The sequence below is a fragment of the Clostridium sp. AM33-3 genome (assembly GCF_003480315.1).
In the GTDB taxonomy this organism is placed as follows: domain Bacteria; phylum Bacillota; class Clostridia; order Lachnospirales; family Lachnospiraceae; genus Brotaphodocola.
The window spans coordinates 324-57,994 of record NZ_QUIV01000002.1 but is presented as its reverse complement, the minus strand read 5'-3'; the positions used below and the strand labels follow the sequence as shown (position 1 = coordinate 57,994).

Below are 57,671 nucleotides of genomic sequence, written 5' to 3'. Positions count from 1 at the left end.
GTGGGGACTGGGAACGACCATGTACTCTCTGGCCTACGGACGTATGGGTGATGACGCAGTTGCCGCCATTACCATTGCCACGACCATACAGGACATTGCAGTTGTCCTCTTTCAGGGCCTGAGCGCTGCGACAGCCGTAATTCTTGGACATGAACTGGGCGCCGGACACATAAAACAGGCAGAAAAATATGCCACTCAGTTTTTTATCCTGCAGTTTCTGGTCACTGTGACCGCTGATATCCTGCTGGTCTTAGGCCGCTGGAAGATCATCGGAATCTACAATATCACGCCACAGGTTGCTCAGGATGTAAACCGGTGCCTGCTGGTCTTCGCCCTCTACATGCCTGCGAAAATGTTTAACTATGTCAACGTTGTGGGTGTGCTCAGAAGCGGCGGTGATACAAAGATGTGTCTGTTTTTAGATACCAGCGGCGTATGGTTTCTCGGCGTTCCGCTTGCATTTTTAGGTGCATTCCTGTGGAATCTGCCGATCTACGGCGTATATGCCCTGGTTCTGACCGAAGAAATTTATAAGGCCATTCTCGGTTACCTGCGTTATCGCCAGAAAAAATGGCTGAAAAATCTGGCAGTTCAGGTCTGAATGACTTTCTGACACCAAAAACCCCCTCATTCCAATGGGACAGTCTCTAGGAATGAAGGGGATTTTTTATATTCAAATTCTTGTCATATGCTGATCACAGATGTGAAAAACTCAGCACTGCGATATTGATTATCTCTCTACCACGCGATTTGCAGAATGATCTGCAGGGCATAGCATACAAAAGCCAGCAGCACCGTCGGCACAATGAATTTTAGTCCCTTTACAAACTCATCACACCGATGGTGCAGCTTCACCAGATTTCCATTCACGATTTCCCGGTACAGTGCAATGAGACGCTGTCTTGCTGTTTCTTCCTCCATCTCCTCCAGATGCTCTTTCTGCATGATTTCCGGATCCATCCGGGCAATCTGCTCCGGCCGCAGAAGCCGCATGAAGAATACCAGCACGTAAGCATAAGCGCCCATGACCGCAATGCAGCTTAAAATATACAGTACTGACACAAAAAGCTGCAGCCTGTCCTGTGGTTTCACAAGCTGGGAAATCCCATTAAACAGACCAATGATAAACACAAACAGAAAACCACAGAACGTAATGGTAATATAGACCTTGTTATCCAGCTTGTTACTGCGGTCAAACTGGTTTTTGTATTCCGTCATCAGACTGGTAAGCTCCAGCTGACTGCCTGTATTCTTATCGTTTTTCATAAAATCAACAACCTCTTTCATCTGCCGGTCATACTAAAACCGGTTGCCGCACTTCGGACAAAATTCAAAATCCTCTGCTGTCTCATATCCGCAGTGGCTGCAGCGCCGATAAGCATGACCACGGCTTCCCTGATTCACCAGAGTCAGATGCTGCGGCAAAATTTCCACCTGGTCCCCGCGCGCAATCGCCTTTCCAATTTCCGGATCCAGCTCATACAAGGTATTGCAGCAGCTCATCTGCACATAATAATGCCGGTTCCATTTAAAGCATGGAATAAAAAACAGCGATAGTACCGTATACGTCATAAAAACCTGATAGCGACCATACTTCCCGCATAGACCGCATATAACCGTCTGCGTAAAATCAAGCTGTTTTCTTCCGTCCGTAATTCCCATCATAAAAAACATAAGATCACACTTTCTATTCTCGTCATGATGTAGTTATTATAGCTGTTTCCTTTCCATAAATGCAATCATATTTTCAGTATTTTATCGTATGTACATTTTTGCCGGTCTGTTTTATAATACATCAGGTTTCATCAGTAATTACATAATTATTCCAAAATGATACATGCAAGGAGACTCTTATGCCAAAAAATGAGGTAAAAGATCTGACCATCGGATCTCCTATGAAGCTGATTTTAAGCTTTGCGATCCCGATGCTGTTTGGATTTCTGTTTCAGCAGTTTTACAACATGGTGGATACCATTATCGTCGGCAAATGCCTGGGGGTATCTGCCCTGGCAGCGGTTGGTTCAACAGGCTCCATCAACTTTATGATCATCGGATTCTGCACCGGCGCATGCAGCGGCTTCGCGATTCCGGTCGCGCAGAAATTTGGAGCCGGAGACTATATGGGAATGCGCAAGTTCGTAGCAAACGCCGGATGGCTCTCCGCCGTATTCGCAGCAGTTATGGCCACCATCGTTGGCTTCCTCTGCATGGATATTTTGCAGTGGATGAACACGCCGGAGGATATTATCCAGGGGGCTTATGATTATATTTTTATTATTTTCCTTGGAATTCCGGTTACATATCTTTATAATATGCTTGCAGGTATCATCCGAAGTCTGGGCGACAGCAAAACTCCGGTCTATTTTCTTTTGCTTTCTTCCCTCATGAACATTGCGCTGGATTTCTTCACCATTCTGGTACTGGGCATGGGAGTCAGCGGCCCGGCGCTGGCCACCGTCATCTCCCAGGGAATCTCTGCGGTGCTCTGTCTGATCTACATGATCCGCCATTATCCGATTCTTCATATGAAACAGGACGAATGGAAACCGGACGGAAGAATGCTCCGGACCCTCTGTGGCATGGGAATCCCCATGGGACTCCAGTATTCCATCACCGCGATCGGAAGCGTTGTACTGCAGACTGCGGTAAACTCGCTTGGCTCCATGGCCGTGGCAGCTGTCTCAACCGGAAGCAAGGTCAGCATGTTCTTCTGCTGCCCCTTTGACGCACTTGGCGGCACCATGGCAACCTATGCCGGCCAGAATGTCGGCGCAAAAAAATTAGACCGTATCCGGGACGGATTAAAAGCAGCAAGCATGATCGGTATTGCATATTCCCTGATCGCCTTTGTGATCCTGTTCTTCGGCGGCAAATACATTGCGCTTCTCTTTATGGACGCAGACCAGACAGAGATCATTGGCCGGGTAGCCATGTTCCTGATCGGAAACAGCATGTTCTATATCCCGCTAACCTTCGTTAATGTCGTCCGCTTCACCATTCAGGGAATGGGCTTTTCCACCTTTGCGATCCTGGCCGGAGTCTGCGAGATGGCAGCAAGATCCCTGGTGGGGTTCTGTCTGGTTCCGGTATTCGGATTTCTTCCGGCGTGCTTTGCAAGTCCGCTCGCATGGATCTTTGCGGATGCCTTCCTGCTTCCGGCATTCTTCCACTGTATGAAAAAGCTGAGGAAACTATTCGGAGAAACTGCATAACAAAAGATATGGAGGGGTTTTAGATGTCAACACTGATCAAACGCTACTTTTTCTTTATCCTGGGACTCATCATTAACTCTTTTGGCGTCGCATTCATTACCAAAAGCACTCTTGGTACGTCCCAGATCTCCAGCATTCCTTATGTGCTAAGCCTGAAATTTACAAACCTGTCCTTTGGACAGACCGCATTTATATTTAACATGCTGTTCATCCTCATTCAGCTTCTGATTCTGAAAAAGGATTTTCACCCGATCCAGTTTCTGCAGGTTCTGGCCAACATCCTGTTCAGCTTCTTTATTGATATCAGCATGCTCGTGCTGGCATGGCTGAACCCGCAGACACTGCCACTGCGCATCTTAAGCCTACTGATTGGCTGCGCGATCCTTGCCATCGGGATCAGCGTAGAAGTCGCTCCTGATGTCATCAAGGTTCCGGGTGAGGGCATTGTCCATGCAATCTCCCGCGTATCCGGCATCGAATTCGGTAAGGTCAAGATCCGGTTTGATGTGACCCTGATCATCATGGCCACGCTCCTGTCTTTCCTCTTCTTCCACAAATTAAACGGAATCGGACTGGGAACCATCATCTCCGCCGTACTGGTCGGACCAATGATCTCTTTCGTGAACCGGTATCTTCCGGGAATCGGGAAGATACGCTCACTGGCGGACCACCGTTAGTCTGAGAAGATGTTCCAGAAGTAAATTCAGGGGGCTGTGAAAAAAGCATAGCTCAGGAAAAAGTTAGGGTAGATGGACCTGCACCAACTTTTGCGATATACAAGACAAGACGGTAGAAAAATTTCAGAGAAAGAAAAAGCTGCGCAACAACCTTTGTCGGCCGTCGCGCAGCGACTTAGTTCAATTGGAATTTATATCGCAATCATTTTTCTTTAATTCAAGAATATTCTTCTCGATCTGCTGTATAACCACCCTGAAATCATCATCCGTTTTTCCTGTCGGATCTTCAAGTTTCCAGTTGTCATCAAACACTCTGCCGATAAACGGGCAACCTACATCACAACCCATGGAGATGGAAATGTCTGGCTCTGGGATGCTTGATATCAGCTTAGAATACTGCTTTTTCTCCATGTCGATGCCGTAAAGCTCCTTCATGAGTCGGACGGCATCCTGATTGATCTGGGGCTTGGTTTCCGTTCCGGCGGAATAGAACGCAAACTCGTTCCCACGCAGATGCTTTCCCAATGCCTCTGCGATCTGGCTACGGCAGGAGTTGTGCACGCAGATAAAGGCGACCTTCGGCTTTTTCATTTTCTTACCTTCCTCAAAATGGCGATGACCTCATCCTTTTTCAGCACCTTGCCGTAGGATACCACCTGACCGTCTACCACCAGAGCAGGCGTGGTCATCACACCGTAAGCGGCGATCTTTTCATAATCCCTGCTTCCTTCTTTTCGCTCTCCGCCGACTGCATTGCTTCCGGTGTGCAGCTGCCGCAGCAGCAGCAGGTTTGTGTTTCTTCTTTTTTCTTTCCGAATCCAAAAATTGACATGATTATTGTCCTCCTAAATTATAAGATAAGTCCCTGAAACAGATTAAACAGATAGCCTACAAGAATGATTCCGGCGGTGCAGACCGCAATGAAAAAACCCAGCAACTTCGGCTTGACTGCCTTGCGTAGCATAATCATGGACGGTAGAGAAAGCGTTGTCACGCCCATCATGAAGCTGAGTACCGTGCCGAGCTGCGCACCCTTGGCAAGCAGTGCTTCCGCAATGGGGATGGTTCCGAAAATGTCGGCGTACATAGGAACACCAATCACCGTTGCCAGAATTACCCCGACCGGATTGCTGCTCCCCAGCACAGATACCACCCAGCTTTCCGGAATCCAGTTGTGAATGACCGCTCCAATGCCTACGCCGATGAGAATGTAGGGAAATACCTTCTTGAAGGTTTCTGCCACCTGATCCTTTGCATAGGTGAGGCGTTCCTTCTGTGTCAGCGTCGGAGAGTCAATATCTAAGGCAGAAGCCTTGCGAATAAATTCCTCCACTTGATTTTCTATGTGCAGCTTTTCAATCAGCGTACCGCCTGCCACAGCGATCACAAGGCCCAGAACTACATACAGAACGGCGACCTTCGTGCCAAATATGCTCATCAGCAGCACAAGGCTACCGAGATCTACCATGGGCGAGGAAATCAGAAACGAAAAGGTCACGCCCAGCGGAAGTCCGGCACTGGTAAAGCCGATGAACAGCGGAATGGACGAGCAGGAGCAGAACGGCGTAACCGTACCCAGCAGCGCCGCAATGCAGTTCGCCCCAATGCCGTGAAACCGTCCCATGATCTTCCGGCTGCGCTCCGGCGGGAAATAGCTCTGAATATAGGAGATGATGAAAATTAGGACACAGAGCAGAACGGTGATTTTGATAACATCGTAGAGAAAAAACTGCACGCTACCGCCGATGCGTCCCGCCGTGTCCAAGCCAAGAGCCGACAGCAGTTTGCCAATCAGGGCGTTCAGCCATTTCATGCCCAGAATCTGATCTGTGATAAACTGTCCGATCAAGAGCAGCACCCCCCTTCGTCATCCGAACTGCAGCAGGTCAGACCGTTAATAAACGTCTTGAAGTCGGTCAGGGTTTCACAGTTGAGAGAATAGTGATGCCACTTACCCTCCTTGCGGGCATTCACCAAGCCGCAGTCGCAGAGTACTTTCATGTGGTGAGAAAGAGTCGGCTGGGTTATCTCGAACCGCTCCAGAAGCTTACAGCCGCATTTCTCTCCGTCCGAGAGCATCTTCACAATCTCCAGTCGGTTGCTGTCCCCCAGTGCCTTGCATATCAAAGCCACATCCATAGATTTCATAAACTTCACCTCACATAGATTGTTGTCTATGTGAGGATTGTAACATACAGATAGATGTCAATATATTAGCGATTAAAAAAACTATGTATCATTCTACATAGTTCAAAACTGGACATTAGTACTTCCGTTATGACAAATTCAAATTTAGCAATCTGTTTTCCTGGCGAATTTCTTTAACAATATTGTAGTGTATCAATGTGAATATTTCAGCCAACGAAAGGATGTTTCCTTATGTAAAAGCCGCAGTCGAAACTGCGACTTCCCGACAAATTGTCGAATTACCGGATTGAGGACAGACGGACAAGAACTTCTCTCATGTCCGTCCAGATCTCCTCCAGCCGTTTTTGCAAATCCTCGATGTCGGCATGGTAGATGCTGCCTGTTTCGTTCGCTTTGCGTACTGGTTCAGGTTGTTGGAGCAGATTCGCAGGAGCGAAACCAAGGCTTTCACATCCTGCAAATCCAGTCTGATGCAGTAACCATCCAGCGCCATTTTCCGCAGATAGGCTCCCATGCTGCGGATGCCAAGCTCGTCCATCTTCTCATGGATTCGCTCGACCTCCTCCTTGGATCTGCTCATGTTCTCCAATCGCTTTTTCAATTTCCTGAAACATCCTTGTGCTGATGGCATTCACCGCAGTACCAAGGGCATTTACCGTCTGTCTGGTGTTAAAATCAAACACCTTCTGGAAATCCTCATGCTCGAAGTAGTTATCAGGACTCTCCACGAACCGGCAATACATCTTGTAGGATACGCTGTTTGCCACCGCATTTTTGAAAGCTACTTCGATGTTGAGTTCATCATACTCCTCAATCCCAAACTGTTTTTTCGTACCGGCAGAAACCTCATACCGCCAGTCCATCGGGAAGATAGGCAAGTCTGCATAAGCCCATTTGCTGTACTTCGCATTATAGGCTTCCAGTTGTGCCAGCTCCACCAAATGCCCTACACACCAGCTGACCACATATCCATTTCCCTCTAAATAGCCATCCTCACGTTTGTTTGCACCCAGCACCTTGGCAATGCTCTGTGCAACCGAAGGCTTTTCAGCCAAAACTAATTTCATTTGCATCTGCTCCTTTCGCAAAAAAATAAGCAGCCACACACCGTAGTGCATGACTGCTATGTAAAAAGTTCAGAAAGGATTTTTGCAACCTGACACAATTTTCTGTTTTATAATCTCCGTCATCGTAAAAATATCTACCTCATCTGTATATGAAATGAGGTAGATAAATAATTTATGACTTAGATTTTTACATATCCTGTAGCCGGACCTGAACCGACCTTCGCAATGTACTCACTCTTAACTAAATCTGCCAGAGTGCGTTCCACCGTGGTTTTGCTTATATCAGGGTGAGCATCCATAATTTCTTTCTTTGTGATTTTACCAACTTTCTGATCAATCATCGCTTTAATTCTTTCGGGCTTAGAAAGAGTGCGATTCTTTAAATGTTCTACACGGCTTTCAAATTCATTATATGCTTTCAACATGATACCCAGATAATACTTAACAAAAGGCTCATAGCTGTTCTCATTTTCATGCCATCCTGTCGAACTTGCCTGCAATGCTTCATAGTAAGTTTCCTTTGTTTTTTCAATCAACATTTCCATGCTGACATATTTTCCTACAATATATCCTGCCTTATAGTACAAAAGAAGCGACAGTAAACGGCTCATGCGTCCATTTCCGTCATTGAAAGGGTGGATACAGAGGAAATCCAGAATAAACATAGGTATCAAAAGTAATCTATCAATTTTATCAGTATTCCATGCTTCTAAAAACTGTCTGCACAATTCATCCATAGCTTCCGCAGTCTGAAAGGCAAGAACCGGAATAAACCTTGCTTTCTGGTGACCTTCTGCATCTGTTTCTGCAATTACATTATCAGCATTTTTATATTCTCCACCGGAACCGGCGTAGGAATACAAATCACGATGAAGCTGTAAAATAATATTAGGTCTGGGCACAATATACTCATAGCTTTATCAGAACAGATATCTTGCCCATCCAAGCAGATGCTGTACCAAAAGTACGTTTCTCTGACGCTTCTTTGTCAATTCAATTGGCTCTACATGATACGGATCACGATAGGTTCCATCTTCCAATACCTGTCGGGACACTCTTTCATATTCCATCATGCCTTCTTCCAACTGTTTATTAATCTCTTTGCTACGTATTACAAGCATCAGTTCCGTATCCAGATACGTGCTTCTCATATCCATGTTAAAGGAACCGATTACGGATAGATCATCATCAATCAGGATGCTTTTTCCGTGGTAAGAATAGCCGCCTTCATACTCCCAGATATCAATTCCTGTATTTAAAATTCTGTTTCTGTTTCTCGCATAATCAGCAGAACCAAACGGATTTCCATTGTTGGCAACCGAATTGGTCATGATAGAAAAATCCGGAACTCTCTCCGCAATCTCTTTCCATGTATTATACATCATATCATTGCAGATAATATATGGTGTATGAATTTTCACGCGCTCTTTTGCATTTTTCATTAGTTCTCCCAGTTGATACCAGACTACTGGTTCCTTGGGACCTGTGTGGATAGGATTTGACACTAATGCAATCTTTTCTGTCTCAAAAGTTTCGTCCGTGTAATCGGTATCGCAGATTCTTTCCTTATTCTCTTCAAAATATTTCTGATAGCCGTTCTGCAGCTCTAAAACTGCGTTCTTTACAGATTTTCTATTTGCCAGTTTTTTATTGTCATGAAAATAACCACTGTCTTCTTGTTCCCATATCGTTTCAAAATACTCTAACAACTGGTTAACTGAATTTTCTTTCTCAGGTTCATCGCAAACCACTAACACATCTCTGTCATAGTTCTTATGTCCCAGAAAATCACCCAGGAAATAATTGTATGTATTTCTTCCACCAAGAATATATGTCTTACCATCTGCAATCAAATATTTATCATGCATTCTCCCCATCATCTTCCATGGTTTCAACGGATTGGCCTTATTATACAGTTTAATTTCAACATTCTCATGGGAAGATAATCCATAGAAATACGGATTGCCTTCCATATCAACCCAGCTCTCCATTCCATCTACTAACAAACGAACATGCACACCTCTGTCTGCCGCATCATGCAGTGCTCCTAAGATCAATTTTCCACTTTCATCTGATTGAAATGCAAAAGTAGAAAGAATAATGTCTTCTTTTGCATTTCGGATCAAACGCACTCTTTGTAAAAGTGCTTCTGGATTTTTTTCTATGATCACTGCTCGTTCCATATTCTCGCTGCGTTCGTTCCACGAATCATTTTGTGTTTCTTTTTTGATGGTATTAGACACTTCCGGCTGTTTTTTATATGCAATACAGATTCCAAATAATTCATAAAAAGCCACACATAAAAAAATTGACAGTATAACAAAAACAATTTTACATATCTTACGTTTTCCCATCGCACATCACCTGACTTTTTTTCATCTTATGTCTATACAATACAAAGTCAACCTCAATTTTACCTCAACAGAATTAATTTTATCCATGTAAATTTCCTGTACCGGCAATCAGACATAACAAAAACGACCTCTCAAAATCAACTATTTTTTGAAAGGTCGTTTCACTAAATTCTTATAACAATCCAGCAAATAATCTCATAAATAATTGTCCCAGTCGCAAATATGCACTGCGCCCAGTACAATATTGGTCTGTTACATCACGACATTCTCCCATCGTTCTTATCAGATCATTTTTAATTTCCACAACTGCCTGACAATCTGCCATAAAACAGCCGTTTTCAAAATGATGATATAAGCTTCTATAATCCAGATTGATTGTTCCACAGGTTGCCATACAGTCATCCACTATACTCATTTTCGCATGGCAAAATCCTGGTGTCCATTCATAAACTCGCACTCCATGTTTAACCAATCCATGATAAAAAGAGCGAGTTATATTATAAATGAATTTTTTATCAGGAATTCCTGGTGTGATAATTCTTACGTCTACTCCTCGCTTAGCAGCCAGACATAACGCATGTGTCATTTCGTCTGTTATAATTAGATATGGTGTCATAAACCAACAGTAATTTTCGGCCTTATTTATCATACTGATATAAACTTCTTCTCCGACCTGCTCATTATCCATAGGACTGTCTGCATAAGGCTGAACAAAACCTGTTTGCTGTGCTTTATAATCGTAATGAATAATGTATTTACTAAAATCAGTATCATTCGTAGCTTTTTCACTAACAGCATTCCACATTTCTAAAAATGTCACTGTAAGCGACTGAACAGCATCTCCTTCTAAACGAATACCGGTATCTTTCCACTGCCCATACGGATGCGTATAATTAAAGTATTCATTTGCAAGATTATATCCACCTGTAAATCCAACTTTTCCATCAATTACTGTTATTTTTCTGTGATCACGATTGTTCAAAAATAGATTTAAGCCTGGCACAAATGGATTGAATACACGACAATGAATTCCTATACTCTCCATCTTTTTTACAAAATCTGTGTTAATAAAACCTATAGACCCCATATCATCATAGAATACCCTGACTTCCACACCGGCTTTTACTCTCTCTTCCAGAACATCTTGAATCTTATGCCAAGCTTCAGCATCTTCTATCGCATGATATTCCATGAAGATAAACTTTTGTGCTTTCGCAAGTTCTTCAAGCTGTGCCTCTAATCCCTTCACTGCTTCATCAAAATACTTGATATCCGTATTCTGATAGATTGGATACCACGAATTTCTTTGTATGTAACTTGCAATATTTCCTGCTTTCGGAATCTTTTCTTTTATTCTGCTTAAACACTCCTGATTGTCTGGAAGCATTGGTAACAATTTGCTATCAATTTCTGCATATCGCTCACGCATTTTATGCGTGCCACCATTCAAGCCAATCAATAAATACAGGCCTACACCCATAATTGGGAAAATCAGAATTAAAATGACCCAAGGCATTTTCATAGAAGATGTCTTATCTGACGCATACAATCTCAAAACTAAGATTCCACTTAAAATTCTGGTAAATAAATTTATGATTTCTGCATATTCATTCAAGCGCGTTACGATAGTAATAATAAAAATCACTTCAAGAAAAATACAGATTATGGAAAAGCACAATCGTTTTATTCCATTTTTTGTTTTTGCTTTTCCTTCTAAGGTATCTTGCTTCATATGTATTCCACCTCTTCTTTCTACGTCAGCTCTATATTCAAAATACTATTTATTTTGATAATTGATTCGTTCCCCTTGAATTACTGGATAACAAATCAATTTATTACTTTCCAGATCCTCTGCATGCATATCTACCGCACTGATCTGATGATTTTCATAAGTATTATAATAATAGATACCTTTAATAACATTACAACAAGATGTATACAATGTGATTTCATATTTTCCATCAGTCACTTCGCAACATCCACGTTGCTGATCCACAGATCCAAGAATGTGAAAGAACTGACTAACACTTTCTTCCTCAGATTCACCTGAAATTGCATTTACCTTTGTAAAAGCCACACGCACAAAACGAGAAGAAGATGAAAGATCTCCCGGAAGACCTAAACCTCCCATACCTCTACTATATGCATTAAGAGCCAAATTTCCTCCAAAAGTGTTTTTGGGTTGCTTTGGGGATAAATACATATAATTATTTAATTGAAACATCTGCTGTGGAAATGGCGGATTATTCGTAAGCACTCCTACAGGATTATCGTAAATATGTAGACCATCTGACATAGACTCTACAGTAATTGATTCATTTTCATCAGCGATAATCCAATGTAATTGTGCTAATGGCAATTGCTCACTGAAAGGAGTATTAACAATATTAATTCGATTAAGAAGCTTACGAACTTCTGCTAAAGAAGCACACTGACTTAAAATCCATGGAATAAATTCAAACTGTGCAATATTTTCCACATCTGGTTGAACCTCGGAATAAACAGCATTTCCGACAAAATTCAGACCTGCCATTGCCACTCCTTTTTCATTCATCGCATCATAATATAAAGGATAATCCTCTGCAACATGAGCCATTCCAATAATTGCATAATGATTTTTCATATCGCCAACATGACGGAAATGGAATGGATAGTTACGTGGTGTAATTACTATCTGATCACCGTAAGAGAATTCATAATCGAGGGTTCGTCCAAAGTAAAAATCTTTTGTCTTATAGGTTGCTGCTGTACACATGATTGTTTATCCTCCTAAATAATATGAACTATATCAATAAGTTTTTTGTTGAACTATTCCAGCATTTTTAATATAAAATTGACCTAACACTACATACAAAAGGTATTTACCTTAATTATAACTTTAAATATATCTTATGTACATTATTTTCCATTACAAAAAGTCCACCCACATCTGGATTTCTCCTAATGCCAGTAGACTCTGTTCTATTTCCATTATTATATTTTTATTCAGCTTTCAAGCTCTTCGCCAGACTCGTCAGCAACGCCGCCATCTCCGGATTTCCCAGAACCTTCATCAAAAGGTCCGCATCCACACCTTCCGGAACAGCTACCGTGTTTGCTGTCTGGCCATCTACTGCACCCTTCATCTGCGGATTGAGATTTTCCCTGTTATAAAACGCATCCTCCATTCTCTGTGCATTCTTTCGCCTGTCCTCGTCAATGATATGGCCATATACCTCTGTCACCATGTCCGCCTGTGCATGTCCGGAATCGCCCTGGACCGCTTTGATGTCTCCACCACTAAGCTTCAGCTTGTATGTGACACTTGTATGTCGGAGACTATGAAAAACCACATCCGGCAGTCCCTGTTCATCAATAACCTTCTGCATCTGATCACGTAGATAGCTGTCTCCAATCGGAAGACTAAAGGTCGTAGCCATGACCAGGTTGTAATCCTGATACTCACTGCCAAGGATATCCTTTAATTCATCCTGTTCTTTTTTGATATCGACCAGAATCTGTGCCACAAATTTAGGAATATATACCTTCCGTTCACTGGTATCCGTCTTAGGTGTTTTCAATACCCTGACGGTTTTGTTATTTTTTCTCTGGGAAGGAAAAATCAGGATTACTTCTTTGGAGTCCAGTTCATCGACAGCATTCCTGGATACACGTTCCACTTGCTTGTTAATAAAGATATAAGTCCGGTTTTCAGCAATGGCCTCCTCCGATACATCTACGCAATCCCAGGTAAGTCCCAGAAGCTCACCGAGACGGACAGTAGCCGCAAAAGCCAGATGAAATGCAACTTTTAGCCATTTGTTTTCACAGGCATCAATTGCCTGCATCAGCATTTCCGCTGTCCAGATTTCCCGTTCTTCTGCTTTGTACTTCGGAAGTGTTGCGTCTTTTGCCGGGTTCTTATCCATCATTTCCCATTTTACGGCCTGTCTGAAACAGCTCCTTACTCTGCCTCCTTTAATGCGCATGGAATACGCTGTGTGCCACTGCTCCTGTCTTAAACAGGGTAAATGCCAGAAGAATCGTAAATCCCATAACCCTCCATAGTGAAGCAATGATATCCGTGCCAAATGCTACTGATTGGATCAGGACTGCATTCTCTTCATACATTCATTATAGCTTTTATCATCCATTTTATTTGCCCCAAACAGCCGCTGCATTCGACCTTACAAGCAGTTCTTCCACAGGCAGACCAATCGGACAAATATCATGACAAGATAACGACTTCCCGCATCCCTCAAAATATTTCTTCTTATATTCAGCAGAAATCTCATTCAAATGAGTGCTTTCCTGTTCTTCATTCAGAATCCGAAATGCGTTGACTGCAGCAACAGCGCCTGCGAAAGTCCCATTTGCAGAGAAGTTAGGACACACTTCAAGGCAGCAGCCACACATCAGACAGCGTGCCGACTGGTATCTCGGTTCATGTGTCCACGGATTCATATAAGCTTCACTTTCAAGCCAAAGGTTCAGTTTTTTCAAATTTTCAAACAGAATTGACCGGTCAACGATCAAATCTCTTACAAGCGGAAATTTGCTTAAAGGTTCCAAGATGATTGTAGAACCTTTTAACGTATGTAGAAATGTAGAGCATGCCAACCTCGGACGTTCGTTAATCAGCATGGCGCAAGCCCCACATTTTCGCACCATACAGCTACATTCCCAGCTGATGGGGGTAACTATATTTCCTGAGTTATCTTTCAAAGGGGTTCTACTGTTCAATTCCTTTAGAACAGTGGCAACAGAGCTGTTTTTGCTTCCGTCATACTCAAATTCCTGCCAATAACTGTCTGATTTCTGACTCTCCTGCCGCCTGATTCTTATTTTATATACCAAGTGAATCACCGCCTTTCTGGAACAGGTACAAAGGAAATCTGTATCTGCTTTCCATCAAATCTGGCTACCGTTGTTTTAAGGTAATCATCGTCATTGCTCTTCGGATAATCCTCCCGCCAGTGTGCACCACGGCTTTCTTTTCTTGCAAGAGCACTCTTTAGAACTGCCATGCCAAGCAATGGAAGATTTCCTGTCAGCGCTTGTACCGTTTGAATCCCATTTAACAACGTATTCTCATTTCTGACAACGCCCATAGTCTCCTGCATCACTTTGTTTAATTGCTTTATTTCTGAAATTTGGGACGCTGGTGGAAAATCTATCTGTGTCGCACAAGATAGATCTACTACATCTGCCTGTTCGCATGCTGATTTTGCCGCAACACGTCCTCCGTATAACGCTCCTAACAGAGAATTTCCACCAAGACGGTTGGCACCATGATATTGGGCACAGCATTCTCCGGCAGCGTAAAGATTCTGAATCGGCGTTCTGTGCTGCTCATCCACCAGAATGCCTCCCATAAAATAGTGAATTCCCGGTAAAACAGACACCGGTTCCTTTCGTATATCTTTATGCAGATAGGTCATACAATCGTCTGCCAGACCAGATAGCTTATTTGAAATAATCTCGTCCGATATTTCCGTCATGTCAAGAAATACCTCTGATTCATGGCTGACCTTCCATATCTCTCTGGCGGTAATATCTCGTGGCATCAGATTTCCAAGCTCCGGGTATTTTTCCTCCATGAAATACCATTGTTTTCCATCTTTCATGGCAAACAACCTACCACCTTCCCCTCTGGCCGCCTCGCTGATGAGCATGCGTTTTCCACCACATTTCACAGTTGTCGGATGATACTGGATCATCTCACCATTTGCCAGAGGAACACCAAGCCGGAACAATTCTGCGGTGACTTCTCCTGTATTGCTCAGCGAACCCGTTGTATTTCCAAACAATCCGTGCATACCACCGGTGGCAACAATAACCGCATCCCCCGGTAATTCCACAGTCTCCTGACTGTATTCATCCCTGATTACGCAGCCACAACAAATATTGTCACACAGACGAAGTGTTAGGAAAGAATGATGGCTGAACCGTTCTACCATGCCTGATTCAGTTCTTTGAGCGTGGTTGGCTCAGAACCACCCAGGAAAATTCGGGAATCCATGTTGCCGATGATGGTATCGGCATTGTCTTTATAAATGGCTTTCAGCTGTGATTGTGCCTGGAGAACAAGGCAAGCCGATATTTCACGGCTTCGGATTGTCGCTACCAGTTTTTCCAGATTGGGAATCTGACCGATGTTTGCCATCTCATCAATCAAGCAGCGCACATGAACCGGCAGTCTGCCGCCGTACACATCATCTGCTTTCTCGCACAACAAGTTGAACAGCTGTGTGTAAATCATGGAGATCAAAAAATTAAACGTCGCATCCGTATCTGACATAATCAGAAAGAGCGCCGTTTTCTTATCTCCGAGAGTATCCAACTGCAACTCGTCATAGGCAGTCACATCTCTGACCTCCTGAATATCAAAAGGAGCCAGACGAGCGCCGCAGGAAATCAAAATCGACTTAGCGGTCTTGCCGGCAGCCAGCTTGTATTTTTTATACTGACGGACTGCAAAGTGATTCGGCTTTTTCTTTTCCAGGGCTTCAAACATCAGATCCACCGGGTTCTGGAACTCCTCATCATCTTCCCGCACCTCCATTGCGTTCAGGAACTCAATCAGGGTGGAGAAATTCTGTTCCTCAACCGGAGCTTCATAGTGGATATATCCGATCAAGGCACAGTAGAGCAGCGTTTCCGCCTTCGTCCAGAACTCATCACCGGCTTTTCCATCACCCTTTGTGTTGGCAATCAGCGTTGTCACCAGTTTCAGAATGTCTTTTTCTGAATGGATATAGGCAAATGGGTTATAGTGCATCGACTTCTGAAAGTTGATGGTGTTGAAAATCTTGATGGTGTAGCCATGCTTCAAAAGGGCGTTGCCGCACTCAATCACGATGCTGCCTTTCGGGTCAGTGACCACATAGGAACTGTGCATCTGGAGAAGGTTTGGCTTCAACCAAAAGCGAGTTTTACCGGAACCCGAACCGCCGATAATCAGAACATTCTTATTTCGGGCATTGGCAGGATTCTTCGGGCGATTGCTCATCATCAGCCGCTCCGTTTTCGTCAGGATCACATTGTCCTCGAACTTTGGTGCAATAAACGGCTCAATATCTTTTGCCGTTCCCCAACGAGCAGAACCGTACTCAACATTGTGTCGGTACTTCTTTGCGTTTTTGCCTTTTAGATAGACAGCCAGCCGAAGTCCTGCGCCGCAGAGAATACCAATCAGCAAATCCAACGGGTGAAAGCTGGGAAACGGATTGTTCAGGGCTATCGGAAGGGCATGAAAAAAGCTGAGGATTTTCGCAGATGAATCTGCCCCCTCAGCCAATCTCCATGCTTCTCCTAAATTCGTAGCGAACAACCCTACCAGAAAATACGGTAAATTCAGAATCAGGAGCTTTTTCATTTTTCTCTTATCCATCACAGATCACGCTCCTGTTTCTTCTCTCGAACCTTCTTCGGAATCGCTGCGACAATTTCCTTGAACTTCTTCAGCTGCGCCAGAACGCTCGGCTTTTCATTCTTGGTTAATGCCCTTGCCTGATGTTCCTTGCAGATTGCATCCAAAGCATCTGCATCTTTAGAACGGACAAAAACAAGAAACCGGGGAGGATCAACGGACTTATCTTTTCTTACGGCAAAGTCCACGCCATACTTCTTGGCGAGCTTTTCAAAATCACGGATACTCTCTTTGTCGATCTCAACATTCGTAGCACCCTGATTCTGTCCCAAAAGCTGTTTCACGGATTGCTTTCCATGAACGGCAGGGTCTCGTGCCTTTTTCATCTTCACTTTTTCCCGGTGCTGCAAATACTTGCGGATACCGGCAATGATAGTGCGCCCCGTCAGCTTGGTTGTGCTGATCGCCAGGTTTACTGTTCTGTTTTCAACTTCTTCCTGCATGATTCATCACCTCCTGCAAGCAGTAGAGTGAACAGATTATCGTGCCATATCTCTGTGGTCGTAATACAGATTGCCCTTGGCAACTGCGGCATGGCTGATAATCTTGATATTGCCAGCTTTCTGGTTATCCAGAGCCTTCTGATAACCCACATCGCTCAAATACAGGCGATTTCTTTCGCCTTTCCAACCGACAGGCGATTCATCGGTCAGCACATCGAAAATAATCATGTGCTTGGTGGCGTCATCAAATCGTGCCAAGTCCATATAGGTATGTCCCTGGTACTCCTTGGCACCATCCTGAATCCGCTTTCGCTCCATCAGCTCTCCAATCGTCGAATTTCTTTGCATAAGAACCTCCTTACAGAACATCTCGGTCAGGGTTACTTTTGTGGGGAACCGAATCAGCTTTGACAGGTGCATCTTCTTTCTTCACCATGTCATCCGGCAGGGGAAGCGCCATAATGCTGCGCCCCATGCGTACAAAAGTCTCAGGCTGATGAAAGTGTTCCTCAAACTGCTTCATCAGTTCCGGGGACAGAGAACAAAAATCATCCTCGCCCAATCCCACAACCAGAAAATCACCGGCGATAATGTCATAAATATCGCCGTCATCATCACGCAGCGCACGGTTCAGTTCTTTGCCTACGAGTTTACCTTCGTCGTGCATCACCAGTGCAACCGGCTCATTGAACGGATAAGTTGCCTCAATATCGCCACCTACGGCTTTCTGCAAATCCTCCAGCTCACAGCCGATCTGCACAGCCTGCGGATACATGAACGGCTTTACCAGCAACACATTCATGGTATCTGCCTGTTCTTTCTGAACCTCCCGTTCCTCGGTCGTGCCGAACGCAACACCGGTAAAGTTTTCGGAGTCCAGAATGTACTCCGAATTGTAATAAGCGGCTCTAACCTGTTCCTCTGCCGCATCGTGAGATTCTGCTTGCACCGTAACCGTTTTCTCCAAGGTTTCGGTGATCTTCACATCGTATTCTTTCAAGTTTCGATACCTCCGTTTCTTTGGAAATAAGAAAAGCGACCATCCATGAACCTGTTACAGTTCATAAATAGTCGCATCCACATCGGCTAAAAGCTCGAACAAGCAAATATCGTCCAGTTCGCAAATCAGGGAACCCATGTCGAAGAAAATATCGTCCTCGCATTCCACCGTAGTAACCACGCTGCGGTGTTCGTTAAGACAAATGGCTTCTTCCTTGTCCATCGTGATCGTAGACATACAGGACACCACATAGAATGTCATATCTTCTGCTAACCACAGCTCCTTGCTCTGAATCGTGCGAACTTTTTCATCGCCGCTCATATCTTCTACATAGGACAGAAGCCGCACGGCTCTGCTGTTCAGAAGTACCTTTCCCTGATAGTCGATACCCTCACCAGCAGAGGACAATACTCGATACTCGCTAATCATCTCGGCATTTTTCTGAAACGACTTTGCCAGAAGCGCAGGAGAAATATCATCGAACTCCTCACTGTAGTTTACGAGCATATCTACCATATAATCAGGATCGCAAAGGTCGTAGAGTTCTTCCAAAGCGCCCTGAATGTTTTTGGGTGTAAACATTTTTTACCTTACCTTTCCATTGATTTTTCTCTTTTTTTCTGCCATTGCTCCAAAAGCTGAATGATTTTATCCTCCATCTGCTTGTTGGTATAGGACTTCGGGAAGTATTTTCGCAACGAATCCGTTTTGAAGGTTACTCTGTCCAGCTCTCCCTTCTTGATTTCATTCATAATCTCGCACATCGCATCCAGCGTACACTCGCCCTCCTGTGCGAGCTTTTTAATTCGCTGTGCTTGCGAAAGGGAAGGAGCTGCTTGAGCATAATCCATTGCAGAAAGAAAATCCTTCTGTTCTTCACTTGCCAGATAGGAAAGCTCCACCGCAGGATTGAATTTGATCTGACCCGTATCTACCATATCCAGCAGTTCCGGAATCAGTTCGGTCAGACGGATATAACGGTGTACCTGATTTCTGCTTTCTCCTGCCTCCTGACCGACTATATCCATTGCCTGCAACTTCATCCCAACTTGGGATGAAGTTAAATCGGTGCGTTGACCTTGATGTTTAATCGCATCCAGCTTCATCTTATAAGCAAATGCTCTTTCACTCGGCAGGATACTCTCCCTCTGCAAATTCGCATCAACCATCAAAATAATGGCTGCATCATCGTCCAGGTCACGAACAATCGCAGGCATGGTTTCCTTACCCGCAAGCTCCGATGCCCGGTGCCGCCTGTGACCAGAAACGATTTCATAACCACCGTCGGGGTCAGGACGGACAATCGCAGGAGTGAGAACTCCGAAATCTCGGACGCTCTCTGCCGTTTTCATCATTTCTTCATCATCAACCACACGGAAGGGGTGTCCCTCAAAGGGGTGTAGCTCAGAAAGCGGAATTTCCTGCACACGCTCCTGCTGGGCTTCAGCTCTGGATTGATCGGTGGAGAAAATATCATCGTACCCCTTCAAGCTGATGTTTGCGCCTTTTTTCTGCATTGTTTAACACCTCCTTCGTCAGAATTTTATAGGCTTCGGCAACTTTGCCTTTGGGATCATGCTTGAAGATACTGGTTCCCTCTGCGCTGATTTCCTCTGCACGGACAGAGCGGGGAATGTCGGTCTTGTAAACCTTCAGCTTTCCGCCGTAGCTCTCCCGAATCAGATTGCTGATGTCTTTGGAGTAGTTGGTGCGGCTGTCCACCATCGTCAGAAGAATCCCTTCAATCCTCAGTTTCGGGTTGATTTGCCTCTTGACCTTGTTGATGGTTCCAAGCAGCTGTTCCAGACCCTTTGCAGGAAGGTATGCTGCCTGAACCGGTATCAGCACATTGTCGGCAGCTGCCAACGCATTGACGGTCAGCATACCCAAAGACGGCATACAGTCAAGAAGAATGTAATCATAATTCTGTTTGACTGTATCCAGGTATTGCCGGAGAATGGTTTCCCGGCTCATGGCATTGACCAGTGCTACCTCCATACCTGAGAGTTCGATGTTGGACGGCACCAAATCAACGCCCTCCGGATGATGAAGAATCCCTTCATCGGGAGTAATAGGGTTTTCCATCATAATCTTTCCCATCAGATCGGAAAGTGTCGGAGACAGATCATCCGGGCAGGGATTGCCCAAACTGACCGTCAGGGAAGCCTGGGGATCGGTGTCTACCAGAAGCACCTTTTTTCCTTCAAGAGCCAAGCCAACGCCCAGATTCTCGGTGGTGGTGGTCTTTCCAGTGCCTCCTTTCTGATTGACCACCGCAATGATGGTTGCTTTTTTCGACATTTATCGTCACTCTCCTTCCTCTCGCTTCATTTTCAATTTCTTAAATCCTCCTTCCAAATATCCGTGTGACATATCGTGCCGAACAAGAGCATCGTAGTAGGTGTCTATTGTCGTCGGCGCATTGTATATCGTAGTCAGCATATACTGACGGATATTTCTAATCTTTGTGGTGTTCTCCTTGAAGCAGTCCATAACATATCGAATGTGTTCGGCATTCAGTTTCATAAACCGACTGCGGACAATTTCTGCCGGACGCTCCTCTGCACCAATGCGAATCAACGGTCGCTTCGTGCAAACTGTTTCAACGATCAACTCCAGAATGTTATCCAGCATTTCGGAATCGTAAGGGTAATCCTTCTTCAACAAATCCATACTGAGCTGATCCGAGAAATAATCAAAGTATTCTTGATACCGGTCATTCTCGTCCATCATTCCACCATTTCCGGAAGGAAAGATAGAATCAGTATCACTAAATTCAGTATTTTTAATATCAGTATTATTACATTGTGATTTCGGAAGTTCTTGAGTTGTGATTTCCATTGTTCCAGAATTGTGATTTTCACAATTCAAGAGTTGTGAATCCACAGCAGAGATAAAGTTCTTCACATAGATCAGGTTGGGCTTTCCCAAACCCTGGCGCTTACGTTCAATCAATCCTGCTTTCTTCTCAAGTTCACTGAGCAGCTTGATAGCCTTTTGTTCAGCACAGTTCAGAGCCATCTTCGCTTCGTCGATTGTAAAAATGATATACACTCTACCGTTTTTATCTATCCAACCATTCTTGGCAGACAGGCTCATGCGGTCAAGCAAAATGCCATACAGCATCTTGGCATCGGCAGAAATATTCCAGAACCTCTCGTTCGTGAACAACACCTTCGGAACTCGATAGAATGTGAATAGATCGGATTGCTGACCGTAAAAATAATCAAAACTCACACGGCTTCACCACCTTCTTTCTGCGGAAAACTTTCTGTTGTCAGCGGAATGCTGCGGAAAGTCGTATCCGTCTTTTCGTAAGGACATCGGGCAAAATAGTAGAAGCGGTATTCCTGTTCATACACATCCATATCAACGAAGCCCCACTTCACGCATAACCTTCTTCGTACACCAACCAATGCACGGGTGATCTCGCCCATAGGGACAGCCATCACATTCCGACTTGGGTTTCGGCGGCAAAGAGATTAAGTAGTAGCAATTATTTCTACCCAGACGGCAGCCCTTTCTGCCATTCGTCCAGAAGTAGCAGTAATGACAGTCGCTCGGCTTGTCTGCGGTATAAACAGGCTTGCTCAAATAAAACACCTCCAATCTCTTGTATTTGCCCATGGGTTTGGGCATAAAAAAAGAGCGCCTATCCATCCCCAATGCGGGGCAAATAGACGCTCTATGTACATAACGATATTTAATTTTATCTGCTATAACTGCATGGTATTCAAAACATCCGCCTTTTTTGATTAGCTGGATTTTTGGCACGATTTTGGGGCTGATTAGCAGGAAGGGCATTTTCATTAGCAAGAACAGCCCGTTTTCTGCTAAAAATTAGCTGGCGATTTTGTCTTATAACAACCGTTCGATTCTGGAGGGGTTGTCAAAAATCAAATTTTGGAGTAGAATTTTATCTCATACAGTGAAAGAGCTTTTTCGTAGCTTTTTATATAAGAAAAGCCGAAAACCCTTGAAAACAAAGGCTTTCGGCGTTGTTCACTGGCGTCCATAAGAGGATTTGAACCTCCGACCCCACGCTTAGGAGGCGTGTGCTCTATCCAGCTGAGCTATATGGACGTGTCTGATATATGATTATAGCCCGATCAAAGTCGAACTGCAATCCCTTATTTAGTTTTTTTTGAGGTGGCCGTTGTAACGCAACCTTAGGAGGCGTGTGCTCTATCCAGCTGAGCTATATGGACGTGTCTGATATATGATTATAGCCCGACCAAAGTCGAACTGCAATCCCTTATTTAATTTTTTTGAGGTGACCGTTGTAACGCAACCTTAGGAGGCGCTTGTTATATCCATTTAACTATGAGAACATCGTACGCGAAATGTACTTATATAGAATAACAAAAATCTCGCAAAATAGCAAGTCCTACGATTCTGCAAATTTTGCCGTTCCCTGCATCCAGATCTGTCCCTTAAAGCGGCGTCCTACCTTTGGCTCGCCCATCAGATCCTTCTGGGCAATTCCTACATGGAAAAGCATATCGCTGCAGCTGATAGTCAGGTCATAAACCATTTCACCGCTTACCCGGTTTTCCCTGATCTCAATCCCGGTGATCTCACCGATAATAGAATACTGGTCACATTCGATGCCGCAGGGCATGAAGCTGGAGTCCACAATAGAGTACAGATCTTCCTTCATGGCACGTCTGGAAACCTGGGAGTACAGATCAATGTCCTCAATTGTCAGCGTTTCCATGGCATCTTCATCGCCTTTCTTCGCTGCCTCTAACAGGTTATTGCGGTCTCTTGCCGCCACCTTCGCCATCTCAATCTGCTTTCTGGTTTTGTGAAGTGGAAGCAGAACCTTCCCCTCAATAGCCAGACCGGTCAGATTCACAGATTCTGTCGTCCGAGGCATACGCTTTGCCTTGCGCTCACGGTACTCATAACAGTTTCCCAGATAGAAAATCAGAGAGATTCCAACACGGTATTCATCGAGCAATCCCGCGTAAGTCTCTTTTTCCGTATGCCGCTGAATCGAGCAGTCCGTTGTAGAAGAAACATCCGAGGAATTCAGATAAGGATAGTAATATTCGCACTGAAAGGCGCCCTCTTCATCCATCTCACCCATCATGACAATTCCCATACCAGGTGCCACCTCAGCCCGCAGTTCACAGAGATTGGTTTCTTCATCCAACTGGATCCGGCGCCATTTGGCAGATGGGATCAATGATGCCAGAAGCTTTTCGATATCACGCTTTTTTCTATATGTGCTAAAGCCAATGCTTCGCAGAAATTTATGCATATGCTCACCTTCTAAACCGTCTAATTTGAAAGGGCGAAGAAATTCTCCGCCCTTTCTTTACGCCTCATTATACATGATAGCAATGCAGTTTTCAATTATTACATACATAAATTACAGTATTTGAAAATTTCATGTTTTTCACATTTTCCATCCTGCCCAAATTCGCAATTGTTTTTTTATGCATTATGCTATATAGTAAAATCATTATCATACTCTGATGAAAACTGATAAGAGGAGGCACACAATTATGAATCAGCATATCCGCACCATCGCCATTCTGGGCGCAGGCGCAGTAGGTTCCTACCTGGTTATGGGACTTTCCGACAAGTATAAAGAAAATCTCTGGGTCATCGCAGATGGGGAACGAAAAGACCGTCTCGCCAAAAATGGCCTGAATATCAATGACAAAGTCTATTCTCTTCATATAAAAACACCGGCCGAAGCCCATGGTGTGGATCTTCTGTTTGTCTGTACAAAATACACCCAGCTTCGCGATTCTCTGCCGGATATCGAGACCATCACTGATAAACATACCATGGTGGTCAGCCTCCTAAACGGTGTCGACAGTGAGGAGCTCATTGGTCAGCGCATCGGCATGGAGCATATGATTTACTCTCTGATCCGCATTGCCTCCCATCGAATCGGAAATTCCATTCATTTTTCACTTCCAAAAGGCTACAACGGAATCTACATCGGAATTCCGAACCAGCCTGCCTGCCAGGATCCAAGGCTTGCTGCTATTGCGGAGATTTTTGCTGACACACCGGTTACTCTTCATTTAAGTGATGATATCCTGCTAGATATGTGGGATAAATTCGGCTTAAATGTTTCCCGCAATCTGCCTCAGGCCATTCTTGGTGTCGGCATCGGAGTTTATGATGACAGCATCTATGCAGATGCCATTATGCGCAGAATGCGCCATGAGGTTGTCCTGGTAGCCAATGCAAAGGGCATTCCCTTAACAGATGAATTTAAAGCCGCCAAATGGCTTCCGTCCCAGCGCTATTCCACCCTGCAGGATCTTGATGCACACCGACATACCGAGATTGATATGTTTTCCGGTGCCCTGATCCGCATGGGAAAAGAGGTTGGCGTGGAATGCCCTTATAATGAAATGACTTACAATCTGATCAAAGCACTGGAAGAAAAGAACGACGGAAAATTTGATTATTGATCTGTGTTTAATTCTTCCGGATATATCTGTTTTCCGAATTCAAAGGCTTTTTGCAGATAACCTGTGCGTTCAATCTTTGGTTCGCCGTTGGTGTTTCCGCAGCCGCCTGCTAACAGCATGCCTTTATCATGAAAACCTATATAATTCACCACCGCAAGACGATAGAAGGATACCGCCTGCTCAAAAGCCCAGCAGGAAAAAACACGTTACCAAATTCATAACAAAAGAAAATGAAGAGGAGAAGCCGCGTGTGTTTGCGGCCTTTCCTCTTCATCCTGATCCATAGCAACTATAACAAATGACTGTTATTGATGATGATCACACCATCTTCCATTTTTTCAATATTCGCTTTTCCGATGATGCCCCTCTGGATTTTCAGTATATCCGTCTAATACCACCATTCTCATAAGCCCAGAATCCCCATTTAATTCTACTCTGCAATTTTTCTCTTCAAATATTCGATACTGCAATCATACACCTGATTTTTCCATGATACCGAACTAAATTGATGATTGGATCCTGGAATAATCTCAAGTTTTACATGCTTTCCATACAGATCCAGATATGGTCCAATTGCATAAACCGGCACCTTTTCATCTAACTCTCCATGAACCAACAAAACTTCCTTTTCATATCCTGCAGCCCGCTTAACAATATCAAGCTTACGCATCTGGCTCAGGAACTCACTGGACATCATTAATCCTCCGATATCGTAAGTCTCTTTATAACTGCCCGGAATCGCATGCACTCTGCTGCTGATATCATAATATGCCACATTGCCAGGTGCCCACATAATTGCTCCCTTGGGCTGTAATTCCGGAATGATATTTGAAACAATTGCTCCGCCAAGGCTGTGTCCTACCGGATAAAGATTATCCGGATCACACCAGCTCTGTTCTTTTGTCCAATTATAAATTGCCTTTGCCTGCTCAATCTCATCCAGATAACGCATCTCAGAAAAATCGCCGTCACTCTCTCCACAACCGTAAAAATCAAATTTCACACAGGCAATTCCGTTTTCCACACACTTTCTTGCAAAAAGCTCATGTAGCCTCATAATACCAATCCGGTCCACGCAGAATCCATGGTAAAAACACACGGTTGGGAATGGCCCGTCTCCCTCTGGAGTTCTGACATCTCCGCGAATCAATTTTTCATCGACCATTAATTCTACATTCATAAACATATCGCACTCTCTCCTTTTTATCCGTTATATACATAGCCAAGCAGTTTCGGCAGGAACATGGTAATCTGTGGGAATATGATCAAAAGCGCAAGAAGCAGATATAATACCAGAATCATCGGAAGCGTATCCTTAAAAATTTCCTCAAAAGTTGTGTTGGAAACTCTCTGCGCTACAAACAGATTGCCTCCCATTGGCGGTGTGATCATGCCAATACAAAGGTTGATCACCATGATAATTCCAAAATGAAGCGGATCATAACCAATTGCAATCGCGATCGGTGCAAAAATCGGTCCAAATAATACAATGGAAGAAATCGTATCCAGAAACATACCAATAATCAGTAACGCAATATTGATCATCAGCATGATCAGTGCCTTTGAAGATGTTACAGAAAGCATCCACTGGGTCACCATAGTCGGCACGCTGTTCATAGTCAGAATACGGCCAAAGGTATTCGCCGCACCAAACAGTACCATAATGGTTGCTGAGGTAATTGTCGCGTCAAACATAGCCTGACAGAAACGCTTCCAGGTCAACTGATGATACACAAATACCGCTACAATAATTGAATAAACCACACCGATTACGGCAGATTCGGTCGGGGTAAACACACCGGAATAAATACCACCCAGAATAATGATCGGCATCAGAATTGCAGGGATCGCGTCTTTCAGCACTTTTGCTTTTTCCGCGGCGGTTTTTGCCTGCGTTTCTCTTCCCTTATATCCACGCTTCTTACTGGTAAAATAGTTATAGATCATCAATGCAACACCCATTAAAATACCAGGAATGATGCCGGCAATGAACATATAAGATACAGAAACGCCAATAGTGACACCATACATGATCATGGGAATGGACGGCGGGATAACCGGACCAATGGTACTGCCTGCCGCGATCAGTGCGCCGCTATAGCCTTTGGAGTAACCCTGGGATACCATAGCTCCGATCATAATACCGCCTATAGCTGCAGCTGTTGCCGGACCGGAACCGGAGATTGCAGCAAAGAACATAGAAGCAACAATCGCTGCCATACCAAGACCTCCAGGCATGTTTCCTGTCATCATTTCCGCTACATCAACCAGCTTTTTTGCGATTCCGCCATACTCCATCAAGCTTCCGACCAGCATAAAAAACGGAATTGCCATCAAAGAAAACGAATCCATACTGGTCACCATGGACTGGGCCAGCATCTGAATCATATTGCCTCCTCCGCCCAATACAAATGTAGCCACACAGCTCAATCCCAAACTCACCGCAATGGGAACAGTTCCGATCAGGCACACAAACAATACCCCTAACATTGTTCCTATCATACGTTTATCCTCCTATTCCTGTTCTGTACCTCGAAATTCCCCTACACGCCTCTGGATGATGCGAATACTCATTCCCGCCATGCCCAGCACTCCGGCAAGATACATAATCCACTTCGGTACTAGCGGAAGAGCGGATAATACCTGACCCTGGTTTTTCACCAATATCATGACACCAAAAATCTGCCAGGACAGATAAAAACCGTAAATCACTGCCACAATATCTCCAAGTAAATAAATAATTTCAAATATTTTGGGATTCTTCTTAAACGCAAGAGATAATGCCGTAACGCGCATATGTGCGTTAATCATGCCGGCCCAGCTAATCCCGGCAAAAGAAGTCCATACCAGAAGCAGCCTTGCAAGCTGTTCGCCCCAAGAAAGCGTAAAATTAAACACAAATCGCGTCACTACATTCAGCGCAATAATCACTGTCATTACAAGAAACATACTCACAATCATGTACTTTTCTATCTGATTATAAAAAGGTACTTTTTTTCTGTTTTCTTCCATTCTGTTCTCCTTATAACATAGGCTGCCGATCTCCGGTAACCCTGATTCCGACAGCCTGACTGATAAATTATTTTACATATTTCTGGTTGATCTCATTGACCTGGCTGATCAAATCTTCTCCAATTTCCGGACCATACTTATCATAAACCGGCTGTGCCGCGTCTTTGAATGCCTGACGTTCCTCATCAGTCAGTGTGATTACGACGTTCGTTCCGTTATTTCCGATCTTTTCTTCAAGTTCAGCCTCATTGCTTGCAGATAATTCACGTTCATAGGTTACCATCTCGTTGACACATTCCCGGATCAGCTTCTGATCAGACTCGCTGAGGGAATCCCACCATGTTTTGGATGCCAGAAGTGGGCTGGTATCGTAAATATGGCCGGTCTTGATGATGTATTTCTGTACTTCATACAGTCTGTTTCCGTCAATATTCGCAAATGGATTTTCCTGTGCGTCCATGGTTCCGTTCTGGAGAGCGGTGTAAAGCTCAGAGAATGCCATCGGAACAGCAGATGCGCCTAATGCATTAAAATGATCAATATGCATCTGGTTTTCCATAACACGAATCTTTAAGCCCTTCATGTCCTCCGGCTTATGGATCTCCTTGTTTGCTGTCACATGACGCCAGCCGGTTGCCAACCATGCCATTCCCTCAAATCCTGCCGGCTGCAGATTTTCAAAAATTGTCTGTCCAACATCTCCGTCCAGCACTTCTTCTGCTGCTTCGTTAGACTGGAACAGATACGGAAGATCCAAAAGCTTGGTTGTCTCTGTAAATGCTCCCAGAAATGCTACTGACGAAATAGCCATTTCCAGAGTTCCCATCTGAAGCTGCTCTAATAACTCCGTATTATTGCCAAGAGCAGATGCAGGAAATACATTTACCGTGATCCTGCCTCCGGTCTTTTCGTTCAGCATATCACCTAATTTTTTTGATGCCACATCAATCGGTACACCTTCCTGACTTACATGGGCAATTTTAATTGTAATCTTATCCCCCTGTGTGTAATCCGTACCATCTGACGTATCCTGTGAAGCAGCTGCATCAGTCGTTTCTTCTTTTGTTTCTGCAGCGGCCTGACTCTGTTCGCTTCCCTTCCCTGCATCTGCAGAAGTCTGAGAACTGCCGCCGCATCCTGCTACAGATAAAGCTGTCAGGGATACTGCTGATGTAAGCGCAATCAGTTTCTTAAATGTTTTCTTCATGTTGTAACCTCCCGTTTCTTACTGACCTTGTTTCCTGTTTCGAATGTGCCTTAAGTATAGCAATAGGCATATTTAAAAACAATATTGGTCAGATATAACAAGCTCTCTGCTTTTTTGTATTTTCAGCACACCATATTTATATGTGCTGAAAATTACTTCCGTATTCCAGGGTGATTTTTATGCTTTTTCAGCATTTTTCCAGTCTTTATGTGTTGATTCGATAATTTTTCTTTTTTAAGATTGTATCTCGTGCACATTTCCGATCTTTTCATTCAATGTTATACTTCCTGTATAAGGAGGTCATACCATGTACTTAAGTGATTTAAATCTCCAGTTTTTAATCAGCAACATTCAGACTGTATGCAATAAAACCATTTTGATTGCCAGTCCTTCCTGGCAGGCACTTAGCTGTACTCACACCGATGTTACTTCCTATACACAGGATGTTCTCACCTACTGTATCGCAACCAATGACCCAAACAAGGCCGCACAACACTTCGGAATCACCATTACACCTTTTTACGTGGAAGAAACCCTGGTCTGTTACTTTCTGATCTTTGACAAAAATAGTGTTCAGCTATCTGCTTATTTAAAAACGCTGACCAGCCTTCTTATTGCTCCGCAGATATCAGATCGGCACAGCCAAATGGCCAACACCCGAAGTATTCTGGTAAATCAGCTCTCCAACATCCACCAGGGAATCTCGGAAATTGAACCGATCATGAAGGATTTCGACTACCGCTATAACTGTCCACGCTGTGCCATCCTTCTTGAAATCGCACATCAGAACAAACATGCCTTCAGCTATAAATTTGATTCTTCCGAGACCGCAATAGAGAGCCTAATCACCAGTCACTCCCTCTATTCAAAAGATGATATTTTCGGATTTTTAAGTTCAGAACGATATGTGATCTACAAAGACACTCAGAACCTTTGTGAATCTGACCGGCCAGACATGCTTTCCGGCTATGCAGACTCCATTGTAAAAGATATGAAGAAACAGCAGGGAATCCTTTTGCATGCAGGAATCGGAAGTACTTATGAAGATCTTCCAAATTTAAGAAACAGCTATCTTGAGGCACTGTTTCTCATTACAAATTATGACTATCTCAATGCAGATGCCGCGCTGAGTCTCCAAATCAAAAACTATATATTTGAATTTCTGGCCAGCCGAATTTCCCCTGGTTACTGGAACAGCCGTTTTCATGTTCTATCCCAACAGCTTTCCACTCAGCCACTTTTACTGGAAACAGCTATTGAATTATCCAGGCATGATCAGAATCTTTCCCGAACTGCAGAAAGCCTGGGGCTGCATCGTAATACCATGCTACAGCGGGCCGCCAAATTAAAAAATGTAACCGGCTTAAATCCGGCACAAAATGATTTTGACCGCATGACACTCCGGGCATTTGCCCTGCATGTCAATCAGAAGATCACTCTGCAGGCTGGCATTGTCATTCAGCCGAATTCCGTGCTTCATCAGGGTATGCAGAAAATGGCGGATCTGGTCAGTAAAAATTCTGGAGGTGCAATCAATATCAACATCCACACACTCTCCATTTCCGGAAACAATGACCACCTGTTCGAGATTCTCCGCTCCGGCTCTATCGACTTTATCGTTGCAGCCACTGGTGTAATGAACCGTTTTACCAATAACCGCTCAAAGGTACTGGATTATCCATTTCTGTTCCATTCCAACTCAGAAGCGAAGTACCTCTTGAACAGCCTCATTCTGCAGGAAATCGAACCTTATCTGGACACCATCGGCGTAAAATGCCTGAACATCTGGTCCATGGGCTGGCGGTATCTGACCTCCAAAGAACCGATCCATACACCACAGGATCTGGCCGGTCGGAAAGTTCGGGTCATGTTTACGGAAGCCCTGGACGAATACTATCGCAGTATGGGAGCCATTCCCATTAAAATGAACTACAACGATGTTAAGGATGCCCTCCATGCCGGCATTATCGAATGTCAGGAAAATCCATACAGCAACACGCTCGGTATGAAATTTTACGAAGAGCAGACTTATATCACTCGCCTGAAATATTATCTGAGTACCGAGGCTCTCTATGTATCCAAAAACACTTGGAGTAAGCTGTCCACAGAACAGCAGAACGTAATCCAGTCAGCAGCCCTGGAAACCACAAACTGGATTTTTCAAGAACAGCAGGAGGTTATTAACCAGAACTGTAAGAGAATTCTTACCCAGGAAAAAGGCATGAAAATCATAGAAGTAACCCCAGAAGAGGCCAAACAATGGAAAGAATTTGCAAAAAACATGTATGACACCTTCCCGCATCAAGATCTGTTATCCAAAATCGCACAGCTTAGAAAGGAGTATTATGCAGGAAAATGAAATGCTGAAGCTTTTTCAGGCCATCCGTGAGATATTTCCAGAAAGCTTTCTTCAGCTTCTGGACAAAAATAACCACATAATCCAGGAGACGCCCCGATCGGAATATTACCCGGATGAACCGGTTTCCTACAGCGGGTTCAAAGAAATTGTATCATTAAAAAATGCCCAGGGAGAAGCTTTTTATAAGCTTACCTTTCCGATTGCTCCTATCTACATGCTGCGCCTGCTGATTCCTGCAGCCAAAACAGAAGATGTCTTTACCTCCGCTAAAATGACAGAATCCATTATCCAGCTATTTCAGGCCAAACCGGCCAGAAAAGCTCAAACCTCCCGCCAGAGCGACATGGCGCTTTTGCTGGATCATCTTCTTCATCCGACTTCCACCGAGGATCATACCTATACTGCATTGCTGGCTGCCGAACTGGATCTGGATATGTCACTCCCCCGGGCAGTCTGCCTTTTACAGTTTCAGGCCCCGGATGGTATGTCCCCCTCTGCCAAAGCGGCAGCAGCCCAGGCCTTTTTCCAGATGGTTCGGCACTTTATCTCCTCTGCCGGGAATCAGGATATTCTGGGAAACTTTGGTTCCAGCGAAATCATCCTGTGCCATGTGATGGCAGAAGAAGCCCCGATGCTTTTCTTTGATAATCTTTATGACTATCTGAAAAAGAATTCAGTGTTCCATTGTTCCATCGCGGTGGGACTGACAGTCAATAACCTGAATGATTACGCGTCCAGCTTTTCCTCCGCAAAATCGGCCTTCCGCTATGCATCCAGCCAGAGCGCCTCACAGAAAAACATTTATTTTGTAACGGCCTTTCTTGCAGAGCACCTGGTCTATCAGCTTCCGGAAACCCTGTTTGAGCACTTCTTCCAAGCAGAACTGTCCTACCTTGAAAGCAATGCGACAGCTGTAAAAACCATTCAGGCTCTGGTCAAAAACAACATGGATCTTGTATCCTCTGCGGAAGATCTCTTTATTCACAGAAATACCATGGTATTTCGTTTGAACCAGCTTAAAAAGTCTCTGAATCTCAATCCGCTTCACAAAGATAATGACCGTTTTAAACTGATTCTTCTGTATCATTATTATAGAAAAATACATTCTGCAAACACATCTGCAAAGGAGGCTTTATGAACAAACCCTACTCTTTTCCATATGGAAAAACAACTCAGACTGCCAGTCTTCCAGAAACCTGTATTCAAGCTGTCATCGAATCCGATCTGTCTTCTTACAGGCCACCTCTGGGACCGGAGGAAACCGTCAAATATGCACTGGCAAATCCACATGATACCACCGAGCTTTCTGTTCTCGCCAAGGGCTGCAAAACCGTTACGGTCATCACCTCTGACCACACCCGCCCCATGCCCAGCCAGATCACTATGCCGCTTCTTCTACAGGAAATCCGAAAGGGCAATCCGGATGCACAAATTACCATTCTGATTGCTACCGGCTGTCACAGAAAAACTACACAGAAAGAACTGACAGAACGATTTGGTGAGACCATCGTCAAGCAGGAACACATTGTCGTCCATAATTGTGATGAAGGCCCATTCTGCCAGATTGGTACCAGTCCTAGCGGCAACCATATCGAACTAAACCAAATTGCCTGTGAAGCAGATCTGCTGATTGCTGAGGGATTTATTGAGCCGCATTTCTTTGCAGGTTTCTCTGGCGGCCGAAAAAGCATCCTTCCTGGTGTTGCCTCCAGAAAAACCATTATGTACAATCATGCGGCCTGCAATATTCATGATCCTCATTCCATCTCAGGCATTCTGGAAGGAAATCCTGTTCATGAAGATATGCTCTTTGCTGCCAAAGCTTCTGGAATCCGCTTTATCCTGAATGTAATCCTGAACCAGAATAAGGAAATTATCGGCGCAGTAGCCGGTGACATTGATACAGCCCATAAAACCGGCGTTGCCTTTTTATCTTCTATGTGCCGCCGCAAACCAGTTTTCTCAGATATTGTAATCACTTCCAACGGCGGCTATCCTCTTGATCAGAATATCTACCAGAGTGTCAAGGGAATGACCACAGCTGCTGCCTCCTGCAAAAAAGGTGGTGTCATTATTATGCTTTCCAGCTGCTGTGACGGACATGGCGGTCAGGATTTCTTCCAGACCTTTGCCCGTGAGCCAGATACCAAGAAAATTCTCGATGACATACTTTCCCGCGCACAGACTGAAACGATTCCGGATCAGTGGCAGTCCCAGATTTTCTGTCAGATTCTTCTGGACCACACTGTAATTCTGGTAAGCGATGCTCCCAGAGAGGTGGTAGAAGCCCTGCACCTTATTTATAGCAATTCTCTTTCCGATGCCTTTTGTCAGGCCATCGAAATTTTGCATAAACCGGAACCTTCCATCACCCTGATTCCTGATGGCGTTTCTGTCATTTTAAGCTGATTATCTTTTTCCATCAAAGACCATTTCTAACTGAAATAAAAAATCCCACAGGATCTGGGCAGACTGCCCGGTCCTGTGGGATTTTTTATATCTTTGTTTTAACTCAAATCAGATTTTACACAATACCCTGTGCGATCATAGCATTTGCAACCTTTTCGAAGCCTGCAATGTTTGCGCCTGCCACATAGTTGCCCTCTGCGCCATAGCGTTTTGCAGCATCATCAACCTTTGCGAAAATGCCAACCATGATGTCATGCAGCTTTGCGTCAACCTCCTCAAAGGTCCAGGACAGTCTCATGCTGTTCTGGCTCTGCTCCAGACCGGATACTGCAACACCGCCTGCGTTTGCAGCCTTACCAGGCATGAAGAGGATCTTCTTCTCTACGAACAGGTCGGTAGCTTCTCTGGTGGACGGCATGTTTGCACCCTCTGCTACTGCGAAGCAGCCGTTTGCGATCAGAGCCTTTGCGTCATCCAGATTCAGCTCGTTCTGGGTTGCGCACGGAAGAGCGATGTCACACGGAATGGTCCAGATGCCCTTGCCCTCCGTATATTTTGCAGTCGGAACAGCGTCAACGTACTCTTTGATTCTGCCGCGACGACCTTCCTTGATCTCTTTTACAACATCCAGCTTGATGCCGTCCGGATCATATACATAGCCGTTGGAATCACTCATAGCAACAACCTTAGCACCAAGTGCCTGAGCCTTCTGTACTGCGTAGATTGCTACATTACCGGAACCGGATACCAGAACAGTCTTGCCGGCCAGCTCTTTGCCATTGTGCTTTAACATCTCATCCAGCATGTAGATCAGGCCGTAACCGGTTGCCTCAGTTCTTGCCAGGGAACCGCCGAAGGTCAGGCCTTTACCAGTCAGAACGCCCTCGTACAGACCGGTGATTCTCTTATACTGTCCGAACAGGAAGCCAACCTCTCTTGCGCCTACGCCGATATCACCAGCCGGGCAGTCAGTATCTTTGCCGATGTGACGGTACAGCTCAGTCATAAAGCTCTGGCAGAATGCCATAACCTCTCGGTCAGATTTGCCCTTCGGATCGAAGTTGGAACCACCTTTACCGCCGCCCATAGGAAGACCGGTCAGGGAGTTTTTCAAAGTCTGCTCGAAACCTAAGAATTTTAAGATGCTCTGGTTTACGGACGGATGGAGACGAAGACCTCCCTTGTACGGTCCGATTGCGCTGTTGAACTGTACACGATAGCCCTTGTTTACCTGTACATTGCCCTTATCATCTACCCACGGAACCTTGAAGGAGACAATTCTCTCCGGCTCTACAAAACGCTCCAGGATACCAGCCTTGCGGTATTTCTCCTCGTTTGCGTCAATAACCAGTTTTAAGGAATCCAGAACCTCTTTTACTGCCTGATGGAATTCCGGCTCGCCCGGGTTCTGGGCTACTACTCTCTCATAGATCTCATCTACATAAGACATAACTTTTCTCCTCCTTGAGTTATCATCTTTCTCTGAAAAAGACAATAGGGCACCGCCAATATCGGCGGAGCCCCTTTGCTCTTTACGTATCGTAGAAATTATAGCAAGTTAAATTGCTAAAGTCAATCCCTTCATTTTGAAACTTTTATTGCGAAAAATCATGGCAGATATGCACCTAATTCATATTTTGATTAAGTAGAAGCAGGAAAATTACGATTGTGCAGCGATTTTCTCAGCTAATTCCTGTAAGTACATCCACCGGTCCATCTTTTCTTCCAGCAGTGCTTCTTTCTCTGCCTTCTCTGTCATGAGCTGGTTCAGCCTGCCGTAATTGGTAGCGGACTCCGCGATCTGACCATCCAGTGTCTCGAGATCTGCTTCCAGACCTGCAATCTCGTCCTCGATAGTGTCCCACTCCCGCTGCTCCTTGAATGAAAATTTCAGTTTCTTCTGGTGAGCTCTGCCCTCCTGGGAAGATTTTTTTGCGGCACCGCCGCTTTCACTGTCCCCATCGGCAGCTCCTGCATTTCCAGTGCTGTCGCGCCCTGCTGCACCCTTGCCGCCAGCAGTTCCGCCAGACAGCTCCGGATGCTTCATCAAATATGCCGCCTGGTAATCCGTAAAGCCGCCCTCATACTGCACCACCTTTCCGTCACCCTCAAAGGCAAAGATCCGGCGCACCATGCGGTCCAGGAAATACCGGTCATGGGATACGGTGATAACAATGCCCTGGAAGCTGTCCAGATAATCCTCCAGGATCGTCAGGGTGCGGATATCCAGATCGTTGGTCGGCTCGTCTAAAAGCAGCACATTCGGCGCATCCATCAGGATCCGCAAGAGATACAGGCGTCGTTTCTCTCCGCCGGAGAGACGGCTGATCGTGGTATACTGCACACTGCCAGGAAACAGAAAACGCTCCAGCATCTGGGAAGCGCTGATACTTCCGTCCTTCGTCTGCACATACTCTGCCACGTTGCGGATGTAGTCGATGACCTTCAGGCTCTCATCCATCGCCTCATTCTCCTGCGAGAAATAGCCGATCTTGACCGTCTGTCCGATCTCGATGGTTCCGGAATCCGGCTGTACCCATCCGGCGATCATCTTCATGAGCGTAGATTTTCCGCTTCCGTTCGGACCGATGATACCGACACGGTCATTTTTCAGAAAGATGTAGGTAAAATCCTTTAACAGAACTTTATTCCCATATGCCTTGCAAAGATCCTTCACCTCTACCGTAGTACGGCCCAGACGGCTGGAGATGGACTCCATCTCCACCTCTTTGTCAAACTCCGGCGCGTCCATGTCCCGCAATGCCTCATAGCGCTGGATGTGAGCCTTCTGTTTGGTGGAGCGGGCTCTTGCGCCGCGCTGCATCCAGGCAAGCTCTGTCCGTAAAATGGTCTGGCGCTTACGCTCAGAGGCCACAGCCATATCCATGCGCTCAGCTTTTAACTTGACAAAGCCCTCATAATTGGTCTGATAGCTGTAAAGCTTTCCCTTATCCAGCTCTACAATGCGGTTGGTCACGCTGTCCAGGAAATACCGGTCATGAGTGATCATCAGCAGTGCTCCCCGGAATTTCTTTAAATACTCCTCCAGCCAGTCTGCCATCTCACTGTCCAGGTGGTTTGTCGGCTCGTCCAGGATCAGAAGATCTGCCGTGGAAAGCAGTACACTGGTCAGCGCCACACGCTTTCTCTGTCCTCCGGAAAGATGTTCCACCTTCTCGTCAAAATCATAGATTCCAAGCCGTGTCAGGATATTTTTTGCACTGGCCTCGATCTCCTCCCGGAAGGAAAAATGCGGCTCATCCCGGTTATCCCGCACAATGGCATCCAGCACGGTGTCTCCTGCGGTAAATGCCGGGATCTGCGGCAGATAGCGGATATAAAGATTCCTGCGGCGCACCACAGAGCCGTCATCCGGCTCTTCCAGCCCTGCTGCAATCTTAAGAAGCGTGGATTTACCAGTGCCGTTGATACCGATAAGACCCACCTTCTCACCCTCATTGATGCTGAACGCCGTATCATCAAACAGCAGGCGCTCCGTATAAGATTTTGTCAGATGTTCGATTGTAATTAAACTCATAAAACCTCCATAAGACGCAATTTCCTGTGAAATGAAAAAGGACGGTCCCCTTCGATCCCCTCCGGGTCGCTTAAAGGACTGCCCTTTGTTATCTTTTTAGTCTTCGTCTTTCTCCTCAACTGAGAATACAAAACGCTTTCTGGCCATCTCATCGCTCTCAAGGTACTCGTCGTAGGTAGTGATCTTATCGATCAGCTTGCCGTTTACGATCTCCATGATGCGGTTTGCGGTGGTCTGTACGATCTGATGGTCACGGGAAGAGAAGATCAGAACACCCGGGAATTTGATCAGACCGTTGTTCAGCGCAGTAATGGACTCCATATCCAGATGGTCAGTCGGCTCATCTAACATCAGCACATTGGCGCCGGAGATCATCAGCTTGGAAAGCATGCAGCGAACCTTCTCACCACCGGAAAGAACGCGGACCTTCTTCACGCCATCCTCACCTGCAAACAGCATACGGCCAAGGAAACCACGTACATAAGTTACATCCTTTTCCGGAGAATACTGGGTCAGCCAGTCTACGATGGTATCATCGCTGTCAAACTCAGCGGTGTTGTCCTTCGGGAAGTAGGACTGGGTAGTAGTCAGGCCCCACTTGTAGGAACCCTCATCCGGCTCCATCTGACCAGACAGGATCTGGAACAGAACGGTTTTTGCACGCTCATTCGGTCCTACCAGTGCAACCTTATTATCGCGAGTCAGGGTAAAGCTGATACCATCTAAAATCTTTTCACCGTCAATGGTCTTTGATAAGTTCTCAACGGTCAGAACCTCGTTTCCGATCTCACGGAACGGGCGGAAATCGATGTACGGATACTTACGGCTTGACGGACGGATGTCGTCTAACTCGATTTTCTCCAGAGCACGTTTTCTGGAGGTAGCCTGCTTGGATTTGGAAGCGTTTGCGGAGAATCGCTGGATAAACTCCTGCAGCTCTTTGATCTTCTCCTCTTTCTTGCGGTTTGCTTCCTTCATCTGTTTTACCATTAACTGGCTGGATTCATACCAGAAATCGTAGTTACCTGCGTACAGCTGGATTTTTCCGTAGTCGATATCTGCGATATTGGTGCAGACCTTATTCAGGAAGTAACGGTCATGGGATACCACGATAACGGTATTCTCAAAGTTGATCAAAAACTCCTCCAGCCATGCGATCGCATCCAGATCCAGATGGTTGGTCGGCTCGTCGAGAAGCAGGATATCCGGGTTGCCGAACAGTGCCTGCGCAAGCAGAACTTTGACCTTTAACGCACCGGTCAGGTCCTTCATAAGATTGTAGTGATACTCGGTATCAACTCCCAGGCCGTTTAACAGGTTGGCTGCGTCAGATTCAGCCTCCCAGCCATTCATCTCTGCAAACTCTCCCTCTAACTCTGCTGCCTTGATTCCGTCCTCATCAGAGAAATCCGGTTTCATATAGATAGCGTCCTTCTCTTTCATAACATCATACAGACGCTTGTTTCCCATGATAACGGTATCCAGTACGGTGTACTCGTCGTATTTAAAGTGGTCCTGCTGCAGGAAAGACAGACGCTGGCCCTGGGTGATCACAACATCACCGTTGGTCGGCTCTAACTGTCCGGATAAGATTTTTAAGAAGGTAGACTTTCCGGCTCCGTTCGCACCGATCAGGCCGTAGCAGTTTCCCTCGGTAAATTTGATATTTACATCTTCAAATAATGCCTTTTTCCCCACACGCAGGGTAACACCATTTGCACTAATCATTCTTTCTAACACCTTTCATAAAAAAGAGGGGCATTGTCATGTCCCTCGTCTTTTGCATCATCTCTATTTTACAGGAATTTCCGTATTTTGCAAGCGCTATTCAGCGTATTTTGCAGGAATTTTAAGGTTTTTTTCCTGCTTACGCACGCTTCCACTCAATGACGGCCGCAAGCAGTGCCTTCAGACGGAATTCCTCCCGTTTCACAAGCTCATCCTCCAGAAGTCCCCGGTTCTCATCAGAATGCTCCACCTCTCTGGAAAAGCAGTGCACCAGGTCCACAATCTTTTTCTCCGGGAGATCTTCCCGCAGCCACTCCGCCATCAGCAGCTCCTCCACCAGAATCGTTGCCGCCACAGCCAGCTTCAGCTTGCCGTATGGATTATCATTGTACACAGCTCCACAAAAGTAGCCGAACACAAAGTACACCATGATCTGCTCCCTGAGAAGCTCCATGCGTGTGCCGTTTGCCGTAAGAAAAGCCCGGCGATTTGACTCATACACTTCTTTTCCAGCTCCGTAGAGGATTTCATCCATGCCGTCCCGGCGCTCAGGCCATGCACTGTCAAGGGGTTCCATCTTTTCAAACACCGTATAAAGCTCACTTGCTGTCTCAAAGCGGCTGTACTGCTCCAGACCGGCTGAGGCCAGACGGCGGCAGAAGCGTGCCACAGTGTCCCCGGCTTTGGCCTGTACAGGCTGTCCGGCATCCGTTGCAGCGTCTGCTTTCTCCTGCGCTGTCCCACACATACTTCCAACAGAATACCGGGCCAGCAGCCCGTCCACCTCATACAGCTTCTCATCCCTTATCCGGCACTGCAGGTCATGCGCCAGAGCCAGGCACAAAGCCATACGAAGCTCGCTGGATAGTTCCCGGTTTTCCAGGATCTCAAACATTACATCACGCGTTTCTTCCAGCTTGGTATACAGGAAAAAATCAAACTCCTCATCCTCGCAGCTTTCTTCTTTTTCATTCTCGCTGGAAAGAAAGCGTACCGGCTCCTTTGTTCCAAGAATGATCCGCGCTGCCTCAATACAGGATAAGCACAGCGATACCTCCCGCACACCGTCGAACACCTCTATATGGCGCGGGTAAGTCCTGCAGGTCCAGCACAGACTGTCTGCGCCCATGCCTGCATAAAGATCGCAGAGATTTTCCTCGTTCAAAAAGGCACATCGATGTTCCCGCTGCTTAAAGCACTTCTGTTTCCAGTCCACAGACTCTCTCAGGCGCGCCTTCATTGGTCCTCTCGCATGACGGTACTTCTCAAGAGACTTCGGATCGATCGTGATCGCCCACCCCGCACAGCAGGTATCCTCACATTCCGAAGCAATACACTGGAATTTTTTATAATAATGTGGATATGTATACAGCATACTCATCACTCCTAAATAAATACAACAGGCCCGGAAAGCTGCTCAGGCGGCCTTCCAGGCACAATTTTCACAATCACAATATCTTTTATTTCAACATATCTCCGTATCGTCCCAGGAAACTTTTTGTCCGCTCATTCTCAGACGCAAATACCTGTGCCGGAGCTCCCTCTTCCACGATCACCCCGTCTGCCACAAAGATCACACGGTCAGAGATATCTCTCGCAAAGGCCATCTCATGCGTTACAATGACCATGGCGATATGCAGATCCGCAAGGGACTTGATCACCTTTAACACCTCACCGGTCAGCTCCGGATCCAGTGCAGAGGTCGGTTCATCGAAGAACAGGATTTTCGGATTTAACGCCAGTGCCCTGGCAATGGCTACACGCTGACACTGACCGCCGGATAACTGACACGGATAGGCATCGGCCTTGTCCGCCAGTCCCATCTTTTCCAAAAGCTCCATCGCTGTTTTCCGCACTTCTTCTTTATCACGTTTCTGCACAGCTACCGGCGCATCCATCACATTTCTCAGCACCGAATAATGTGGGAACAGGTTAAAATTCTGGAATACCAGGCCATAATTCTGCTGGATTTTCTTCAATTCAGCTTTAGATGCATAAACAGCCTTTCCATCCGCATCATTCCACGCTGCCCTCTCTCCCAGGTAAATCAGCTCGCCACTGTCCATCGTCTCTAACATGGTCGCACAGCGCAGCAGTGTAGATTTACCGGAACCGGAGGGTCCGATGATGGAGACGATCTCGCCCTCTCCTACATGCAGAGAAATATCCTGAATGACACCAAGGTCTCCAAATGATTTTTTTACATGATTCATTTCCAGTAAGTTCATGATATTCCTCCGGGTTTATTCATAATAGGACAGTTTCTTCTCGATCCATTCCATAACAACCGCTACCACAAGGTTGAAGATGTAGTAGAATAGTCCGGCTGCCACAAACGGAATCATACTGGTCTGAGCCGATGCCAGAGCCTTCGCCATGGAAAACATCTCCAGAACACTGATGGTAAATGCAAGAGAGGTATCCTTAACCAGCGTGATCACCTCATTGGTCACCGATGGCAGGATCCGCTTGATCACCTGCGGCAGAATGATGCGGAAAAAGGTCTGACCGCGACTGTAGCCAAGAAGCTTTGCAGCTTCATACTGGCCATTTGGCATAGACTGGATACCACTGCGGTAAATCTCCGCAAAATATGCCGCATAATTGATGACAAATCCGATCATCGCCGCGATCAGACGGTAATTATTGCTCTTGATCTTAATGCCAAACAGATAGAACGGTCCAAAATAAACAACCATCAGCTGCAGCATCAACGGGGTTCCGCGCATGATAGAGATATAGGTCTTCACAATTCCCTGCAGGACCTTATTCTTCGACATTCTGCCAAAAGCAATCAGAAGACCAAGGGGCAGGGAAAACACCAGCGTCACCACAAAAATCTCTGTGCTGACCAGCATTCCTCCCGATAACTGTGATATCATGGTATTAATCTGCATAACTCCTGCTCCTTCGCCTTCTGTTTCATTTTAACTGTTATTTTCCAATCGTGGTTACATCACGGCCAAACCATTTCTCAGAAATCTCTGCCATGGTACCGTCTGCTGCCATCTCGTCCAGCGCTCCCTGGACCTTATCTCTTAACTCCTCATTGCCCTTTTTAAAGCCAATGCCGTACTCCTCGGAAGAAAGGGTCTCGTCAAGGATCACGTACTTGTCGGACTCACCTCTCTGCTCGATCTGGTAACCGGCTACGATGACATCCATTGCGATGGCATCTACGGCACCCATCTCCAGATCCATGAATGCGGTGTTGTAATCCGGGGTGGTCTGAAGTGTTCCGAAGGTTGCGCTTAACTCTGCATTATCCTTTAAAGCCGCCTCTGCGGAAGAGTCAGTCTGAACCTCAACAACCTTGCCGGCCAGATCAGCCAGAGAACTGATGCCGGAATCTGCTGCTACAACAAATACCTGGCTATTGTCCATATAAGGAGTACTCCAGGTGTAATCATCCTCACGTCCGTTCATGGTAAAACCATTCCAGATACAGTCGATAGTGCCGGAACTCAGTTCCATATCTTTTGCATCCCATGCGATCGGCTGCGGAACAAACTCAAGACCCAGTCTGTCTGCAACCTCCTGTGCCAGTTCCAGATCAAAGCCGGTATACTGACCGTCATCTCCTACAAAGCCCATCGGCGGGAAATCCTGGTCAAAACCTACGGTAAAGGTACCACCCAGCTCGCCAGCCTCATCTGCTGCCTCTGCGGTAGTTTCTGCTGCAGTAGTTTCCTCGGCGGAAGTCTCTGCCTCAGTTGCTGCTGCGGTGGTCTCAGCCTGCTTGCTGCCTCCGCATGCAGTCATGGATACCACCATCATACCTGCCATTGCTGCGCTTAACATTCTCTTTCTCATAATTGCTTCCTCCTCATTGCTGTTCCACGATGCACGAACGATAATCCTTTCACCGCAATGCTTATTGTACACGTACGGCGTACACGTTATCATGGTAGCATAGTAAAGTGTTTCTGTCTACCCTTTTTTCATAAAACGCTGCAGTAAATCTGCATTTTTCAGATTTCCGCTTCCAAACTCCTGTACACTGCAGATCACTGTTCTGCATTTCTCCATCACCTGAAGTGCCTCTTCATAAGCCGCTTCCCCTATTGGTTCATACGGGCGCTCCGAAATAACCTGCACAGCCAGTGCCTTTGCCACCGGATAATCCAGATCGTTCTCATGCAGTACTCCTGCTGCAAAGGGAATTCCCTGACGCTGCAGCTTCCGGTAAACCGGAATTCCGCTTCCGTTTCCGCCAATGACAAAGACCTCCGGCACACCGGATACCGGCGTAAGCTCCACAGATCCGTATTCTGCCTGATAGCTCTCTGCCCGGATTCCAAACAGCGCCTCCATGTTTGCCGCAGTAAAAATTTCCTCCGGCATTCCGCATTTCCAGATTTTATTTTCCCCCACGCACACAATGTAATCCGACACCTTCTGGGCCAGATCCAGCTCGTGCATGGACATTAACACTGCCACCTGCTTCTTACGCACCAGCGTTTTTAAGATTGTCAGCAGTTCCATCTTATGGCGGATATCCAGAAACGAGGTCGGCTCATCCAGAAGAATGATCTGCGGCTGCTGGCAGATAGCCCTGGCCAGCAGGATCCGCTGTTTCTGACCATCACTGATCCGGGAAAACTCCCGGTCTTCCAGTTCTTCTGCGTGCACCATGGCAAGTGCCTCCCGCACAATAGCACGGTCCGTTTCCGACAGTATTCCGAAACGTCCGGTATGGGGATAACGCCCCATGGCCGCCACATCAAAGCAGGTCATAAGCTCTGGCTGCATCCGCTCCGTCATCATCACCGCCATCCGGCGGGCAATCTCCGTTTCCGGCCACTGTTCCATCATCCGGCCGTCCAGACTGACCACGCCCCCCACCGGCTTTAACTGTCCGGCAATGCTTTTTAAAATTGTGGACTTTCCCGCTCCATTCGGGCCGATCAGTGTCACAATTTCCCCTCGCGAAGCATGAATGCTGATCTCACGGATCCATGCCTTTCCATCATAGCCGGCCGCAAGATTTTCTGTTCTCAGATATGCCTCTTCCTGTCTCAACACTTCCATTCTCCTTTCCCTGCTGCTCATTTCCGGCTTCTGCCCCGGATCATAAGCCAGATCACCACCGGTGCTCCAAACACTGCGGTCACCGAACTGATAGAAAGCTCCGTGGGCGCAAACAGAGTCCGGGCGATCAGATCACTGAGCAGGCAGAAGACTGCGCCGCCCAGGAAGCAGCCTGGGAGCACTACAATGGGCTTTGCCGTTCCAAAGAGCCGCTTTACCAGCTGCGGCACAGCGATGCCCACAAAAGATACCGGTCCCGCAAAGGCCGTCACACAGGCCGAAAGGATGCTGGATAACAGGATCAGCTCTGCTCGAAACCGTTTTGCATTCACGCCAAGGCTCCTGGCATACTCCTCGCCCAGCTGATAAGCGCTGATGGGCTTTGCCATGCAAAATGACAACACGGATACAGGAAGCACCACCGCCGCCATGACCCGCACCTGATCCCAGGTCGTACCGGAAAAGCTGCCCATGGACCAGTTGTGTAAATTTACAATGTTGGCGTCGTCTGCAAAGGTCACCACGAAATCCGTGATTGCAGAACAGATATAGCTGATCATAACACCGCATACCACCAGCACAGGCATCTGCCTTACCCGCCGTGCGATCACCAGTACAAACCCCATGGAAAGCATGGATCCGGCAAACGCCGCCACGATCATGGACGCGGATCCCATAAAAAGACCCTTTCCCAGAAACAGGATCATGACGAAAGCCACCACCAGCTTGGCCCCAGAAGAAATCCCCAGAACAAAAGGTCCTGCAATAGGGTTTGCAAAAAAGGTCTGGAGCAAAAATCCAGACACGGAAAGAGCCCCGCCAAGCAGCGCGGCAGCAAAAAGGCGCGGCAAACGGATGTCCCACAGGATATGAAAGGCTGTACTTTCCCGGTCTGCTCCCGACAGAATCTCACACATATCCCGAAGGGACAGGGAAACACTGCCCACGCTGAAGCTGAGTGCTGCCAGAATGACAAACAAACCTGCCAGCAGCAAAAAGACCAGTCTGCAGCGCACTGTTCGATTTTTCACACTTCCTCTCCTCCTGTCTATTCTGTGGTCACTTCAGCCGGTGCAGATAATGGAGGCTGTTCTCATCCGGCGCAGCCTCCGAAAGTACTGCATGAAGATCTAAGATCATATCACCAAGTCCCATGGTTTCCTGGAACATATTTTTCCCAGTGCACCACACATTTCCGCTTTTCACTGCTTTAAAATCTTTCAGCAGCGGACTTTTCTGCAATAGCTCATCCATTGTTTGCAATTCCCCTTCTATGGTGCTGTTGTAGATCAGACAGTCTGCCTCCTTTGCTTCTGCATAAAAGGTTTCCATCTGCATATTCATGGTAGAAAGGGCATTCTCATCCGTATCAGCCGTCTTCGGTACATAGCTTCCGCCAGCCAGCTCGATCATTTTGGCCACGTAATCACCCGGTTTTCGTACATTCACCGCACCATTAGACGTAATATAGAAAAAAGCTGCGCTTTTTCCGACAGACTGTCCGGTCAGCACCGTATCAAGCTGCTGCACCTGCTCTTGAAACAACTGCTCCGCCGTCTCTTCCGCATCAAATAACACGCCATACAGCCGGATCCACTCCATTCTTCCCAGCGGATGCTCCTCATAGCTGGAACGCTCCACAAACACCGGGATCTTTAACTGCTCTAACTGTGCCTTCACATCTGGCACGTGATAGATCATCGTGGATTCCAGTGCCAGATCACAGCCGGAAGAAAGGATCTGCTCATAATCCGGTGCGCTGTATTTTCCCGCATAGGATAGTGTCCCATCTTCCATAGCCTGTCTGGCCGCATCCACATACCATCCGGACTCCTTCGTTCCGGACAGCGTGATCCGGTCCACACGGCCCAGGGCCGCGATCAGGTCCATAGCCGATGTCGCTGCCAGGTACACATGATCCAACGGTTTTTGCAAAACAGTAATCGAGGCTGGAAGCCCCTCCGGCACGGCAGCTCCTTCCGGCACCACCAGACAGGTACTGTCATCCTGCACCTGAATCAGATCGTAGCCGCCGTCATAATAATCCACCGAAAACTGCTTCGCATAGGAAAGCTCCATACTGCGCTCCGGCCTCATGTCCTTCCAGACCGGAGCAGAAGCCTTCTCCTGAGTTATTTCTGCTTTCTGACTCACTCCCGTCTCCTGCCCTGGCTTCGCCTTCCCACCGCAGGCCGAAATTTCCACAGCAAGAAGCACTGCAAGCACTCCGGTCAAGGCCCTGCGGTACAAGCACATATTCCCACATTTCCTCATATCTGCCCTCACTCTGTTACGGTTCGCACACTGTTCAATCTGCTTTCTCATTCTGTCTTGATACTCGCAGAATCAAACAGCAGCGTGTATTCAATCTCATGGGGCGTACTCATAGCCGTAGTATCGGCTGCTACCGCCATCTTCCGGTCAAACACCGTTACCGGGATTTCAAACACAGAAGTTTCTCCGCCCTGATTGACCGGAAGGAATTTTTCCTCTCCAACCTTCATATAATCGTAGTTCGGACTGCTCCACACAACCTCTGCAACCGCCTTCTGATCCTTTACGACCAGCTTCGCCGGAGATTCCACGCTCACCCTGCCGGATCCTCCCTCCATGGACACCTCCACAGTATAGCAGCCATCGGCCAGTCCCAGACTCTCTGCTGTCACCTGGGCCGCATCCGTCAGCGCATCAGCCGGAAGAGAATCCGCCCGAAATACCAGAACACGGTCATACCATTTTTCTTTCTTCTTGCTGAATGCGGCGCAGTCCAGCTCCTTATCCAATGCTTCCACCGGAACCGTGAAATGATGGCTCCCATCCGCAGCTTCCTCAAATGGGATCATCTTCTCCTCCGGCGCCTTTGCCGCTTCTTCCCCGGTTCCCATGTAAAGCTTCAGATAACCGGTACCTCCCATCTTCATATCGGCCGTCATACTGCCATCCTTCACAGTCAGTTCGCATGCCTCGATCCGAAACATGCTGGAGCTGGAATCCACCTGAATCTGGTACACTCCATCTCTTAATTCTGACGCCAAAACCGGTGTCATCCCTTCGGTCCCAACACTCTGCTGCTCTGCAGTCTCTTCCGTCGCTGCCACGGTCTCACTTACCTGTACCGACATTGTCTCGCTGCTCTGTGCCGGCAGTGTCTCTGCCTGATTTTTTCCACCGCAGCCTGCTGCCAGTACACTGCTTAAGCATACTGCTGCCATAATTCCGTATATATTTTTTCTCATATTTTCATCCCTATCAAAACGGGCGGCCGGAATTCCATCCGCCGCCCATTCTCTGTCTTATTTTTATACTATTTTGATTACTTCAGGCTGTCGATAGCTGCCTGCGCATGCTCTGTAAACAGCTGCTGGATCGGCTCTAACTCGCCTAAGCCACGAACCAGACAGGTTACATCGTAACCCGCTTTCTCAAACTCCTTCTTCCAGGAACCATCCTCATCGCCTGCCATATCGTTATTTGCATGGTCACCGGCAACGATCATGAGCGGCTCCAGAACAACCTTCTTGTACTCGCCCTCTTTCACTTTAGCGATAACATCTTCCAGGCTCGGCTCCGCCTCTACGGTACCTACATAGTAATGCTCATAACCCTCAGAAGCAAGCATATCCTGCATCTTTGCGTAAACAGCATTGGAGTCAGCCTCAGTACCGTGACCCATGAAGCAGATTGCGGTCTCACCGTCATCATACTCAGCGGTAGCCTCCGTAATTGCCTTGATCACTGTCTTGAAATCATCATCACTGGTTAACAGCGGCTGGCCGATGGCTACTTTATCAAATGCGTCAGAATACTGTGCCACTTCGTCTGCAAGATCGTTGTACTCCAGGCCGTTCATCAGATGGGTCGGCTGGATGACCAGGGTCTTTACTTTATTGTCAACGGCACGCTTTAATGCCTCATCTACGTTATCGATCGTTACATCATCTCTGGATTTCACATGATCAATGATGATCTGGCTGGTAAAGCCACGTCTTACAGAATAATCCGGAAATGCCTTTTCCATTGCGTTCTCGATCGCTCCGATGGTAAGACGGCGGCTGTCGTTGTAGCTGGTTCCGAAGCTTACTACCAACAGCTCCTGTTCTCCGATCTCATCCTGATTTCTTGTGTTGTCCATAGATGCATCTCCAGTATCGTAATTTTCTTCGTCTTCCTCCTCAGCCGGAGCTTCTTTCGTCTCAGCCTCGATAGTTTCCTCTGCCGCCTCAGTCGTGGTTTCCTCCGCTGTGGTTGCCGCTTCTTTCTCTGCCTTTCCCGCACAGCCTGCCATCATCGCAGCAGAAAGCGCAGTCACTGCAAATAATGCTGTCAGTGTTCTCTTTTTCATGATATGTCCTCCTCTAAAATGGTATGGTGTAAAACCATCCGTACTGACACTATCGATTTTGGAATACCCGGAACATACCACGAACAATGGCCTGAACAACCCTGAGAAAAATTCTGAAAAGATCCTGCGGCACGACCAAGTCCTCGTGGTCTGGAATGCTCCTGTACCAACAGCAGGCAGGTTTCCTGGCTCGCAGCTCCACACACTTCAGATTACCTTCCCAGTCTCCAAAAACCAGTGGCCGCCATGCCGTTTTGACATGCGCATAACCCGGTGCTCCCTGCTTACAGTGACGAGATCGCGCAGGTTTTCCACCTGCTTCCCTTTTACCCGAAATCCTTCTATCCGATTCCGGCACCTGCTGTCCTATTTTCGATATGTCCTCATCATACCATCCACACATGGAAAAGGCAATGAAAAAGCATTATTTTCTCTTTTATATCTCCTGCCCCCTGGCCAGTTTTCTGATATACGGAACGACCATTACCGCAGCGACCAACAGAGATATTATTTCAGCCACCGGAGTTGCTCAGGCCACACCGCGAATCCCGAATATATGGTTAAACAGAAGCATAAATGGTACATCCACCGTTCCCTTGCGCAGCACGGGCAGAATAATGGGCTGTCTCTTTTTTCCGGTGGCCTGAAACACAGTCAGTGCAAAAAATGTCATGGGGCTGGCAGAGCAGATAATCCGCAAAAATCTTCAGCCATACGCTACCGTCTCACGGTTATTGATGAACAGCCTGCTCACGGCAGACGCCTGTGTATACAGAAGCACCGCAATGGCCAGGGCCACGCCAAGGCTGAAGACACACAGAGTGCGGATCGCATCCAGCATACAAAACAGAAATCCCTGCGGCTGTCCAGATGCAGAATGCGCCGCAGCATGATGCCTTTTTGCGTTCTCCACCTCCCAAAAAGCGCGAGATCAGGCTCGCCCCTCCCACACCAAACAAATTCGCGAGCGCTGTCATAAACATAAACAGAGGCACAGCCAGCGTCAGAATTGCCTGTGGAACCGGCATGCTGCAAAACAGTTCCTCATTCTTTTTCCATGTTAAGAACACCTCTTTTCGCCCTGTTTCAGGCTTTCGATATAGCACTGCACCGCAAAATGAAAGCTGTCATCCACCGCCGCCGGATAGTGGGAGAAGAACCCCTGCTCCTCCTGCGCCACAAATCCATGGACTATGGCCCGAAATAAGCGCCGGTAATGAATGCTTTCCTCTTCTTTTAAATGAAAATCTTCCAGCATTTTTTTTAACGGGTCTGTAAACAGAACCGCCGCGTCATCCCGCACTCGCTTATCTTTTGCCGACATGGCCATGATCAGCCAGTATAGCTCCCGATGTTTTTTCGCAAAGTTTCTGTATGTGTCTGCCAGCTGGCGTACGGCATCTTCTCCATGCCTTCCCTCCATGGCCTGCATCTCCATCTCATTCTGAAGACACAGGCCATACCTGCAGACCTCTGCCAGAAGCATTTCCATATTATCCACATGATTGTAAAGTGAAGCCGTCTTTATCCCCAACTGCTCTGCCAGAAGCCGCATGGAAAATGCATCCCTTCCCTGCTGCTCAATCAATTCTGCCGCTGCCTTCACCACCACATCCAGATTCAATCCTTTGTGAGCCATGTTCTTTTCCCCTCCCACAAACTAATGATGTTAGTTTTTATTGTAGACTAATGTCATTAGTTATGTCAAGATTTTATTATACTTTCTCGCGGAGCGTTTTTATTTCATAGGAGGCAATTTTCTATATAATTAAAACAAAAACGCCCCGGACGCGTTTCACATATCGTCCGGGACGTTCCCATTTTTCTTATTTTATTTTCCGTAGTAAGCTCTTAAGTACATTTCTTTGATCTCACTCATCAGCGGGTATCTCGGGTTTGCGCCGGTGCACTGGTCATCAAATGCCTGTTCTACCATGGCATCCAGAGTATCCAGGAAGTATTTTTCATCTACACCATACTCAGCAATGGTCTTCTTCACGCCGACTGCTGCTTTCAGCTCCTCAATCTTCTCAATGAGCTTCTTCACTGCCTCTTCATCCGTCTTTGCCTGAATGCCAACGAAACGTGCACACTCTGCATAACGGGCCATGGTATGCGGATACTGGTACTGAGAGAAGGTTCCCATCTTTCTTGGGCACTCAGCAGAGTTATACTCTACAACCAGAGAAATCAGCAGTGCGTTAGCGATACCATGCGGCAGGTGATGGAACGCGCCCAGCTTGTGTGCCATAGAATGGCAGACACCTAAGAATGCGTTTGCAAATGCCATACCAGCCATGCAGGAAGCGTCAGCCATCTTGCTTCTTGCCTCTACGTTTCCGCCGTCATTGTATGCCGTCGGCAGATACTCAAATACGTTCTTCATAGCCTTTAATGCAAGGCCATCTGTGTAGTCTGTTGCCATAACAGAAGCATATGCCTCCAGTGCATGAGTCAGAACATCCACACCTGATGCACTGGTTAAGCCCTTCGGCTGGCTCATCATATTATCAGTATCTACGATGGACATGTTCGGAAGCAGCTGATAATCTGCTAACGGATACTTCACACCGGTCTCCTGATCGGTGATAACCGCAAATGGAGTTACTTCGGAACCAGTACCGGAAGAGGTCGGGATTGCCACAAAATAAGCTTTTTCTCCCATCTTCGGGAAGGTATAAACACGTTTCCGGATATCAATGAAGCGCATTGCCATGCCCTGGAAATCCACTTCCGGATGCTCATACATAACCCACATGATCTTACCTGCATCCATTGCGGAGCCACCGCCCAGTGCGATGATGACATCCGGCTGGAATGCAGTCATAGCCTTTGCACCTTCCATCGCATTTGCCAGGGTCGGGTCCGGCTGTACATTGGAGAAGCACTGGTAAACAATGCCCATCTCATCCAGTTTATCGGTAATCGGTTTTGTATAACCATTCATATAAAGGAAGGAGTCCGTTACAATAAATGCTCTCTTCTTGCCCATGACATCCTTCAGCTCACTTAAAGCTACCGGCATACAGCCTTTCTTGAAGTATACCTTCTCCGGTGCGCGGAACCACAGCATGTTTTCTCTCCTCTCAGCAACAGTCTTAATGTTCAGCAGATGTTTCACGCCTACGTTCTCAGAAACAGAGTTACCGCCCCAGGAACCACAGCCCAGTGTCAGGGATGGAAGCAGCTTGAAGTTATACAGATCGCCAATACCGCCCTGAGATGACGGGGTATTAACCAGGATACGGCAGGTCTTCATGGCAGCTGCATGTTTTGCCATCTTCTCTTTCTCGTTTACATTGACATAGAGGGAAGATGTGTGGCCATAACCGCCATCTGCAACCAGGCGCTCTGCCTTTGCAATCGCCTCATCAAAAGTCTGAGCCTTGTACATAGCCAGAACCGGTGAGAGTTTCTCGTGTGCAAACTCCTCACTGATATCTACAGACTCTACCTCTCCGATCAGGATCTTGGTATCCTCCGGCACCTCAACACCAGCCATCTTTGCGATCTTATATGCACTCTGACCTACGATCTTTGCATTTAAGGATCCGTTGATAAGAATGGTTTTTCTTACTTTCTCAATCTCGTCTGGTTTTAAGAAATAGCAGCCGCGGTATACAAACTCTTTTTTCACTGCCTCATAAACCGGTGCAAGAACCGTTACCGACTGCTCAGACGCACAAATCATACCATTATCAAAAGTCTTGGAATGGATGATGGAATTGACTGCCAGCTTGATATCAGCAGTATCATCAATGATTGCCGGGGTATTTCCTGCACCTACTCCCAGTGCCGGTTTTCCGGAAGAATATGCTGCCTTTACCATACCCGGACCACCGGTTGCCAGAATAATATCAGCATCCTTCATTACCGTGTTAGTCAGCTCCAGAGATGGAACATCGATCCATCCGATAATTCCCTCCGGTGCACCAGCTTTTACGGCTGCGTCCAGAACAACTTTCGCTGCTGCAATGGTGCAGGCTTTTGCACGCGGATGTGGGGAAATGATAATAGCATTTCTGGTCTTTAAACAGATCAGGGTTTTAAAAATTGCGGTGGAAGTCGGATTGGTTGTTGGGATAACGGCTGCAACCAGACCGATCGGCTCTGCAATCTTCTTGATACCGTATGCCTTATCTTCTTCGATCACGCCGCAGGTCTTCATATCTTTATATGCATTGTGAATATGCTCTGCTGCGTAGTTGTTCTTGATCACCTTATCCTCTACCACGCCCATACCAGTCTCTTCCACTGCCATCTTTGCCAATGGAATGCGCATCTGATTTGCTGCGATCGCAGCTGCGTGGAAAATCTTATCAACCTGCTCCTGAGTATAGGTTGCAAATACCTTCTGTGCATCACGCATAGCGGCCATCTTTGCTTCCAGTGCCTCTACGCTATCGATGATTTCCGGAACTGCTGTCATCTCTTTCTTTGCCATATTTTTATCCTCCAACGGTTTTTGAATGGGGTTTATAAACTTTCGTTAATTATATTGATATTTCTTTAACGATGAATTCTGTTAGTATTATACCACTCGTTAAATAGTTGTCAATATATTTATTTTTATTTTTATGATCTTTTTTTCATACATGTATTTGTATACAAAATGCATATTTGAAGACGGAGCTGCAACACTGCTGCAAGCCTCAATTAATACAAAAGCAAAAGACCAGGACCGGATAATAACTCTCATCTCAGTTCTGGTCTTTTGCTTTATACCTCTGGCTTTCTCTCCTTGTAACCAAGAGCCTGCTCCAATGCTTCCTTCTCCTCCGCACCAAGCAAAACCTCTGTTTCACCACGTTCCACATCCTTTAAATACAGATAGCAGCCCTCTCGACTGTGAACTGAATTCAATACAAATCCGGTATTGGTATAATCCAACATGGCCAAAGCAAAACTCAAATTTCCACCCATACCCTTGAATGCATTGTACTTCACAATTCCGATCTTCTGGAATGCGGCACGGCTATTTTTGTTAGCTGTTCGAATAGAATCCTTATTATAGCGGTCCTGGGACTGCAATTCAATAATTGCGTTCATCTGATCCACAATCATGTTTTCCATACTTTCCGCATCTTTTCCACGCATAAAAATATCATATCGGCGGTAAAGCTTTCTCATGTTAATCAGGCACAATATTGTCACAACCATTAAAATCAAGGTAAGAATTGCCGATGCGATCAACAGATACACCGGATCAAAACCCAGATCGTTTAAAATACTTTCTTCCATATTAATGCATTCCTGTCCTTCCGTTTTAGACTATACCGGCTGGATAGATTCGATCAGTTCTACAAGACGCTCCAGCTCAGCCTCGGAGTAATACTCAATTTCAATTTTTCCTTTGGATTTATCTTTACGACTGATGTTAACCTTAGTTCCCATAACCGTTTTCATACGATTTTCCATATCCTGGAATACCAGCTCAACAGCCTCATCTACCTGGGATTTTTTCTTTTCTTTCTTTTCTTTTCCCAACAGTTTTACAGCTTTTTCAACTTCACGGACACTCATTCGCTCCAGTTCAACTTTTTTTGCCAGTTCCAGCTGCTGATATGGATCTGCCACTGCCAGAAGCGCTCTTGCATGACCACTGGCAATCCGGCCCTCAATCAGCATCTGCTGAACTTCCGGAGCCAGATTTAACAGACGCATACAGTTGGTAATCGTCGTACGGTTCTTGGAAACTCGTTCCGCAATTTCTTCCTGTTTTAAGGAAAACTCCTGCATCAGACGTTGATAAGCCTGCGCTTCTTCGATCGGATTCAAATCCTCCCGCTGAACATTTTCAATTAACGCAATTTCCATAGCCTGCTGTGGGCTATACTCCCGGATAACAGCAGGAATCATCTTCAATCCAGCCAGTTTAGCAGCTCGCCATCTTCGCTCACCGGCAATGATCTCGTAACTTTCGCCCTTTTTCTGAACCAGAAGTGGCTGTAATACACCGTATTTTCGAATGGAATCTGCAAGCTCTTCCAACTGTTCCTCATCAAATGCCTTGCGCGGCTGATCTCGGTTCGGCTCAATTTCTGAAATTTTCAGTTCCAATTTCGCCTGAGTCTGCACCTCTTTTTCCTGTTCCTGCGGTGATATTTCTTGTACAACATTCAAAATTTCTTTTTCAGAAGTCTGCGCTTCTTTTTTCTCAGTTTTCTGTACGTTATTTCTTGCTACTGCATTTTTTTCAGCATTCTGCTTCTTATTGACTGTGTGATTTTCTGTTTTATTTTTCGTCTCACTCACTGCACTTTCATGTTTTCGTGCTGTAGCTTTTTCCTCTGAAATCACTTCTTCAACAGTATCTTCTCCAAATAATGCTCCAAGTCCTCTTCCTAATCCTCTTTTTGCTCCTGCCATCTCTATTCTTCCCCTCTGCTAATTACTTCGGCCGCCAGCATCCGGTAACTCTCCGCTCCGGTTGAGCGCGTATCATAAATATTAATCGGTTTGCCATGGCTTGGTGCCTCTGCCAGTCTCACGTTTCTCGGAATGATTGTTTTATAAATATTCTTATTTAAATGTGCTTTCACATTTTCAACCACCTGCAAGGACAAATTTGTTCTCGCATCGTACATGGTAAAAACAACGCCTTCCAGTTCCAGCTGTGGATTCAATTTCTTCTTTACCAACTCTACAGTCTGTATAATCTGACTCAAGCCCTCCAGCGCATAGTATTCACACTGAATCGGAACCAATACTGTATCTGCTGCTGTCAGTGCATTAATTGTTAAAAGGCTCAAAGATGGTGGGCAATCAATGATAACATAATCGTAATCATTCTTTATTTTTCCCAGTTCTGTTCTAAGCAAAGACTCCTTGTTCGGAACATCCAGAAGTTCAATCTCCGCTCCCGCAAGATTTACATCCGAAGGAAGTACGTCCAGATTTTCTTGAACTTCCTTAATAATGCACTCCTCCAGCGTACATTCTCCGACCAGCAACTCATATACTGTCTTGTCCATATAGCCTTTTTCAAAGCCCAGACCACTGGTCGCATTTCCCTGCGGATCAAAATCCACCGCCAGAACCTTTTGTCCCGCTTCTGCCAGACAAGCAGATAAATTAATAGCTGTTGTGGTTTTTCCCACGCCGCCCTTCTGATTTGCAATAGCAATTATTCTTCCCATAGTATCATCCTTATAATCTGTCATTCCATTTATTTTTTACAATAGAATTAGTATAGCACATTTTTGTTGCTTTTCCTATTCTTTGTCCTAAAATGTATTATTAAAAATGCATTATCCGTTCAGAAAATGCCCATCCGTGTACAATAACACTTTTGCTGCTGTATTTCATGCATTCCATAAGACTTTTTACGCTTCACTCATGTTTCACGTGAAACATCTTCTTGGCATTTCTTTCTTGTGTAATTTCGTTTTTCAATGTTTCACGTGAAACATTTGTTGCAGTTCACATATGTGTGTCCAGCAACGGGATTTTACCGATACCGCGCATTCTAAATCGGCAAAATCTGCTGCCAGAACTGTATCGTACGAAATTATCAGTTCAGAAAATCTCTACCTGTGAACAGTTGCAAACATTTCTCTTACTATAATCCGTATCTCCTAACGGATGTATTTTTCTTGCATCTTTTGCCAAATAATACTATACTAAATATATGCGAAACGCATGTTTTTGCAAGGCATAAAGGAGGAATCTATGAAAGCAAAAAACAAATTACTCACGCTCCTTATTCTTTCTGCCGGCGCTGCTGTCACCACCGCTGGAATCAACAAAGCAATCCAGTTTTCTGCCATTTCCAAAAATTTCCTGGCAGAACCGGAACCACTCTGTTTCAAATGGCGTCTCGGCAATGTTTATTATACAAAAGAAGGAACCGGTAAACCATTGCTGCTTATTCATGATCTGGACACCTGTACATCCGGATATGAGTGGAAACAGCTTATTCCTTTTTTAAGCAGCAAATATACTGTTTATACAATTGATCTGCTTGGATTTGGACGTTCCGAAAAAGCGAACATGACATATACCAATTTCCTGTATGTACAGCTGATTTCCGATTTTATAAAATCGGAAATTGGACACCGGACCAGTATCATCACATCTGGCGAGGCAGCTTCCATTCCACTAATGGCATGCGCTAATAATCCAGATCTTTTCGATCAGATTATGGCAATCAATCCTCTCAGTCTGCTTGATTTCAGTTCTATACCAGGCAAAACTGCCAAAATGTATAAATGTATGATTGAACTTCCAATTATTGGAACGCTCTTATATAACATAGCAAGCAGTAAAAAAATGATAATGGAAGAATTGGTAACTAAAAAGCTTTACAATCCTTATTCCGCGAAGTCAAGCTATGTGGATGCCTGCTATGAAGCCGCCCATCGCGGCGCTTCCCCAAAATCCACTTTCGCAAGCATCCGCTGTAACTACACAAAATGTAATCTGGTGAATGCACTGAAGAAAATTGATAACAGCATTTACCTGGTTGGTGGTGCAAATATAGATAATATAGAAGAGCGTTTGAATGAATACAAGAATTACAACTCTTCTATCGAAACTATTCTTGTCCCACAGACAAAAGAGCTTGCGCATTTTGAACATCCAGAAAAAATTGCTGAGCTTGTAAAAACATATTTTTGTTAAATAGCGAATGTAATTTATACCCATGTTTCACGTGAAACATGAAATCATTTTTACCAAGAAAAGGAGAAAGTTATGATTCAGTTCAATCACTTTAACTTCAACGTATTAAATCTGGAAAAAAGTCTGAAATTTTACAAAGATACCTTAAATCTGGAACCAGTTCGTGAAAAAGAGGCTGCTGATGGCTCCTTCAAGCTGCTCTATCTTGGTGACGGCACCAGTAACTTTTCTCTGGAGCTCACCTGGCTTCGCGACCGTACAGAACCGTACAATCTCGGCGAATGTGAATTTCATCTTGCCTTTGTTACCGATGAGTATGAAAAGCTTCATGAGCAGCATAAACAGCAGGGTGTGATCTGCTACGAAAATGAAGCCATGGGAATTTACTTTATCTCTGATCCCGACGGGTACTGGATTGAAATTGTACCAGCCAAATAAAAATATTGAGACGGAACCACTAAAAGGTCCGAAGTTCCGGAAACCGCGTACAGAAACGCAGAAACATTGGAATTTTGCGTTTTGTTCACTGCGCCGCCTATTGTCAGACCTGCGACCCAAACTCGCACGCGCTGCGTGCTCAAACAAGGGTCTCCGGTCTGACGCTATGCTCGCTCACAAAGCAAATTCCAATGTTTCTGCTTATTCTGTACGCGGTTTCCGGAACTTCTACC

At 45.9% G+C, this 57,671-nt stretch carries 53 protein-coding genes, 1 tRNA gene, 4 pseudogenes and 1 riboswitch (1 of these 59 only partly in view); of the genes and pseudogenes, 9 read left to right on the top strand and 49 right to left on the bottom strand.

From position 1 onward, the window contains the following. Positions 1 to 601 carry the 3' portion of an MATE family efflux transporter gene (locus DW819_RS01525; RefSeq protein WP_243025488.1) on the top strand. The gene continues 779 nt to the left of window position 1, outside the view, so only the last 601 of its 1,380 coding nucleotides appear in the window; its start codon lies beyond the left edge, outside the window; it ends in the stop codon at positions 599 to 601. Between the two features lie 137 nt (positions 602 to 738). Here the strand turns inward: DW819_RS01525 and DW819_RS01520 are convergent, their stop codons facing one another. Then, entirely contained in the window at positions 739 to 1,266 is a 528-nt protein-coding gene (locus DW819_RS01520; RefSeq protein ID WP_118731756.1) for a hypothetical protein, read from the bottom strand. A gap of 33 nt (positions 1,267 to 1,299) precedes the next feature. Beyond that, the gene (locus tag DW819_RS01515) at positions 1,300 to 1,674 is read right to left on the bottom strand and encodes a zinc ribbon domain-containing protein (RefSeq protein WP_118731755.1); all 375 of its coding nucleotides are present in this window, start codon (positions 1,672 to 1,674) and stop codon (positions 1,300 to 1,302) included. Positions 1,675 to 1,853: 179 nt separating this feature from the next. Here DW819_RS01515 and DW819_RS01510 point away from each other — a divergent pair, with 179 nt between their 5' ends. Both DW819_RS01510 and DW819_RS01505 read left to right on the top strand, forming a co-directional pair. Further along, entirely contained in the window at positions 1,854 to 3,212 is a 1,359-nt protein-coding gene (locus tag DW819_RS01510) for an MATE family efflux transporter (RefSeq protein ID WP_118731754.1), read from the top strand. Positions 3,213 to 3,235: 23 nt separating this feature from the next. Next, positions 3,236 to 3,889, top strand: coding sequence for a DUF6198 family protein (locus DW819_RS01505; RefSeq protein ID WP_118731753.1), 654 nt, complete (start codon positions 3,236 to 3,238; stop codon positions 3,887 to 3,889). A gap of 180 nt (positions 3,890 to 4,069) precedes the next feature. Here the strand turns inward: DW819_RS01505 and DW819_RS01500 are convergent, their stop codons facing one another. From DW819_RS01500 to DW819_RS01380, 25 genes and pseudogenes are all read right to left on the bottom strand, one after another. Then, positions 4,070 to 4,480 (bottom strand): arsenate reductase ArsC, encoded by a 411-nt coding sequence (locus DW819_RS01500; RefSeq protein ID WP_118731752.1) that lies wholly within the window; start codon positions 4,478 to 4,480, stop codon positions 4,070 to 4,072. After that, positions 4,477 to 4,721, bottom strand: a pseudogene (locus tag DW819_RS15550) (thioredoxin family protein). The gene DW819_RS01500 and the pseudogene DW819_RS15550 overlap by 4 nt, the downstream one beginning before the upstream one ends. Positions 4,722 to 4,739: 18 nt before the next feature. Then, positions 4,740 to 5,702 carry a permease gene (locus DW819_RS01490; RefSeq protein WP_118731899.1) on the bottom strand — a complete coding sequence of 321 codons (963 nt, stop codon included), beginning with the start codon at positions 5,700 to 5,702 and terminating at the stop codon, positions 4,740 to 4,742. Positions 5,703 to 5,734: 32 nt separating this feature from the next. Continuing rightward, on the bottom strand, positions 5,735 to 6,037 hold the full coding sequence (locus tag DW819_RS01485) for a metalloregulator ArsR/SmtB family transcription factor (RefSeq protein ID WP_118731750.1): 303 nt from the start codon (positions 6,035 to 6,037) through the stop codon (positions 5,735 to 5,737). Between the two features lie 278 nt (positions 6,038 to 6,315). Continuing rightward, positions 6,316 to 6,638: pseudogene (locus tag DW819_RS01480) on the bottom strand (plasmid mobilization relaxosome protein MobC). Between the two features lie 211 nt (positions 6,639 to 6,849). Beyond that, a pseudogene (locus DW819_RS01475) lies at positions 6,850 to 7,104 on the bottom strand (toprim domain-containing protein); the annotation flags it as partial. A 179-nt stretch (positions 7,105 to 7,283) separates the two neighbouring features. Then, positions 7,284 to 8,006: a Fic family protein gene (locus tag DW819_RS01470; RefSeq protein ID WP_243025487.1), complete on the bottom strand. Its 723-nt coding sequence runs from the start codon at positions 8,004 to 8,006 to the stop codon at positions 7,284 to 7,286. Between the two features lie 18 nt (positions 8,007 to 8,024). Continuing rightward, positions 8,025 to 9,458, bottom strand: a complete 1,434-nt coding sequence (locus DW819_RS01465) for a phospholipase D family protein (RefSeq protein WP_117515923.1) — start codon at positions 9,456 to 9,458, stop codon at positions 8,025 to 8,027. Between the two features lie 172 nt (positions 9,459 to 9,630). Continuing rightward, a complete protein-coding gene (gene cls, locus DW819_RS01460; protein WP_118562364.1) occupies positions 9,631 to 11,190 on the bottom strand; it encodes a cardiolipin synthase in 1,560 nt (519 codons plus the stop codon). A gap of 45 nt (positions 11,191 to 11,235) precedes the next feature. Then, entirely contained in the window at positions 11,236 to 12,213 is a 978-nt protein-coding gene (gene bsh, locus DW819_RS01455; RefSeq protein WP_118731749.1) for a choloylglycine hydrolase, read from the bottom strand. Between the two features lie 226 nt (positions 12,214 to 12,439). Further along, complete coding sequence (locus DW819_RS01450; protein WP_243025485.1) at positions 12,440 to 13,369, bottom strand: site-specific integrase; 930 nt, start codon at positions 13,367 to 13,369, stop codon at positions 12,440 to 12,442. Between the two features lie 46 nt (positions 13,370 to 13,415). Further along, positions 13,416 to 13,568 carry a hypothetical protein gene (locus tag DW819_RS15545; protein ID WP_182432546.1) on the bottom strand — a complete coding sequence of 51 codons (153 nt, stop codon included), beginning with the start codon at positions 13,566 to 13,568 and terminating at the stop codon, positions 13,416 to 13,418. Positions 13,569 to 13,592: 24 nt separating this feature from the next. Then, on the bottom strand, positions 13,593 to 14,294 hold the full coding sequence (locus DW819_RS01445) for a 2Fe-2S iron-sulfur cluster-binding protein (RefSeq protein ID WP_118629616.1): 702 nt from the start codon (positions 14,292 to 14,294) through the stop codon (positions 13,593 to 13,595). Positions 14,295 to 14,299: 5 nt separating this feature from the next. Further along, positions 14,300 to 15,397 (bottom strand): FAD-binding protein, encoded by a 1,098-nt coding sequence (locus DW819_RS01440; RefSeq protein ID WP_347560147.1) that lies wholly within the window; start codon positions 15,395 to 15,397, stop codon positions 14,300 to 14,302. Between the two features lie 8 nt (positions 15,398 to 15,405). Continuing rightward, positions 15,406 to 16,830: pseudogene (locus DW819_RS01435) on the bottom strand (type IV secretory system conjugative DNA transfer family protein); the annotation flags it as partial. Then, the gene (locus DW819_RS01430) at positions 16,830 to 17,312 is read right to left on the bottom strand and encodes a PcfB family protein (protein WP_002304320.1); all 483 of its coding nucleotides are present in this window, start codon (positions 17,310 to 17,312) and stop codon (positions 16,830 to 16,832) included. The gene DW819_RS01430 and the pseudogene DW819_RS01435, both read right to left, overlap by 1 nt. A gap of 36 nt (positions 17,313 to 17,348) precedes the next feature. After that, on the bottom strand, positions 17,349 to 17,660 hold the full coding sequence (locus DW819_RS01425) for a DUF5720 family protein (protein ID WP_002304317.1): 312 nt from the start codon (positions 17,658 to 17,660) through the stop codon (positions 17,349 to 17,351). Between the two features lie 10 nt (positions 17,661 to 17,670). After that, positions 17,671 to 18,312, bottom strand: coding sequence for a DUF3846 domain-containing protein (locus DW819_RS01420; protein ID WP_002588969.1), 642 nt, complete (start codon positions 18,310 to 18,312; stop codon positions 17,671 to 17,673). Between the two features lie 54 nt (positions 18,313 to 18,366). Next, on the bottom strand, positions 18,367 to 18,894 hold the full coding sequence (locus DW819_RS01415) for a hypothetical protein (RefSeq protein WP_002304315.1): 528 nt from the start codon (positions 18,892 to 18,894) through the stop codon (positions 18,367 to 18,369). Between the two features lie 8 nt (positions 18,895 to 18,902). Further along, the gene (locus DW819_RS01410; RefSeq protein ID WP_002304314.1) at positions 18,903 to 19,829 is read right to left on the bottom strand and encodes a ParB/RepB/Spo0J family partition protein; all 927 of its coding nucleotides are present in this window, start codon (positions 19,827 to 19,829) and stop codon (positions 18,903 to 18,905) included. Then, entirely contained in the window at positions 19,786 to 20,613 is an 828-nt protein-coding gene (locus DW819_RS01405; protein WP_002304313.1) for a ParA family protein, read from the bottom strand. Before DW819_RS01405 ends, DW819_RS01410 begins: the two co-directional genes overlap by 44 nt. A gap of 6 nt (positions 20,614 to 20,619) precedes the next feature. Next, complete coding sequence (locus DW819_RS01400) at positions 20,620 to 21,549, bottom strand: DUF6017 domain-containing protein (protein WP_002304312.1); 930 nt, start codon at positions 21,547 to 21,549, stop codon at positions 20,620 to 20,622. Beyond that, positions 21,546 to 21,749, bottom strand: a complete 204-nt coding sequence (locus DW819_RS01395) for a hypothetical protein (RefSeq protein ID WP_223385014.1) — start codon at positions 21,747 to 21,749, stop codon at positions 21,546 to 21,548. The genes DW819_RS01400 and DW819_RS01395 overlap by 4 nt, the downstream gene beginning before the upstream one ends. A 569-nt stretch (positions 21,750 to 22,318) precedes the next feature. Then, positions 22,319 to 22,395: transfer RNA gene (locus DW819_RS01385), tRNA-Arg, on the bottom strand. A 304-nt stretch (positions 22,396 to 22,699) separates the two neighbouring features. Further along, on the bottom strand, positions 22,700 to 23,578 hold the full coding sequence (locus tag DW819_RS01380) for a DUF3881 family protein (protein ID WP_118731748.1): 879 nt from the start codon (positions 23,576 to 23,578) through the stop codon (positions 22,700 to 22,702). 247 nt (positions 23,579 to 23,825) lie between these two features. On the opposite strand from DW819_RS01380, the gene DW819_RS01375 reads away from it, so the two are divergent. Continuing rightward, a complete protein-coding gene (locus DW819_RS01375; protein WP_118532005.1) occupies positions 23,826 to 24,752 on the top strand; it encodes a ketopantoate reductase family protein in 927 nt (308 codons plus the stop codon). Between the two features lie 430 nt (positions 24,753 to 25,182). Here DW819_RS01375 and DW819_RS01365 read toward each other — a convergent pair whose 3' ends face one another. The 4 genes from DW819_RS01365 to DW819_RS01350 all read right to left on the bottom strand — a co-directional run bounded on the left by DW819_RS01365 (position 25,183) and on the right by DW819_RS01350 (position 28,971). Beyond that, positions 25,183 to 25,938: an alpha/beta hydrolase gene (locus DW819_RS01365; RefSeq protein WP_118532007.1), complete on the bottom strand. Its 756-nt coding sequence runs from the start codon at positions 25,936 to 25,938 to the stop codon at positions 25,183 to 25,185. A 17-nt stretch (positions 25,939 to 25,955) separates the two neighbouring features. Next, positions 25,956 to 27,254 (bottom strand): TRAP transporter large permease, encoded by a 1,299-nt coding sequence (locus tag DW819_RS01360; protein ID WP_118731747.1) that lies wholly within the window; start codon positions 27,252 to 27,254, stop codon positions 25,956 to 25,958. A 12-nt stretch (positions 27,255 to 27,266) separates the two neighbouring features. Further along, positions 27,267 to 27,764, bottom strand: coding sequence for a TRAP transporter small permease (locus DW819_RS01355; protein ID WP_118731746.1), 498 nt, complete (start codon positions 27,762 to 27,764; stop codon positions 27,267 to 27,269). 67 nt (positions 27,765 to 27,831) lie between these two features. Continuing rightward, a complete protein-coding gene (locus DW819_RS01350) occupies positions 27,832 to 28,971 on the bottom strand; it encodes a TRAP transporter substrate-binding protein (RefSeq protein ID WP_118731745.1) in 1,140 nt (379 codons plus the stop codon). Positions 28,972 to 29,278: 307 nt separating this feature from the next. Between DW819_RS01350 and dctP the strand changes: the two genes are divergently transcribed. The 3 genes from dctP to larA are packed head-to-tail and all read left to right on the top strand — an operon-like array spanning position 29,279 to position 33,739. After that, on the top strand, positions 29,279 to 31,330 hold the full coding sequence (gene dctP, locus DW819_RS01345; RefSeq protein WP_118731744.1) for a TRAP transporter substrate-binding protein DctP: 2,052 nt from the start codon (positions 29,279 to 29,281) through the stop codon (positions 31,328 to 31,330). Beyond that, entirely contained in the window at positions 31,317 to 32,468 is a 1,152-nt protein-coding gene (locus DW819_RS01340) for a helix-turn-helix domain-containing protein (protein ID WP_118731743.1), read from the top strand. The genes dctP and DW819_RS01340 overlap by 14 nt, the downstream gene beginning before the upstream one ends. Next, complete coding sequence (larA, locus tag DW819_RS01335) at positions 32,465 to 33,739, top strand: nickel-dependent lactate racemase (RefSeq protein ID WP_118731742.1); 1,275 nt, start codon at positions 32,465 to 32,467, stop codon at positions 33,737 to 33,739. Before DW819_RS01340 ends, larA begins: the two co-directional genes overlap by 4 nt. 115 nt (positions 33,740 to 33,854) lie before the next feature. On the opposite strand, the gene gdhA is transcribed toward larA, so the two are convergent. The 18 genes from gdhA to DW819_RS01240 all read right to left on the bottom strand — a co-directional run bounded on the left by gdhA (position 33,855) and on the right by DW819_RS01240 (position 55,517). Then, the gene (gene gdhA / locus DW819_RS01330) at positions 33,855 to 35,189 is read right to left on the bottom strand and encodes an NADP-specific glutamate dehydrogenase (protein ID WP_118731741.1); all 1,335 of its coding nucleotides are present in this window, start codon (positions 35,187 to 35,189) and stop codon (positions 33,855 to 33,857) included. Between the two features lie 210 nt (positions 35,190 to 35,399). Further along, positions 35,400 to 37,277: an ABC-F family ATP-binding cassette domain-containing protein gene (locus DW819_RS01325; RefSeq protein ID WP_118731740.1), complete on the bottom strand. Its 1,878-nt coding sequence runs from the start codon at positions 37,275 to 37,277 to the stop codon at positions 35,400 to 35,402. A gap of 96 nt (positions 37,278 to 37,373) precedes the next feature. Continuing rightward, positions 37,374 to 39,005 (bottom strand): ATP-binding cassette domain-containing protein, encoded by a 1,632-nt coding sequence (locus DW819_RS01320; RefSeq protein ID WP_118731739.1) that lies wholly within the window; start codon positions 39,003 to 39,005, stop codon positions 37,374 to 37,376. Positions 39,006 to 39,144: 139 nt separating this feature from the next. Beyond that, positions 39,145 to 40,380, bottom strand: a complete 1,236-nt coding sequence (gene fliB / locus DW819_RS01315) for a flagellin lysine-N-methylase (RefSeq protein WP_118731738.1) — start codon at positions 40,378 to 40,380, stop codon at positions 39,145 to 39,147. Positions 40,381 to 40,465: 85 nt separating this feature from the next. Beyond that, complete coding sequence (locus DW819_RS01310) at positions 40,466 to 41,233, bottom strand: amino acid ABC transporter ATP-binding protein (protein WP_118731737.1); 768 nt, start codon at positions 41,231 to 41,233, stop codon at positions 40,466 to 40,468. A gap of 15 nt (positions 41,234 to 41,248) precedes the next feature. Beyond that, on the bottom strand, positions 41,249 to 41,902 hold the full coding sequence (locus DW819_RS01305; protein WP_118731736.1) for an amino acid ABC transporter permease: 654 nt from the start codon (positions 41,900 to 41,902) through the stop codon (positions 41,249 to 41,251). A gap of 37 nt (positions 41,903 to 41,939) precedes the next feature. Next, positions 41,940 to 42,818: an amino acid ABC transporter substrate-binding protein gene (locus tag DW819_RS01300; RefSeq protein ID WP_118731735.1), complete on the bottom strand. Its 879-nt coding sequence runs from the start codon at positions 42,816 to 42,818 to the stop codon at positions 41,940 to 41,942. Between the two features lie 117 nt (positions 42,819 to 42,935). Next, positions 42,936 to 44,036: an ABC transporter ATP-binding protein gene (locus DW819_RS01295; RefSeq protein ID WP_118731734.1), complete on the bottom strand. Its 1,101-nt coding sequence runs from the start codon at positions 44,034 to 44,036 to the stop codon at positions 42,936 to 42,938. A gap of 17 nt (positions 44,037 to 44,053) precedes the next feature. Further along, positions 44,054 to 45,067, bottom strand: coding sequence for an iron ABC transporter permease (locus tag DW819_RS01290; protein ID WP_118731733.1), 1,014 nt, complete (start codon positions 45,065 to 45,067; stop codon positions 44,054 to 44,056). 28 nt (positions 45,068 to 45,095) lie between these two features. Beyond that, entirely contained in the window at positions 45,096 to 46,190 is a 1,095-nt protein-coding gene (locus DW819_RS01285; RefSeq protein WP_347560146.1) for an ABC transporter substrate-binding protein, read from the bottom strand. Between the two features lie 167 nt (positions 46,191 to 46,357). Further along, positions 46,358 to 47,272, bottom strand: coding sequence for a hypothetical protein (locus tag DW819_RS01280; protein ID WP_118731731.1), 915 nt, complete (start codon positions 47,270 to 47,272; stop codon positions 46,358 to 46,360). A gap of 77 nt (positions 47,273 to 47,349) precedes the next feature. Continuing rightward, positions 47,350 to 48,378, bottom strand: a complete 1,029-nt coding sequence (locus DW819_RS01275) for a sirohydrochlorin cobaltochelatase (protein WP_118731730.1) — start codon at positions 48,376 to 48,378, stop codon at positions 47,350 to 47,352. Positions 48,379 to 48,535: 157 nt separating this feature from the next. Beyond that, a riboswitch (cobalamin riboswitch) is annotated at positions 48,536 to 48,755 on the bottom strand. A 329-nt stretch (positions 48,756 to 49,084) separates the two neighbouring features. Further along, positions 49,085 to 49,219, bottom strand: a complete 135-nt coding sequence (locus DW819_RS16040) for a hypothetical protein (protein ID WP_279220926.1) — start codon at positions 49,217 to 49,219, stop codon at positions 49,085 to 49,087. A 219-nt stretch (positions 49,220 to 49,438) separates the two neighbouring features. Further along, positions 49,439 to 50,017 carry a TetR/AcrR family transcriptional regulator gene (locus DW819_RS01260; protein WP_118731727.1) on the bottom strand — a complete coding sequence of 193 codons (579 nt, stop codon included), beginning with the start codon at positions 50,015 to 50,017 and terminating at the stop codon, positions 49,439 to 49,441. Between the two features lie 192 nt (positions 50,018 to 50,209). Then, positions 50,210 to 52,822 (bottom strand): bifunctional acetaldehyde-CoA/alcohol dehydrogenase, encoded by a 2,613-nt coding sequence (gene adhE, locus DW819_RS01255; RefSeq protein ID WP_118731726.1) that lies wholly within the window; start codon positions 52,820 to 52,822, stop codon positions 50,210 to 50,212. 275 nt (positions 52,823 to 53,097) lie between these two features. Further along, the gene (locus tag DW819_RS01250) at positions 53,098 to 53,619 is read right to left on the bottom strand and encodes a DUF4446 family protein (RefSeq protein WP_118731725.1); all 522 of its coding nucleotides are present in this window, start codon (positions 53,617 to 53,619) and stop codon (positions 53,098 to 53,100) included. 30 nt (positions 53,620 to 53,649) lie between these two features. Beyond that, entirely contained in the window at positions 53,650 to 54,747 is a 1,098-nt protein-coding gene (locus tag DW819_RS01245; RefSeq protein ID WP_118731724.1) for a ParB/RepB/Spo0J family partition protein, read from the bottom strand. Between the two features lie 2 nt (positions 54,748 to 54,749). After that, positions 54,750 to 55,517 (bottom strand): AAA family ATPase, encoded by a 768-nt coding sequence (locus tag DW819_RS01240; RefSeq protein ID WP_118731723.1) that lies wholly within the window; start codon positions 55,515 to 55,517, stop codon positions 54,750 to 54,752. Between the two features lie 532 nt (positions 55,518 to 56,049). On the opposite strand from DW819_RS01240, the gene DW819_RS01235 reads away from it, so the two are divergent. Continuing rightward, a complete protein-coding gene (locus DW819_RS01235; protein WP_118731722.1) occupies positions 56,050 to 57,000 on the top strand; it encodes an alpha/beta fold hydrolase in 951 nt (316 codons plus the stop codon). A gap of 72 nt (positions 57,001 to 57,072) precedes the next feature. Beyond that, complete coding sequence (locus tag DW819_RS01230; protein WP_118731721.1) at positions 57,073 to 57,438, top strand: VOC family protein; 366 nt, start codon at positions 57,073 to 57,075, stop codon at positions 57,436 to 57,438. Positions 57,439 to 57,671 lie beyond the last annotated feature (233 nt).

What these genes read in the sequence shown, in the direction of transcription:
- DW819_RS01380 (WP_118731748.1), bottom strand. Translation starts at nt 23,578, where the DNA reads ATGCATAAATTTCTGCGAAGCATTGGCTTTAGCACATATAGAAAAAAG.
- DW819_RS01295 (WP_118731734.1), bottom strand. Translation starts at nt 44,036, where the DNA reads ATGGAAGTGTTGAGACAGGAAGAGGCATATCTGAGAACAGAAAATCTT.
- DW819_RS01440 (WP_347560147.1), bottom strand. Translation starts at nt 15,397, where the DNA reads ATGGTAGAACGGTTCAGCCATCATTCTTTCCTAACACTTCGTCTGTGT.
- DW819_RS01250 (WP_118731725.1), bottom strand. Translation starts at nt 53,619, where the DNA reads ATGGAAGAAAGTATTTTAAACGATCTGGGTTTTGATCCGGTGTATCTG.
- DW819_RS01240 (WP_118731723.1), bottom strand. Translation starts at nt 55,517, where the DNA reads ATGGGAAGAATAATTGCTATTGCAAATCAGAAGGGCGGCGTGGGAAAA.
- fliB (WP_118731738.1), bottom strand. Translation starts at nt 40,380, where the DNA reads ATGCTGTATACATATCCACATTATTATAAAAAATTCCAGTGTATTGCT.
- DW819_RS01305 (WP_118731736.1), bottom strand. Translation starts at nt 41,902, where the DNA reads ATGCAGATTAATACCATGATATCACAGTTATCGGGAGGAATGCTGGTC.
- DW819_RS01465 (WP_117515923.1), bottom strand. Translation starts at nt 9,458, where the DNA reads ATGGGAAAACGTAAGATATGTAAAATTGTTTTTGTTATACTGTCAATT.
- DW819_RS01450 (WP_243025485.1), bottom strand. Translation starts at nt 13,369, where the DNA reads ATGATGGATAAGAACCCGGCAAAAGACGCAACACTTCCGAAGTACAAA.
- DW819_RS01355 (WP_118731746.1), bottom strand. Translation starts at nt 27,764, where the DNA reads ATGGAAGAAAACAGAAAAAAAGTACCTTTTTATAATCAGATAGAAAAG.
- DW819_RS01325 (WP_118731740.1), bottom strand. Translation starts at nt 37,277, where the DNA reads ATGAGTTTAATTACAATCGAACATCTGACAAAATCTTATACGGAGCGC.
- DW819_RS01245 (WP_118731724.1), bottom strand. Translation starts at nt 54,747, where the DNA reads ATGGCAGGAGCAAAAAGAGGATTAGGAAGAGGACTTGGAGCATTATTT.
- DW819_RS01500 (WP_118731752.1), bottom strand. Translation starts at nt 4,480, where the DNA reads ATGAAAAAGCCGAAGGTCGCCTTTATCTGCGTGCACAACTCCTGCCGT.
- DW819_RS01300 (WP_118731735.1), bottom strand. Translation starts at nt 42,818, where the DNA reads ATGAGAAAGAGAATGTTAAGCGCAGCAATGGCAGGTATGATGGTGGTA.
- DW819_RS01340 (WP_118731743.1), top strand. Translation starts at nt 31,317, where the DNA reads ATGCAGGAAAATGAAATGCTGAAGCTTTTTCAGGCCATCCGTGAGATA.
- gdhA (WP_118731741.1), bottom strand. Translation starts at nt 35,189, where the DNA reads ATGTCTTATGTAGATGAGATCTATGAGAGAGTAGTAGCCCAGAACCCG.
- DW819_RS16040 (WP_279220926.1), bottom strand. Translation starts at nt 49,219, where the DNA reads ATGCTGGATGCGATCCGCACTCTGTGTGTCTTCAGCCTTGGCGTGGCC.
- DW819_RS01360 (WP_118731747.1), bottom strand. Translation starts at nt 27,254, where the DNA reads ATGATAGGAACAATGTTAGGGGTATTGTTTGTGTGCCTGATCGGAACT.
- DW819_RS01310 (WP_118731737.1), bottom strand. Translation starts at nt 41,233, where the DNA reads ATGAACTTACTGGAAATGAATCATGTAAAAAAATCATTTGGAGACCTT.
- adhE (WP_118731726.1), bottom strand. Translation starts at nt 52,822, where the DNA reads ATGGCAAAGAAAGAGATGACAGCAGTTCCGGAAATCATCGATAGCGTA.
- cls (WP_118562364.1), bottom strand. Translation starts at nt 11,190, where the DNA reads ATGAAGCAAGATACCTTAGAAGGAAAAGCAAAAACAAAAAATGGAATA.
- larA (WP_118731742.1), top strand. Translation starts at nt 32,465, where the DNA reads ATGAACAAACCCTACTCTTTTCCATATGGAAAAACAACTCAGACTGCC.
- DW819_RS01490 (WP_118731899.1), bottom strand. Translation starts at nt 5,702, where the DNA reads ATGAAATGGCTGAACGCCCTGATTGGCAAACTGCTGTCGGCTCTTGGC.
- DW819_RS01280 (WP_118731731.1), bottom strand. Translation starts at nt 47,272, where the DNA reads ATGAGAAAAAATATATACGGAATTATGGCAGCAGTATGCTTAAGCAGT.
- DW819_RS01365 (WP_118532007.1), bottom strand. Translation starts at nt 25,938, where the DNA reads ATGTTTATGAATGTAGAATTAATGGTCGATGAAAAATTGATTCGCGGA.
- DW819_RS01515 (WP_118731755.1), bottom strand. Translation starts at nt 1,674, where the DNA reads ATGTTTTTTATGATGGGAATTACGGACGGAAGAAAACAGCTTGATTTT.
- DW819_RS15545 (WP_182432546.1), bottom strand. Translation starts at nt 13,568, where the DNA reads ATGTATGAAGAGAATGCAGTCCTGATCCAATCAGTAGCATTTGGCACG.
- DW819_RS01260 (WP_118731727.1), bottom strand. Translation starts at nt 50,017, where the DNA reads ATGGCTCACAAAGGATTGAATCTGGATGTGGTGGTGAAGGCAGCGGCA.
- DW819_RS01395 (WP_223385014.1), bottom strand. Translation starts at nt 21,749, where the DNA reads ATGGGCGAGATCACCCGTGCATTGGTTGGTGTACGAAGAAGGTTATGC.
- DW819_RS01505 (WP_118731753.1), top strand. Translation starts at nt 3,236, where the DNA reads ATGTCAACACTGATCAAACGCTACTTTTTCTTTATCCTGGGACTCATC.
- bsh (WP_118731749.1), bottom strand. Translation starts at nt 12,213, where the DNA reads ATGTGTACAGCAGCAACCTATAAGACAAAAGATTTTTACTTTGGACGA.
- DW819_RS01375 (WP_118532005.1), top strand. Translation starts at nt 23,826, where the DNA reads ATGAATCAGCATATCCGCACCATCGCCATTCTGGGCGCAGGCGCAGTA.
- DW819_RS01510 (WP_118731754.1), top strand. Translation starts at nt 1,854, where the DNA reads ATGCCAAAAAATGAGGTAAAAGATCTGACCATCGGATCTCCTATGAAG.
- dctP (WP_118731744.1), top strand. Translation starts at nt 29,279, where the DNA reads ATGTACTTAAGTGATTTAAATCTCCAGTTTTTAATCAGCAACATTCAG.
- DW819_RS01485 (WP_118731750.1), bottom strand. Translation starts at nt 6,037, where the DNA reads ATGAAATCTATGGATGTGGCTTTGATATGCAAGGCACTGGGGGACAGC.
- DW819_RS01425 (WP_002304317.1), bottom strand. Translation starts at nt 17,660, where the DNA reads ATGCAAAGAAATTCGACGATTGGAGAGCTGATGGAGCGAAAGCGGATT.
- DW819_RS01320 (WP_118731739.1), bottom strand. Translation starts at nt 39,005, where the DNA reads ATGATTAGTGCAAATGGTGTTACCCTGCGTGTGGGGAAAAAGGCATTA.
- DW819_RS01350 (WP_118731745.1), bottom strand. Translation starts at nt 28,971, where the DNA reads ATGAAGAAAACATTTAAGAAACTGATTGCGCTTACATCAGCAGTATCC.
- DW819_RS01235 (WP_118731722.1), top strand. Translation starts at nt 56,050, where the DNA reads ATGAAAGCAAAAAACAAATTACTCACGCTCCTTATTCTTTCTGCCGGC.
- DW819_RS01520 (WP_118731756.1), bottom strand. Translation starts at nt 1,266, where the DNA reads ATGAAAAACGATAAGAATACAGGCAGTCAGCTGGAGCTTACCAGTCTG.
- DW819_RS01230 (WP_118731721.1), top strand. Translation starts at nt 57,073, where the DNA reads ATGATTCAGTTCAATCACTTTAACTTCAACGTATTAAATCTGGAAAAA.
- DW819_RS01415 (WP_002304315.1), bottom strand. Translation starts at nt 18,894, where the DNA reads ATGTTTACACCCAAAAACATTCAGGGCGCTTTGGAAGAACTCTACGAC.
- DW819_RS01405 (WP_002304313.1), bottom strand. Translation starts at nt 20,613, where the DNA reads ATGTCGAAAAAAGCAACCATCATTGCGGTGGTCAATCAGAAAGGAGGC.
- DW819_RS01410 (WP_002304314.1), bottom strand. Translation starts at nt 19,829, where the DNA reads ATGCAGAAAAAAGGCGCAAACATCAGCTTGAAGGGGTACGATGATATT.
- DW819_RS01430 (WP_002304320.1), bottom strand. Translation starts at nt 17,312, where the DNA reads ATGCAGGAAGAAGTTGAAAACAGAACAGTAAACCTGGCGATCAGCACA.
- DW819_RS01275 (WP_118731730.1), bottom strand. Translation starts at nt 48,378, where the DNA reads ATGAAAAAGAGAACACTGACAGCATTATTTGCAGTGACTGCGCTTTCT.